Source organism: Paenibacillus sp. P3E, assembly GCF_001909045.1.
Taxonomy (GTDB): Bacteria; Bacillota; Bacilli; order Paenibacillales; family Paenibacillaceae; genus Paenibacillus_AQ; species Paenibacillus_AQ helianthi.
Genome location: NZ_LVWH01000186.1, coordinates 1 through 45303, shown reverse-complemented (window position 1 = coordinate 45303; position 45303 = coordinate 1). Strand labels below are relative to the sequence as shown.

Genomic DNA, 45303 nt, shown 5'->3' with positions numbered 1-45303 from the left:
GAATATACATAATCCATTTGATCATAGCAGATGTTACACTAGGAAATGGAATAAAATTCTACCTTTGAAAGGATTGATTTACATGGGGATGTCCAACATATTATTTTAGAAACAAGTAGACTCTTAATGAGACGTTACAAAGAAGAGGACGCAGAATCCATATTTCAAGTAGTTAGCCAACATGAAATTGCTGAGACTACGATTAAGCTTCCACACCCTTATCCAAGACAGACTGTTGATTGGTGGATAAACTTTGTAAATGAGAATTTCGATAATGGTTTGGCATACGAGTTCGGTTTATTCAAAAAGAATACAAACGATTATATTGGAAATTGTGGATTAGTCAGTGTCTCAAAAGAACATAACAACGGTGAATTAGGTTTTTTTATTCAACCTGATTATTGGAATACGGGCTTTGCCACAGAAGCTTGCCAAGCTTTGATTGAGTTCGGTTTCAATGGATTAGGTCTTGAAAGAATACATGGAAGATGCATGGCCAAAAACATTGGTTCTAAGAGAGTAATGGAAAAGTCGGGCTTGATGGTTGAAGGGTTAGCCAAACATGAAGTTTTAAAATGGGGTATATACGAAGACATTTGGCACTTAGGTTTAGTTCGCTCTGAGTGGTTAAATCGTAAAACATAAATAAAGAAACGGAGGGGCGAAAGCCCCTCTTTTACTATTTTCGCAGCGATTCTATTTACCGCCTATAGTTAGGATAACCGTGCCATACGGAGCCAATTCCATGGTGTGTTCTCCATACTCCGTATGGATCGTAGTCCTTTGCAGCTGGCCGCTATTGTTCATCACAACGAGCTTCTTACTCTCCGGATAATAAGCACACTCTGTATACAAGTTGTCCGTAATGTACTTCGTCTCATGCAGCTCTTTGCCCGCATAGCGAAGCAGATTCAGCAGCAATCGTGTATTTTCCCAGCTGAATACAAAAGAAGGAAGGTAGATTCCCTTACCGTTACCGAAGGCATGAGTGGACAGGGTTATCTTTCCGCTTGCTTCATCCATCACTGTGGCAGACCCGTCGGTAAGATAAATGTTAGGCTTAGGTGTTAGGCTGGCCCCTTCAGGCACCAATCCCTGCTCCGCCTTCACCTCATAGGTCCATCGGCCATGTGCTACTCTTGAGCCTGTATCTTCATCCAGACCGAGAACATGTGCCATTCTGAAAAAGCTGTCGTACCCGTTGACCGCCGAAGGCTGGTTAATACCAATAAAGGTACCGCCCTCATACACCCACTGGGTCAGGACGTCCACGCACTTGCTGTCTTTCCAGCAGTCCCCGCCGCTCCAGGCTGAACCGGCAGAGCCCGCATTGATCACTACATCACAATTTTGCAGCTTCCCCTGGCGGATATCCTCAAAATCTATGAACTGCACATCTACCGGCAATCCGGATAACGCTTCATTGATATGAATCAGATCATGCATGAACGTTTCATGAAAATGGCCGGACAGCGTCCACGATCTCAACTTGCCCCAAGCATGCAGAATGGCTACCTTCGTCTTGATCTGATACGGCTTGCCCTGTTGATGCAGCTCTTGAATCTCCCGGAATTCACCCGCAATCTTCTCGATATAATCACAGAAATCCGGGTATGGCTCTACCAGATGCAGGTATCCGCCTAGTCCGATCCGGTCGACCGGCTCGCGCAGGAGGGCCCGCCGGATATGAATCCAGTATTTCTTGGCATCCAGCGTAGGGTCCCCGCCCTCCATAAAGGTAGGTGCTCCGCCTAAACCAACCGGGAACAGATACGGATGCAGCCGGATCTCATGCGTATCCACTTTTACCCCGGCACACAGCCTTGCCTCATAGCCTGAGAACACGCATTTAATCATCCCGTCCAAGCCAAACTCCTGAAAACGGTCGTTGTATGGCTCCATGCCCACCCAGCTGTCATCATAAAAGACATACGCCAGCTTGCCGTGCTTATGCACAAGGTCAATCAATTGCTTGCCAAATCCGATGACAAAATCATTGATAAAAGCCATATAATCGAGCTTGCGCTGCTCAGCCGGGGTATGACTGACGCGGTATTTCCCGCCATTCACAAAATCCTCGGCCGACAGCGAATAGCCGTATCTCTCAGCAAACAGATCAAGTGCTCTTGCACTTACTGTGAAGTCATATGAACCCCAGTCCGAGAACAGATGGCGGTTGCGCTCACTGCTGCCCCAGATCCAGGCGAAATTATAAAAAAGCGAAGTGAACCGGACAACCGTTGTTTCCTTATGCTGCAGACACCAGTCTTCCATCCAGTCCAGCAGATACTTTTGCGTGTCTGCATACATGGGGTCAATCTGCATCAAATGCTCTTTATCCCAATGATTCGTGGTGTGATTGTACATGGAAATCTCTTCCCAGATCCGGTAGGCCATGAAGCTGACCGTGTATTTATGCCAAGGCGCAATTCCGGTAAGGACCACATTCCCCGCTTCCCGTTCATAATTCCACTGTTCTCTGGGAACCTCCTCCCCTGTCGTCCGGTCAACAACCTGCCAATACTTAAACGCCTCTTTGGAATCATTCACTCTGAATTGTTCAGCAAAAAAATCCTCCATCAGATAGATGGATACATACCCCTGCACCGCTACCTTCGGATTCGTAATGAGAAAGCACTGCTGCAGCTTATCCGGATTGCGCGAAGCCCACTCGTTATGATCCCTAATGATACAGAGGGTAGAATAGATGCCGTATCCTGCGTGGATAATCTCATCGGACAACTTCGTGCCGTCACTGTCACGGATGACATCGGCACCCCACCGTTCAGCGAGTTCCAGGGTCAGCGCCTCATAACCGGATTCTCCCGGCAGCGTAAAGGCTCCCGCTCTATGTTTGGACAACGTGTTCCCTCCTATTGAAGCATATCGGACAGAAAAGCGAGTGCTAAGCCTTGTCCCCAGCCCTGAATCCAGTCTTTGGGAATATTGCGGTACCCTTCCCGGTCCTTCATCACTGCAGTTCCGCCCGATACCCCCAGTACCCGTCCATCTTCGCTGATATGGTCCAGAATGCCTTTCAGGGCCTTTTGCACATATTTGGTATGCAGCGGATTGCCGTTACCCACCATCGCCGCCGCAATCCCGCAGGATGCAGATACTTCTTCATAGGATTCCACGTCATCCAGCACCGTCCGCCACAAGCCGTTCTCCGTCTGTACCAGCTTCAGCGCGGCCAGCTGATCACGCAGCGAACATTCCACGTCCATACACTGCGGATACAGATACCAGTCATTGAGCAAAGGTTTGACCTGAGACATGGTATAGGCACCCCAGGCATTCGCTCTCCCCCAATACAATCCGGACATGTGATCCTGCTTCACATTATTGTAGCCATGGAACCAGAACCCGGTGCTGGGGTCTTGCAGGTATTTGATGTGCCAGTAATATTGATTCAGGGCATCCTGGATCATCGCCTGGTCCTTCAGTTTGCTTCCCACCCGCAGCAGGAAAAAGGCCGCCATAAACAGCGTATCCGCCCAAGCCTGCTCCGGAAAATCATTCGATACGGATACCGTATGCTGCAGCACATTGTCCCCGAATCTTAGCGCTCTATGCTGAAGATAATCCGCCTTGCTCATCACAATATCCCAATATTTCTGGTTGCCTGTCTCTTCATACAAGGTGATCAGCATATGGCCCATGGCACAGGTGTTCACCGTCCAGTCCGGCAGGCCAAGCTCGATATATTCATCCACCCACTGGATCAGCATGTTCAGATAATCCTTATTGCCTGTGGTCTGATAAGCTCTGGACACCCCGTAATACGCCACCCCGCAAGGCCATTCCCACGTTAAATCCATAGCCAAGGTTTTTCGGGTCACTTTGTCGATAATGCGTAGAATTTCTTCCTTGTCATACGTTAATTTATCCATCTTAATCCCCTCTCTTGTCGAACACTTCATATCCGTCCATATGCGTGCAAGCGCTTTACAGACTCTATTGTAAGCAGTAAAATAGTCTACATCTAAGCATATTCGCAGTAAAAGTGTGCAGTTTCGACCATTTATTGTTAGGGAGAAGGAGCAATTACATATGCCCAGAAAAAAGAAACCCGTCATCGAGTACCGCCACTACAGCCTGCCGATCCATTTTCCTATCCTGCTGCTGAGCGGAGACCGCTGGAGGATTTCCGATATCAAATCTGAGCATTTGCATTTCCATAACCATTTGGAGATTGGTATTTGTTATTCAGACAGCGGCATCATGGAGATCAAAGGAGAGGCCGTCCCCTTTAAAGCCGGTGATGTGACCTTTCTCCCCCGGTATCTTCCCCATACGACGTACAGTTCACCGGGTGAAGCCAGTCTGTGGTCTTATCTTTTTTTCTCCCCGGAGGATCTGTTCCAGCATTCCTTCAAAAGTGCCTACAGCAGCTTCGAACCGAATCTGTGGCGGGTGCAGGGGAAGAACTGTATTTTGAACAAGGCGCAGTATCCCAAGGTCTATTCCCTGGCCACATCCGTCGTCGAGGAATTGAAGCAGCAGAACCCCTACTATCAGGAAAGTGCCTACGGCTTGTTGTTATCACTGTATATCGAACTCCTTAGAATCCATTCCACGAATGAAACGCTGGCGGAACAAGACACCGAGCATAGCCTGAAGGGTGATTTTATCATTTCCCCGGCTCTGGAATATATCACCACAAACTACATGACCCCTATGACCATCGATTTCCTGGCAGATCTGTGCCACCTGAGCACCACGCATTTCCGCAGAAAATTCCATGAGATCATGGGCACCGCCCCTCTCGATTTCCTGAGCAGTACCCGGATTGAAGAGGCCTGTAAGCAGCTTAAGAGTACGGAAAATTCTATTCTCTCCATCTCCGAACAAGTGGGATTTCACTCCATTTCCAGCTTCAACCGCTCTTTCTCCAGGCTAATGGGGGTGTCACCCAAGGAATGGCGTAAAGGTGCACAGTCCGAGGTACAGTCCGCGAAGGCGTCTATTCTGGAGTATACAGGGTGGGTGTAATCCGGCTCACGGTTTGTGAAGTACTCCAGGCTCCTGCTTCGGCAGAGTGATAAAGATGACAAATCCAATGATAAATAACGGGATCACCGATAGAATACTAAGGCTGGCATTGCCCGTTAAGGTAGTTGTCAAAGACATGAGCGCAGGACCGATGATCGCCGCGAATTTGCCAAAGATATTGTAAAAGCCAAAGAATTCATTGGATTTTTCCTTAGGGATAATCTTCGCATAATAGGACCGGCTGAGCGCCTGAATGCCGCCCTGGGCTGAACCAATCAACGCCCCAAGAATAAAAATATGCCAGACGGAAGTGATAAAGAAAGCCGCGATACAGGCAATGATATAGGTGAATATCCCCACAATAATCATCGTCCGGGCGGAGTAGGTTTTGGCCAGGTTGCCATAGAGGATAGCACAGGGAAAAGCAATAATCTGGATCACCAGCAGAATGCCAAGCAAGGAAAACGTGTCTAAGGCATCAGCGCCCAGAACGGACGTCGCATAAGGCACTACCATTTTAATAATCGTATCTACCCCGTCAATATAGAAAAAGTAAGCAAGCAAGAAAACAAAGACCATTTTGTGCTGTCTGATATTCCTGAAGGTGCTAGCCAGTCTTCTGAAGCTGCGGATCACCGGTCTGGGCTCAGGCTCAATATAGTGTCTTTGCTTCACATCCCTGATCATGGGTATGGTCAACAGCCCCCACCAAAGGGCCGTAATAATGAATCCAATCTGATAACCGGTGGCCTTATCCATCCCCAGAGCAAGAATCAAGAGCAGGCTGATCCCAAAAGGAATAACGCTGGAAATATAGCCAAAAGCAAACCCCCGGGTCGATACCTTATCCATCCGCTCATCCTTCGTAACATCCACCAGAAAAGAGTCATAGAAAATGTTAGCTCCGGCAAAACCGATGGCTGACAGGATATAGAATACAATTAATAGCTGCCACTGTCCGCTAGCAGGTGCGACGAAGGCCAACGAAGCGGTAGCCAACACCCCGATCATAGTAAAAAACACGAAGAAACGCTTCTTCGTGTCCTTGTAATCAGCGATCGTCCCTAATACCGGGCTGAGGATCGCCACCAGAATACTTGCGATGGAATTAAAATACCCCAGATCCATGCTGCTGCTCACATTCCTAAACATACCAAATACTATGGGCAAAAGCGCCGTGGTCACCGCCATCGAATACGCCGAATTGCCGCAGTCATACAGAATCCATGATTTCTCTTCTTTGCTAAGCTTCATCCAACATCCACCTCTTATCACTAGTTAATTACTGTTATATCATGTGATCATATGAGGCATGTTAAGCGGATGTAAAATCACCTATTCTAACTACAACGTCTCCGTACTGAGCGTAAATCCTTCGATCACGACATCCTCGTCCACCTCGATCATGATGCAGCGTTTCCCTTGATAGTTCACCTGCTTCACATATCTCAGGTCCTGCGGGCTGATGGAAATGGTAGCTACCTTAGTTTCGATCTTGATCGACTTGGTCGTGAATTTCGGGATCACACTGCTCGCCTTCATTTCATAGTTCTTATCGTCGATGATGGTTTCGAATGCCCGCTCCACCTTTTCCGCCGTCACGTTCTCAACACCGCTTCCCGCCAGGACACGTTCCACGTCTTTGTAATCCAGCTTAGGTGGCTCTTCTTCCCCTGCGCCATCTTCAATGACCTGCTGAATCTGCTCATATACCTGGGCAAGGGTGGTCGTATCGAGCAGTTCACCCGCCACTTCCTTCACGATGTCCTCAAAGTAGGACCGTTCCTCGAGCGCCGTTACAGAGGTCTCCGCATTCAAGACCTGCTCAATAAACCGAGGGTCCGGAAAATTAGATTTTCCCGTACAATATAGAATGCGGTTCACATCCGAATAGTTGTCCGTCACACTCGGATAAAAGAAACCCTGCTCCGGCGTACTGAGCTTAACAATCGGATCGACGATAATATTGTACTTGAATTCCCGCTCCACATAATCGAACATGAGGTTCTTGCGCTGTTGCTCCGTGGAATTCACGCTGCACAGAATGAACGGATGCGCGAACATCTCGTTCTTCTCACTCTCTTCGGCTTCATCATTTCTGGCCTTGGTCGGACGATAATACTGCCCGCGCACAAAAGTGACCACCATGTCCTTTTCATACTTGGCATCTACCAGCATTTTGTCCACCAGCAGCATCATCAGGTCCTGCCATTCTTCAGGATCACCTGTCACCAGGCCTTGGTGAAGCATGACCCGCGCCGGATCCTCTGCGTCCTCCTGAAACTTCAACTCGAACAGCTTATGGTCCAGATCGCCGGTCAGCAATTTTTTGAAATTGCCCATATAGAGCTCCTGCTTCTCTCTGTCCACAAGGCCAAACGGCAGGCGCTCCCAATGATAAATCTCGTTCGTCTCCTTCATAATATACACGTTAAGAATATCATGGAGGTTCAGCAAATCATGATCCAGCTTAAACTGCTTGCGTATGTGTGCGACTTCTTTTTTATTCATAATGGGTTAGGCAGCTCCTTAGATGTGTTCTGACTTTTACTAGTATAAAGGATCGGAGCGGAATTTTCCTATGTTAACTTGGACTTTGAAAAGCTGCCGGGCCGCGTACTTGCCTCATACTGTCTGCCAGCTCTTGATATGTATAGATATAGTGGGATTAACAGAGGTATGTTCCCCTCCGGAAACAAAAGCAAAAAAGCGGGTTCAGACTGGGTCTGAATCCGCTTTTTCGCTGTTTATTCCGAATTTAATTCGTAAGATCCGACTTCTGTAGCAGCCGTTGAATCAGGACTGCCACTTCTGCACGGGTGACATTGGATTTGGCCTCCAGTTTGTTACCGCTGCGGCCGCTGATCAAGCCTGCTTTGACGGCCAGTGCGAGACTGTCCTTAGCCCAGTCTCCTACACTTCCTGCATCTATGAAGCTGGCAAGCACGCTCGCAGCATCTGCAGCCCCGGTCCGGTCAGCAAGTCCGGTCGGCTTCATCGCTTTGGCAATAATATTCATCGCCTGCTCACGGGTGATTTTGGCATCTGGACGGAATGTTCCGTCTTCGAAGCCGGTAATCAGACCGAACTCAGAAGCTGTTTCTACCGCTCCTGCATACCAGGCATCCGCAGGTACATCCGCAAATGCTGTTTTTCCTTCCCCAAGCTTCAGCCCCAGACCGCGTACGATAATTGCCGCGAACTCCGCCCGGGTAATATCAGAATTCGGATTAAATGTTGTTTCGTTCACTCCGTTAACTATCATACGTGAGCCCATATCATTCACCGCATCCTTAGCCCAATGGTTCTCCACATCAGCAAAGGTCATTGGATGCCAGACCACCGAATAGGAGCTGTTCGTCAGGCTGTTAATCTCTGCATAATACTTTCCGTCCTTCAGGATGATTTTGGTCGGTACATGCCGCACTGTTCCATCAGGGTCTACAACAATCCCTGTTGTGATCCGTTTCGGGTCAATGCCGGCCGGAAGTGCTACTGTCCGCTCAACATACGCGTTAAACCGGCTGATCTCCACTGTCGAATTGCCGTAAGTTCCAGTAATAGTGAAATCCAATGAAGGAGCAATGAGGGTAAAACCATCTCTGCTTGCTGCCCCTGTTATCACCTGACTCATGGTCGTCGAAGTCTCACCAATGGTAATCTTCAGCTTGATATCTTCCAGCTTCACACCGGTACCGAATTGCTGAGCCATCGCCCCGATGTTGATTTCCTTGGCCGGCAAGATGTAGGAAGCATTATTCGTCTGAAGCACTAGTGTTGACGATACATTCTCCATGTTTTTAATCATCTGACCATTCAGTTCGCCGACGAAAATGTTGGAATCCTGTGATACCGGAATTGTAACCACTGCCCCTTTGCCTTCCGTATCCAGCTTCGCTTGGAGTTTGGATGGATCAACAGCGATAGTAGTTGTTTTTACGGTACCGGTAGTTGTGGTCGTCGCTGTGCCTGCATTCTCTTGCTTGCCGTTAACAAGGACTATTACTTCGGTAATCCCCCCAGTGCCACTGGGCGTGCCGCCGGTATTGCTATTCGTGTTGCCTGGATCTGTGCTAGGAGCCGCCGTTTCAGCAACTACAACTGCTATCACGCTTCCATACTTCACTACCTTGCCGCCCGCATCAACTTCAGCAATCCCCATTCTTTCACCATTCGCCGCAGGAACCAATCCATCACTTCCCACAAGCGTGTAGCCTGCAAGGATGTCTCCTACATTCGGCACTACGGCACTGCCGGTGCCAAAGTTCTTATAGTATAAATTATGCCCAGCTGCAGGTGCAGGTGTGACTGTGATTTGGGTTTTACCGTTATTGCCCGTGCCGCTTGGATCGCTGGCGCTCAAGTTGAGACCGCCAGCTGGAGCAGGCACACTATCCGTAAAGGTCAGTGTAGTAGACGGTGCCGGTAAAGAGCCACTGGCAGCCACCCTTACTTTAACGATATGATTGCCGCTTAAATCCGGCAGGTTAGTACCGTCATACCGTACATAAGATTTATCATCTACTGCAAACTCCATGCTCGTATCGAGACCGACAATCGTATTGTTCTGATCGTCAGCTGTGACTTCAGGTGCGGCTGGAATGACTGCATTGGAGTTATGCACGGTAACTTGAAGAGCAATGGAAGCAAAGGATGCTGGCGTCGCCTTTACCCGGATGTAGTAGGTATCAGGGGCAAGGCCGGTTATCGCGGTATCCTCCACAGTTGTCCAAGAGCCTGCGCTGCCTTTCTTGTACTCCATCTGGAGTGTCACATTCTGAATGGAACCGTTGTTAGCCCCGCCATACGTGATATCTGTGACGGTCACTCCAACCGGAGCTGCAGAACGCGACGGAACATTCAGCGTCTGCGCTGTGCTGTCTGTAGTCGTCGAGCCGTTACCCTTCTTCACGATGCTCAGCGGTGTTCCCAGCCAGCTGCTGTCGATTGCCAGCTTGCCGTTGGCGTCTGCCGTGACTGCATTACCGTTCACGGTGTAGGAGCCGTTTGCCGTCAGGCCGGTCAGCTGCTCGGCGGTGTAGTCGATCACTGCCGCCGGGGTTGTTTCCGGCGTGGCCATGAACGCGCCGACCGTCACTTGTACGGGAGCTGAAGCGAATGTTGTTGGCGTCGATTTTGTCCGGACGTAGTACATGTCCGGTGAAAGTTCGGTTACGCTTGTACCCGTTACGTCTGACCAAGTCCCTGCGGAGCCTTTCTTGTACTCCATTGCAGTGCTCACATTCGTGAGCGAGCCGTCGTTCGCATTCACTGCTGTTTCATTCGTCTTGCCGACACTGCTTGGAGCCGCAGAACGGGACGGAACATTCAGCGTCTGCGCCGTGCTGTCTGTAGTCGTCGAGCCGTTACCCTTCTTCACGATGCTCAGTGGCGTTCCCAGCCAGCTGCTGTCAATCGCCAGCTTGCCGCTGGCGTCTGCCGTGACTACATTACCGTTCACGGTGTAGGAACCGTTTGCCGTTAGGCCGGTTAACTGTTCGGCGGTGTAGTCGATCACTGCCGCCGGGGTTGTTTCCGGTGTGGCCGTGAACGCGCCGACCGTCACTTGTACGGGAGCTGACGCAAATGCCGACGACGTTGCTTTCGTCCGGACGTAGTACATGTCCGGTGCAAGTCCGGTTACGCTTGTACCCGTTACATCTGACCAAGCCCCTACAGAGCCTTTCTTGTATTCCATTTCAGTGCTCACATTCGTGAGCGAGCCGTCGTTTGTGTTCACCGCTGTTTCATTCGTCTTGCCGACACTGCTTGGTGCCGCCGGACGGGACGGAACATTCAGCGTCTGCGCTGTGCTGTCTGTAGTTGTCGTGCCGTTGCCCTTCTTCACGATGCTCAGCGGTGTTCCCAGCCAGCTGCTGTCAATCGCCAGCTTGCCGCTGGCGTCTGCCGTGACTGCATTACCGTTCACGGTGTAGGAGCCGTTTGCCGTCAGCCCAGTCAGCTGCTCGGCGGTGTAGTCGATCACTGCCGCCGGGGTCGTTTCCGGTGTGGCCGTGAACATGTCAACCGTTACTTGTACGGGAGCTGACGCAAATGCTGACGACGTCGCTTTCGTCCGGACGTAGTACATGTCCGGTGCAAGTCCGGGTACGCTCGTACCCGTTACGTCTGACCAAGCCCCTGCGGAGCCTTTCTTGTACTCCATTGCAGTGCTCACATTCGTGAGTGAGCCGTCGTTCGCATTCACTGCTGTTTCATTCGTCTTGCCGACACTGCTCGGTGCCGCCGGACGGGACGGAACATTCAGCGTCTGCGCCGTGCTGTCTGTAGTCGTGGAGCCATTACCCTTCTTCACGATGCTCAGCGGTGTTCCCAGCCAACTGCTGTCCATCGCCAGCTTGCCGCTGGCGTCTGCCGTGACTGCATTACCGTTCACGGTATAGGAGCCGCTTGCCGTCAGGCCGGTTAACTGTTCGGCGGTGTAGTCGATCACTGCCGCCGGGGTTGTTTCCGGTGTGGCCGTGAACGCGCCGACCGTCACTTGTACGGGAGCTGACGCAAATGCCGACGACGTTGCTTTCGTCCGGACGTAGTACATGTCCGGTGCAAGTCCGGTTACGCTTGTACCCGTTACATCTGACCAAGCCCCTACGGAGCCTTTCTTGTACTCCATTGCAGTGGTCACATTCGTGAGCGAGCCGTCGTTCGCATTCACGGCTGTTTCATTCGTCTTGCCGACACTGCTTGGTGCCGCCGGACGCGACGGAACATTCAGCGTCTGCGCTGTGCTGTCTGTAGTTGTCGTGCCGTTGCCCTTCTTCACGATGCTCAGCGGTGTTCCCAGCCAACTGCTGTCCATCGCCAGCTTGCCGCTGGCGTCTGCCGTGACTACATTACCGTTCACGGTGTAGGAACCGTTTGCCGTTAGGCCGGTTAACTGCTCGGCGGTGTAGTCGATCACTGCCGCCGGGGTCGTTTCCGCTATCCCCCCACTTCCGAGCACAATTTTTGTATTCCCGTTACCAACAATATAGAATTTATTATTTTGATAGAGAACCTGGCTTAATCCGCTTCCGCTTACTCCCAGGGCTTGCTCATCATACTTGGTCCATGTCTGTAGATCATTGGAAGAGTATGCAACATGATGTTGATTTCCCTGAACGTCATAGACCGAACCAACAGCAACATACATTCCATTGCCATAATCTATGGAGTACAGTTCAGTCCAATTTGAGCTTCCGTCAATAACATGGTCTGTCCAGACCGAGGCACCGCTTAATGCTCCTGTGGTCTCCAGAACATGAGGAAATCCATCATTGCCATTCGTAACCACAACCATGTATTTTCCATTTGCATAAGTTACATCATAGATGGAATAATATTCGCTGGATTGCTGATAGTCATTAACTAACGAATCAAGAGAACTCCAACTCGTACCATTCACGGAGCTCCATACGCCTCCAGTACCAAAGGCTACATATACCCCGTTCACATACTTCACGTTATAAAATGTTGCCCCGCTATAGGTTGCGCCTACAGTCCATGAGGTTCCATCAGCGGATGTGAGGATTTTATCACCTTTAGTTACGGCAACAAAGCCGCTGGCGCCATAGGCCAACCCGGTCACAGGCCCTGCAGCTCCGGCTGGAAGATCGGAGATCGTCCAGGTTTGTGCATCTGCCGAGACCCCTACTCTCTTCCCTGCCGCAACGAAAAGATTGTTCCCATATGCAATTTTTGAAAGACCCTGTGCAGGCAGCAGAGTATCGGCTGTACTCAGCTGATCCCATCCGCCTGAAGAGGACAAGATGAATCCATCCGGAAGCTCCGCACTATCATTAGGACTTATGCTTCCGGCAACCCCCCATGCGCTTCCGTTATACGCAATCCCCTGTAAATTACCACTGAGTCTTTTCCAAGTTACTCTATCGGGAGTAACGACAAGACTTGGGGATGACGTAGTGATCAGTACCATTCCTGTACCGTTCGAGGCAGCCGAACGTATCGTATGGTTCGTTACGGAATTCGCTGCTGTCCACGCCGCTCCGCCGTTTACCGAACTATACATCTCTCCTGCCCGGCCAAAACGATACAGCTGTGACCCTACCTGCACAACACCAAGCGTTCTATTGTAGGATGAATCTGCGGTAAACGTCATTCCATCACTGCTGGCGAAACCTTCATTCCAGCTATGTGATACATAGAGCTTACTGTTGTACACAGATAATGAATCCAATCCGTATGAATTACTCAAGCCACTCAAGAATTTAGTTGTCCAGCTTGCCCCATTAGTCGAGTATGCATATCCGGCAAATACATTTCCGGTGACAACATATTTTCCATTAAAGTAGGAGATGTCTGTCAAATAAAATGGGGTGCTGGTGGTTGATCCACTAGGCCAGAAACAAGCCGTTGTACTCCATTGGCTCCAGTTCTGCCCATCTGCAGAAGAATAGACCACTCCCAAGTCCTCCGCCCGGACAAAGGCACTATTGCTGGTACTCCATCTTCCGCCAACAGCATAAAATGCCCCGTTGAGGTAGCGCACACTTTGTAAGACATCAGCAGTTACAGCTGTGGACTTGTCCGTCCATGTTGCGCCTCCGTCCGTGGAAACCATCAACTTGGCTTTTGTAGTGGAGTTTGTATAATCTACACCTGTCACCACATAAGTACTTGAAGTGAAGGCAATGCTCCGCCATGAAATTTTGGCATTAGAGAACGGGACAGTGATTAGGGTCCAATTCATCCCATCTGCCGATTGAATAACTTTCCCGCCTTCACCTACTGCCGTATACTTCCCATTAGCATAGATAACGCTGTTTAAATTTCCGTCCAGATTCCCTGCTACCGCCGATTCAACGGTCAGGTTGCCCCCCGAAGCCTGCGCCCGGACCATATTCAAATTCGGAAATACCAGTAAGAGTGCGAGAATTAAAACTAAGGATCTCTTCCATAACAACTGTTTCTTCATGCTGTTCCTCCTCTTCTCGATTTGATGTGCTGCATAGCAGTTTACTCTGTAGCTATTCCTCAGGTTTATCTTTAAAAAGATTCTTCCTGTGTGAGCGATTTAATTGACAAAGATAAAGTTCGACAAATAATAACAAATCCCTTTAAAATGCGGTACTATATTCAAAAAAATCTTTTGCTAATATTGAAATTTTCGACTAATTAACCTCTTTACTTTTTAATCTCATTAACCCTATAGTCTCATCCGTTACGTATGGTAAAAACAAAAAGAAGGGGCAATACTTCTCCCCTTCCATTCTCTCTTGCTTATATAAATAAGAACCCTACTTTTCCTTGAAGCAAATCGACAGCAACTCATTGCGTTCCGGCTCATTTTACATAGTCTTCTCTTAGAATACTGTACATTTCTATATCAATAATCCCTTTACCTGACCATAAGGTTGCTTGTCTTAACGTTCCTTCTTTGATGAAGCCATTCTTCAATAGGACCTTCTTGGAATTCTCATTTCGAGGCATGACTTCAGCCTGAATTCTGTTGACGTTGACGTCCCTGAACAAAAAATCAAGCAACAGGTTTACCGCTCCGGCAGCAATCCCTTTTCCCCAATGCGATTCCGCCAAAAAGTAGCCAATCGTCACCACGTTTACCTTTTGATTAAAATCTTGAGCTTCAATAATACCCATCAACCGGCCGGGCTCAGATTGGTAGAAGATTCCCCACTTGGCCCTTGATTTTTTATGATAGTCTCTCTCGAAATGCCCTATCATGTTCTTCACAGTATCTTTATTGTGTTTTGGGTTGATGCCGCAGTACTCGAACACGCGGTCATTGTTATAGATTTCAAAAACTTCGTCCAGATGATCATCCTCAATCTTTTTCAATACGATATCATCTGACTGCAGGATCGGAAACTGCCCAAACACGGCTTCTAAGTTCATTCCGCCACCACTCCCTGTTTTCTTGTATGTAAAATCATACAATAATCGTTTGTTATTTTCTTGATAATCTATGCGCATATGTGTCTGCGTCTGTACAAAACGCGCTTCACCCACAATCCGCTTGAAAATCACTCGGCTCGGCGGTCAGACCCTGAGCGAGCCACGGAATCCCCTAGCGCCATAGTAAGAATCCGCACCGTTATGATATACGAAGACATTGCCGTAACGGAAATCAGCAAAGATAGCACCACCAAGTTGTCTAATCTCAGAAGGTGTTTTCACCCAGCTTGATGTTTTCATATCGAAATTCCCAAGCTTCTGCAGCTCACGGTATTGTTCTTCTGTTAACAGCTCAATGCCCATGGCGGCCACCATATTCATAGCGCTGTTTTTCGGCTTATGTTCTTTCCTTGACTCCAGCGCTTTATGGTCATAACATACACTTCTGCGGCCTTTAGGGCTTTCTGGTGAGCAGTCATAAAAAATGTATTCATCCGTCTCTTCATCATACCTAACCACATCCGGTTCACCGCCGGTTATTTCCATTTCATGGAGTGACCACCATTTTTCAGGATTCGCTTCCAGCTTTGCTTGCACTTTAGCCCATTCCAACCCTGGATGGCGATTCATGTGTTTCTCAAAACGGGCTTCCAATGCTCCGAGCAGTTCTTCACGTTGTTCTGTTGACAATTCTCTTTTTTCATTGGTCATCATGAAACCCCCTCAATTTGTATAACGATTATACTGAATAGGAACCATCGTAATTATACTTCAGTTCACCCCGCCATATACTGGCTCTGGAACAGCAGATCATACGGTTCGTTTCTGTTACGCAGGTTGTCATGCGTATCGAAGGCTGCCACCCTGCCGTCCTTTAGCACCATTACCTTGTCGCAGTCCACAATAGTCGATAAACGGTGAGCAATCGAAATCATGGTTTTCCCAGAGGAGAGACTCTTCAGTTCTGTAATGATGTCACTCTCATTTTCATTATCAAGGGCGCTTGTACTTTCGTCAAAAATAATGATGTCCCTGTCCTGTAAAAAAGCCCGGGCAATCGATAAACGCTGCCTCTGGCCCCCCGATAGCTTTACACCCTTTTCTCCGATGATGGTATCGAGTTGATCCTGCAATGTTTCAATGAAGTCATAAATACGCGCTCTGCGGCAGCACCTGATCAATTCCGCATCGGTTGCGCCGGCCTTTGCCAGCAATAAGTTCTCTCGGATTGTCATATTGAAAAGAACAGGTTCCTGCACGACTATACTCACTTTGTCCGAAACACTCTCGCCGCTCACTGTATGGATATCAACACCGCCAATCTGTATAGCACCCGCTTGCGGTTTGATCTGCCCGGTCAGCAGCTTCGCGAGGGTAGACTTGCCGCTGCCGCTTTGTCCCACGATGGCCAGATGCTCGCCCTTACTCACCGAGAACGAAATCCCGTCAAGCGCAAATGAATCGTTTCCCTCATACGTAAATCTCAGATTATCAACGGTTAATCCGGTTCCGGCGATTTTCTTATAAGGCCTCTTGTCTGTTTCTACATTTAAGATCCCGATCACTTTCTCGATATTCACCGAATCACTCTTATAATTCATCATGCCATTGCTGATGTTCTCGATGAACCCGAAGAACTGCCCGTAAAAGTTGATAAATACAAGCAGCACGCCAACCTCCGAGTAGCCCTTAATAACAAATACTCCGCCAATGAAATAGATAAACAGCTGGGTAATGAAGTTTTTGGTGAAGAACGAGTAGGTAATCCCCAGATGCATATAGAGCTGGTTCAGAAACCAAATAGGCCTGATCTTCTTGTAGTGCCCGTTTAATTCAGCGAGTTGCGCGTCTTCCAGGTTGTTGGTCTTGATATCTTTCCAGTTTTGAAAATTGGCATGTAAAAAGCTTTCATATTGGATTTGCAGCTTCCAGAGCTCCTCACCGGTGCTCTTCGCTTTCCCTCCCAGAACATTAACCGTAACCAAAGAAACCGGAACAAAAATAAAGCTGAGGAGCGCAATCCGCCAGTCGTAGCACAGCAAAATAACGGCAAGCGCAATAGCGTAAACGACAGCGTAGATAAAGTCTAATATATGGGTCGTAAAAAACCTCCCGGCAACCGCGGAATCGTTCTCAATCCGGCTTTTCACGTCGCCAATGCTATAATTGCTGTACACCTCACTATCAAGACTTATATACTTCTTCAGCAATTTGTTCTTGATTCGCAGGTCGAATTTCAGGATTAACTGGTTGGAGAACCGCTTGCTGGCTGCAATTCCAATTGTCGTAAGCAGGAAAACAGCCAGATACCCTGCGATGACAGGCCAAAGCTCATTTAACTTCTGATCCACGAGGACACGATTAACCAAAAACGAATACAAGAACAAAGGGATCAGCCCGAATATTAAGCTCCACAGCTTGAACAGGCCGAGCGCAAGGAGCGGCTTGTGAATACCGTCTATATCCCGGGTTAAGGCCTTGAAGGTTTCTATTCGTGTCATACCGCTTCACCTCCTGCAAACTGTTCGCTGAATAAGTCTATATACGTTTTGTTGCTTGTAATCAGTACATCGTGGGTGTCGTAGCCTTCGACAATTCCGTCCGCTAACACCGCGATTTTATCACAGCTCTTAATCGTGGAAAAACGGTGGGCGATGATAATCAGCGTCCGTTCCTTCGACAGTTCACCAAGCATGCTCCGGATCAGCACTTCGTTCCGGCTGTCGAGGGACGAGGTCGCTTCGTCGAAGACCAGAATCTTAGGATTCTTGACCAATATTCTCGCGATAGCCAGCCGCTGCTTCTGCCCGCCGGATAATTCCTGCCCGCCCGTCCCAAGCAGCGTGTCCAATCCGTCAGGAAGGGCCTGGACAACCTCATACAGGGCTGCTTTCTTAATGGCCTCCATCAAAGCGTCATCCTTATCCTTGCAGTTTGTGAAGGAAAGATTGTAGCGCAGGGTCTGATCATAGAGGATCGTCTCCTGATGGACAATCCCCACCTGGCTCCGCAGGCTATGCAGGTTATACTCCTTAACATTCGTTCCGTCGATCAGAAGCTCGCCGCTGTCCACGTTGTACAGGTTGTAGAGCAGGTTCCCCATCGTTGTTTTACCCGCGCCGCTCCTTCCGACAATACCAATCGTGCTTCCTGCCTCAATACGGAGATTGAATCCGTTCAGAACCGGTCTGTCTCCGGTGTATCCAAAGGTGACATTGTTAAATTCAATCCTGCCCTCTTGGATGGTCTTCGGAGGCTGGTTCTCCCGGTAATCCTCTTCCTCTTCATTCAGAATATCCACGACACGCTGCAAGGAGACCGACTGCCCCCAGACATCGGCAATTTTGCTGTTGATCGAGCTGAAATAGTTCACAGCCATAGTGAAATAGCTTACGGCGGCTACAAAAACGCCAAGCTGCATTTGGCCTTTTGCAATGAAATAAGCACAGATCGTAAATATCAGCAACTGTGCGATCAGCGTGATGAACGAATTCACCCGCTCTGTCGTCACTTCGATTTTTCCGTTGTCCACGTTCATTTTATGGATCGAGGTTGTTTTTCTTAAATAGGTGCTGGTTACTTTCCGGCCTGCATTAAGGATTCGGATCTCCTGCAGGTTCTTCACGATCTCAAATAAATAAGAGGATAGCTTGCCCTGTTCGGCTGCAATATCCTTGTTGACCTTTTGCGCCCGGGTCTTGAAATATTTTGAGGCGAAGAACACCGCGGGAACCAGAACGACCGTAAAAGCCCCCAGAAATACATTGTAGTAAAACATGAAACCGACAGCGAACAGGATATGCAGAAAGTTGGAATACCCCCACAGTCCACTCCAGAAGACGAGATTCATAACATCCGTGGCGTCGTGGTTCATCCGGCTGATCATATCCCCGCTGTACATCCCGGAGAGGTCCTTCCCCTTCTTATGTAAGATCTTGTTGAACAGAGCCCGGCGGATATCAAATACAAACCCCGTCATCATCTGCGAGGAAATGAGATTATTTAACGTCGCAACCACAAACTGATTGAACAAGAGGATCCCCGCATAGATCAGGCACAGATTCATAAAGGCGCTCATGTCTTTATCATAAAAAGCTACATTAATCAGCTTCCCGCCCAGGAACGGGTACATCAGATTGACCATCGTCATTAATGTGGTGATCACAAACCCAAATAAGAATACCCATTTATGCATCCGTATAAATTTGGTGACCCATTGCCTTGTAGTCATCAACTCCCGCAACCCCCTTCCATATATTCACAAAAGGAATTGTAGCACAAACGTTCGCTTGGGAGAGTGATGATTTTATGACTTCTTGTTACATATTTATGGCGCAAAAAAAAAGACACGAATGGGTTCGTGTCTCTTGTCTGCGATAATTACAACTGCTTACCCCAATACTGCCGGGCAATCTGTTGTCCTTGCCTAATCTTCGCCCACTGCTCATCTTCCGTTAATTCATTACCGCCATCGCAGGAGGCAAACCCGCATTGATGAGACAGTAATAACCGGTCCTTATCAATAATTTTCGAAGCTTCATCCAGCATTTGAACTACACGCGCTTCATCGTCAAGCGTACTGGTCTTGGAAGACAATAGTCCAAGTACAATCTCCGTCTCCGGCTTATCCTTGAACACTGCAAGCGCCTCAAGGGAGCCTGCACGGTCATCATCCCACTCCAGGAAAAAGCGGTCGTACTTCAGCTGCTTCAGGAACAGATTCGCAATCTTGGCATAGGAGCCGCCGCCCATATTACGGGAATCATAGTTGCCCCGGCAGTTATGCGTCCACATTAGGAGGCCTAAGCTATGGCCGTAATCAATGACGGTATTGTTAATATCAATAAATGCTGCAGCCAGCGCCTGTACTTCAGCTTGATTGATATTCTCGCCGGTATATGGAGAGTTCGGGTTATCATCGGCAAATAGCTCCCACAAGCAATCGTCGAATTGCAGAATACGTCCCCCGGCAGCAGCGAATTCCCCTACAAAATCCTTATAAGCCTTAACCAGACCGTCTTTCAGCTCATGTCTGTCCTTATACACAGCTTCTGTGCCGCCAATGTTATCCGACCAGGATAATTCACCATAAATATGGGACGGCGAAGGCACGCATAGCTTGGTCTCCCGGTCGCCGGCAAGAGCCTGAAGCTTCTTATAGGCTTGAATGAAATGATGGTTCTTTCCACCCAATTCACCTGTAATGCGCAGACCAATATCTTTTCTCGTCTCATATTTGGAAGTTCCATCTGTATCTCTGAAGAAATATCCATGATCCGCAATGTAGCGCTCAATCCCCTGGAAGCCCCAGACAAAGTCCAGATGCCACATCGATTTGGAATATTCGCCATCCGTAAGTATGGTCAGGCCATTCTCACTTTCTTGTTCAACTACAGCCTGAATCGCCTCAGCCTCACACTGCTCATACCCCTGGAAGTCCTGGTAAAAAGGATACCGGATATCATCCCGGTGTTCGATCTGCCCTTTATATTCTAATAAATCCGCCGGACGCAGCAGACTGCCTACGATCTGAAATCTATTGCACATGAATACTCCTCCTCCATCGAATACATCTCTTGCTCTAATGCATTGATTCTAGCATGGAGGGTTATCCACTAAGTAACACTTAAAAGTGATATCTGGTTATAGGGAAAAGGTATAGGGGGGCAGATTTCTTTCCGGAACTCTGACGAAGATTAATTCTCTCTAACTGTACAAAAAAATAGACCGCCAGGAAGCGATCTACTTATTACTGCTGATAAGTGAGCTAAACCGCTCTAGGAGGTCTCCACCGCCTGTTACAGAGATTGAACCGATTTTGTCGCATATTTTCTCGAGGAATTCCAGCTCCTTCAGACGGAACAGGGTCTGATTCTCGTCCATCAGCTTCGCTGTATTCAGCAGGCTGCGCGTCGAAGCCGTTTCTTCCCGGCGGGTAAGCAGGTTCGCCTGCGCTTTCTTCTCTGCGAGCAGGACCGTGTTTAGGATGTCTTTCATTTCCCCCGGTAAAATTACATCCTTCACCCCCGCCCCGAGGAAACGTACCCCGAGCTCTTCTTCCTTCTCCTGGATACGGGATAGAATGAATGTTGCAACATCCTCTTTCCGTTTCAGAAGATCGTCCAATTTCAGCGTCCCGACATATTCCCGGAGCAGGAGCTGAAGCTGGATGTGTATCTGCTCGTCAAAAGCTTTCATCTCCAGAACGCGGTGCGGATTGACGATTTTGTATTGGCATACGAAGTTCAGACGCAGCGAGACCTTATCTTCAGTCATCATTTCCTGGCCAACCAGATCCATCTGCTGCTGTCTTAGATCGACCGTCTTCGTCAGCACTGAGACCGGTCCCTTCCAGAAATAATACTTACCAGGCGTAAGCTCCCGCTTGAGCGTATGATCATAGAACAGGAATCCCTGCTCGTAACTCGCGATTTCACAGCACTGCACGTACGAAGTAAGCTTCGTGATAATCGAGCGGTCGATCCCGGCAGACAGCTCCGGCTGTCTGATATCCGTATGTACGAAGGTGTGCTTTTTCAGGAGGTTCCAATAAGCATACACACCCGGCTTCAGCAACTGCATGAATTGACCATCCTCATAGTGCAAGACAATCTCATGATCCTGTACGCGTACGATATCAAGCTCCCGCAAGAGCTCTTCATCCTGTAAAAACAGCTGTAGGTCTTTGCCCTCGACGCTAAACGGTTTGGCAATATTCATTACTGCCACTGTATGCTGCGACCATGATAAGAAGCGGTAGGTTCCCGGTAGTAGCCGCTTCACATAACTCCCCTTATGAAAGAGCAGACCGCGCTGGTCCGCTTGAATCGTGATTTGCTTCAACATATTTGCACCCCTTTCATGATTGGCCAATGGATGACAGAATCCCGCTGCAGATCAGGCGGAATCACGTTTGAGACAGACGCCTGCCGGGAGGTCCGGGAGGACATTAGGGGTCCGCGGCTAACCCAACCTTCAGCCAACCTTCGTTCCCTTCTGTCCTTGCCGTAGCCTCCCCTGCTGCCCTGCTGCCGGTATCCACGGATTGCAAAGCCCTACCACAGTGCGCTATACCAGCCGCCAGAGATTCTGTCCATTGGTTTCCTTAGCTCAGAATACGCTCAAATTTGTAGCTCGATGGAATCGAGTACTCTACCAGAATCGCTCCCAAGGCGATTGGGGAATCGAACCCCAAAAGGTGACTCTTACCGAAACGAACCGTACAGGATACCGTAACATACATGCCGGCACTGCGGGATCACCTGAGATCCCCGCCTCGTTACGCCCGCCCGGATAAGAACCGAATGTATGATGAACGCGCTCGGCGTTATCTTACAGGCTCTATCATCGCTGATATCCAGCGCAACGAACATGGCGAAAGTATTACGACAGAAGAATACATTTCCAGGGGAGAGTCTTGGGATGCATAGAAAAAAGCCCAAAGGCAGGTGTGGAGGGCCTGTATTTGAGCTTTTTGAAGGATTCGGTTCGTATATTCAAAATTTTCCATTCGTGATATAATCGCAGAAGCAATGGAAGGCTTGCAAGGGCGGTCGGCTAATCTCCCGGAAGGGAGGTGACGCCAATGGAGGTTTATCAAGCATTGTCCCTGATGTTCATGTTCGGCATGTTCATTATCGCGCTGCTAAATTACCTCAAAAAGAAATAGACCGCCCTGCTCAAGGGAAGCGGTCTATTCTTTGACTGGTTTACCTATTTAAAGCCGCCGCCCTTAAAAGCGGCTATTGCTCCGAGAGTCGTGTGTCCAGCACGGCTCTCTTTGTATTCTACGTTTTTTCTGCCTTTACTATACCACAAATCATTTCATAAAGTAAGAAAATGTATGGAGTTCTCTATTTCCTGTTTTACGTTAATCTCTGGATGTGTTCAGAATTTACTTGATCCGTGAATTAAAAATCACATAATCCGGCGCTGCGGGAACATGAATCGTGAATGACAAAGCACCCGCCTTAGGAATCGGCTGCGAAGGGCCGGGAAGCTGCCGGACTACGGCCTGGCCCTGGCTGTTCACAGCAATGAACTCCAGACTGGAAGCATCCTTAGGAATGACAAACCCGGAAGCATTAATAACGCTGAGACTAAGCCGGAAGCCCTTTCCATCGGCAGACTGCGTCAACAGTGTCGGGTAAAAAGGATGCTTGCGCTCCCCGCCTAAATCTCCAAACGGGGTAACGCTCTGCCAAGACTTGGCCTGCGGCAACACCGTATCTCCCCTGCCTTGCACTATCAGTACATTGCGGCCAAGCAGGTTGGACATGTTCTCCCACTTCACCTTCTTCAACCCGGTGAGGATCGGGTTCATGGGCGCAAACAGCACGCCCTCCCGCAATTGTGGGGACGCCCCCAACGCTATTGTACTGCCGTCTCTAGTTACCGCTGTGGCCTGCCCGGCCCGCAGTTTCCCCACACTCTCCCCAAGAAGCGATATCGTAGAGCTCTTTGTTGCGGCATCATAGGTCAGCTGCGCACCCAGCGCACCTGCGAACGCACGGACAGGTACCATTAATCTGCCTGCCTGCGTATAGGGCGCCAGCTTGCCTGGGAACAGCACATATTGGTTGTTGAGCAGCAGCGGCCTGATCTGGTTTCCCACTACCGGCGCGGCCTTCGCCGGAGCAGCCGTATGAATTGCCGGTAACAGACCAGCGCATAGCAGCATAATCAAGGTTTTCATAGCGAGCCGAAAGAATGGATGTAGGGGATCATTCATCATTATTCTCTCCCTTTATCGTTTATGATTTACATAGAATTAAATGCCTAATGTCTATACTCTTTCTCGTCTCTTTCATATATTCCGCACCTCTACCACGCGCCCCAAATCCACATACTCCTCATGATCCAGTCTGACCTTCACCCGGCCCTTGCGGCGCTTCTCCCGCCATTCCCGCAGTTCCGCCTCGGTATCCAGGCGAAGCTCGGCAATCTCTAAGGCTCGGTCCAGAATGTATTTGCTGGTATGGAGCACAGTGAGAATCCCTTGCCCTCCTAGCGCGATAGGGTCGGCTAACCTCTTCCATTCTTCAATGGTGAAGCGTACATACAAGTCCTCCTCTGTACCCGGCCTGCAAGGAACCTCTGTAATCTCCTTACGCCGCAGCACCTTCCAATCGGCTACCTTGCCTACCCAGTGAATCCCGGTTTTGGCCGGATTAATGAACTTCTTGCGGGATTGGCACATCGCGATGCACTCAATCTGAGTCAGCAGTTTCTGGCTGGCAAGATTCTTAAGCGGCATATGATAAAAAGCGTTCCGCACCGCCACCCCAACCTGCTCCGGCCCCCGCACCGATCCGACCAGCACATTCTTGCCCGCCAGCTTATCGGCATAATACTCCTTCGTACCGCGCGGACGTGTGGAGCGTTCGTAGGCCTTCTCCGGGCTGTCGCGGATGATCTCCTCCAGGAATTGCTCCACCAGACTGGTGGCATTCGGCAGGAACGGGAAGGCGCCGATGTTGAGCAGCTCAATGCTTTTGTAGAACTGATGGCTCTTGAACCGCTCTTCATCCGGATAAGGGAATAACACATACGCCCCGAACATGCTTCGCTCATACTCCCCGGAGCTCTTCTCCTGATACACAATCGCATCCCGGTAGCGGTGCATCGTATTAATGTCGTCCTCCTCCGGCCCAGGCTGCTTATACCTCTTCTCATAGGGAGTGCCTGGATAGGCAGGATTCAAGCGGTACTTGGCATCAAAAACATACTTATACTCCTTAACCTGACCCGCATCCTTCTTCTTCAAGGTAAGCACATTATCCGGGCGCTGGCTCAGCGTCGGCGTCTGATCCGTGCCCGGAATCGAGTTATAATACAGAATGAATTGCTCCCCGTTCATCGGGTTCTCATAGACCATATTAGCGCTCTGCGAACGGTCCAGCGTGACGAAGATCCCGCTCCGGTTCACCCGGATGATATTCTGCTTCACCAGCTTATACTTCTGCCCTAGCAGCTGATTCAGCTTAAGGAAGCACCAGTACTCATAGAGCTGCGCAACATCCTTCATGGATAGACGGAGGAGATCACTTTGGATCGACAGGCCCTTAAGCAACATGAGATAGAAGCGATAGACCTCACGGTACCCAGGGGCCATTTGCAGCACCAGTGTAACGGATATCTGCTTCAGCACACCAGCCTCACGCAAAAAATCCATTTGGAGCACCCGATCGATCTGTGTGAGCATGGAATCCAGCCTTGTAATCAGCAAGGGGTCTGAGGTTCGGTTGTTCTCTCTCCAGCGGTGCTTAAGCTCCTTCAGCTTCCCGTGAATCCGTTCTAGCATCCAGCGGACGAAGCGGTTCTCATTCGTATCATAGGCGAGGCGCTTTCGCGTCTCCATTAGGTGTGTGGCCGTATAGCTGCGGTTACCGATGGTCAAGAATCCGTGTTTCGCATCTTCCCTTAACCGTTCAGGATGCTTGGCGAGCTCGCGGATGTTCTCTCTTCCGGCTTTTTTGACCCGGTTAGCATCCATTAGCCTTCGGTCCTGGAGCAGCGCATAGTTAGGATTCTTGTTGATCCGCTCAACAGCATCCAGCAGTTGTCTGAAGATATGCTGAAGGATCGCGAAGAACTCCGTCAGACTCTGATGCGGCGTCTCCCGCAGCCCGGTGAGCTGATAGGTCCGGCGCAGGAAGTCGAAGGCCAGATTATAGATCTGCGCATTCACTTCATTCAGAATGTTCTGGTAATCCAGCTTGTAATCCATCTTCGAGGGGAAAATCTCCATCTCCACCCGCAGCAGCATCTTCCCTTCTCCCCGAATCTCCCATTCTGTCAGCCCGACCTCATTCTTGAAGTTCAGCACCCCCGCCAGAATAGAGTCACCCAGCGGCTTAACCGCCTGCCGGAGCAGCACATTCTCATGGTAGAACGTAAGGTTAGCCGCCTGCTTATTCTGAACCACTAGCTCGTAAGACTGAGTCTCATAAAAGCAAGGAAAAGCCGTCTCCCCCGGCTGCCAGTCTACCAGCCCATTGGCTTCCGGCGAGAACACCTTAATCTGCACCTCACCCAGCCGATGGGAGCAAGTTATGCCTAGTTCAGCCTTCACCCACGCCTGGTCTGGGGAACGATGCAGTTGCAACGTCTCCACCGTAGGATGATAGGGCTTCCCCTGGAGATACAGCGCGAACAGCTCCGTCTCCACACGAAGCAATTCTACTGCCTGATCACGAGAGCCAGTATGAGGTGAATCCATCTTCCTCCAGCCTCCTAAGCATATACGCCAATTTGCGGGCACTCTGCGGATGCTTCACCCCAAGCGGAGACTTCCCGCCAGCCCATTCCAGATAGAGAGGAGAGGCATCTTCCATGAGCGAATCCATATTGAACGTTAAGCCAGCACCATTGCCAATAGCCTCCTTAATCAAGTTCAGCAGAACCCGCCGCACCGAGGAATGACTGCCTTGAATCCGCGGGAGAATCTTTTGCAGCAGCTGCCAGTCGAACGCCTCTTCTTCATCCATCAGACCATAACGCTCGTTATAGATCATATAAAAGCAAACCGCATCCCGCACCCGGAAGCCAACATGAGCGTGAATATCCTCCAGCAGCGCGTTGATCTTGACCAGTCTCCCGGTCGTCCGCACCACGAGCTCCTGATAAGTATCATAGGCATCTGCCAACGCCAGATAATCGGAACGGACAAACAGATGATTCAGCTCCGCAAGCTCAGCGGCAACGTCTGCATCCTGAGCCGCCTCTTGCGGATAGTGCTGCAGATTGATGTAGTTGAACTCCAGAGTGCTTGCGCGGTCGAGGACTTTTTTGCTGAAAGGATGCGTCGTCTCGTCCATATTCACCGTCCCGATCAGGAACACATTCTCCGGGATACCCAAGCCACCGTACTTCAGCTCATCCTCAGGCATACCCAGCAAGGCCGGAGAGATCAGAGCCTGTGTCTGAATCTCCCCCTCCCGCCACTCCTGCGTCTCCAGCACACTTAGCAGATCACTGAAATAATGCTCCACCCGGGCCAAGTTCATCTCATCCAGGCAGATAAAATAAGGCTTATGCCGATTCTCCGGCTGCCGCGCCTCCACGAACACCTGCGTCATCGGCCCCGGCTGGAACCGCCCCGACAGATCCCTATACCCCAGCAGATCCGCAGGATCACTCCAATCCGGCCGCACCGGAATCAACCTGAACTGCCCATTATCCCGCGTCGCCCCCAGCGCCTCCGCAAACAGCTTCACCAGCTTCGTCTTCCCCGTCCCTGAGATCCCCGCCAGAATCACAAACGGCTTCGCCTTCAGCGAGAGGTAGAAGTTCTCGATCAGATGCTCCGGGAAGAAGAAGCCTTGGCGGCGGATGTGGGATTGGATTTGGTGGAGCATACTTAGCACTTGTTCGTCTTTCAACGGCTCATCTTCTTGTGGCAATAGCTCCACTTCCTCGTCATTAACTTCATCAACACTTGCAGCGATCACCCCTTCCACAAATAGACGGTAATCGTCAATTAAATTCCCAAGATCTTGAATTAGCTGTTCATCATTTGGAACATTTCCTCTATCATATTTAATATAGGCGATGGTCGATACCTGATAATCTTGACCAAGGCCACTATCCACAAGATGAATGTTCTCATCTTTATTCATATTAGTCAGATCAAGGAGGTCTAGAAGAGCTTCTTTGCGATCTCTCAGATAAGCATAGCCTTCTCTGCGACCCGTCTCTTGAATAGGCCTTGTTACACCCTGATTAAACGTAAGATATACAGCACTCATGTCCTCAGCAAACAGATACACAATATATTCCCCATGCTGGGTTGTTTCCGTTATCCGTTTATCCAGAATTGCCAGCCATGGTACCGTTGCCCAATTCCCTTGCCCAATCGATCCTTGAACCTTATATTGATCATCTATGAAAGGCAACGCTTTAAGCTCTACGGGCAGGGTCTGGCGAAACAATGTGCCAAGTGAATGCCCTGCGAAGACTTCCTTTTTGGCAGCCGTGTATTCGTTCATAATCTTCTCTAGATAACCTTGCAAAGAGAAACGCTGCAAAGCAGCATTATAGGATTGGAGTTCTTCGCTGGCAAGCCGCTCTAGCTGCGAAAGCCCCTCTTCACCAAGTTGTCTATGAATCTGACTATGAAATCCGATAGTGTTATCCTTCAAATCCACAAACAAAATATGCGAAAGTGCGTTAACAGGACTGTTAATGATATCTTTCAACCGACTTTTAGATGCATCTCTCCATAACTTCTGCGCTTGTGGCAAATCTACCCGGTTTCCTCTTTCTTGTTCAGCTATGAAATAGTTATGAAACCGCTTTTTAACGTGATCATAAGACACACGTTTCTGCTTAGATGATCTAAGCTCTTCAATTAAGGATAGAATTAGGACCATCTTATATGATTTTTGTTTTCGCTTGAAAATCTGTGTGATTGTTTCTGGTAGTGGCATGGAGTCCTCCAGGATCGTTAATAATTTTAGTAGTCGATGAAATGAAATAATCAATATAGATCTCATCTTAGGAATACCCTTAAAAAGAATTACAACGGCCTTGATATGGCCATGGTTTTGATATTGGAGCTTATAGCTCCTGCACAGCCTGTAGCGGCTTAGTATCATCTGAATTTACAATATATATGGTAATTCGACAATTTGGGAATGTATCCCTTCCAATCATGCACATAAGAAAAAGGACCGTCGCCTGGACAGCCCCAATCTAATATAGAAAAAATTCAAACTTATAACGGCCAATATATTTTTCTTAACGGTATTAACGTCCGAGTCTCTGAATCAAATTGATCATAGTATTGCGTCACTAATTCCGCGAGTAGATCCAAGTCAATTAACGATAAAGGGATGTTCGATCTTTCTGCTTCATATTTGGCTTCTTTGGTGAATCCACCCTTAGAGACATAAATCCCCCGATCACCTACTCTTAATCCTCCAGTAAAACTTCGTATTTCATTAGACCCCATGCTGCCCAAACGGTGCTTCACTTCCACAATAATCCTGGGCTCTTCAAGCCCCAGCCCATCTGGGGATGCAAAAATATCTCTTCCCCGGTCCGGCCCTTTGGGTGATATTCGTGTTTTGTAGCCCATTCCTCTTAGGATGCCCGCAACAAGTTCCTGCATCTGATCCCAGTCTAACTTAGCAATCTTATCTTTGATAAATTCATTGGACTTCTCAATGACATCTTCCTTGATCAGCTCTAATTCTTCAGCTTCTTCCTCCGTCTCAGCTTGCACAGACTCTATGGGTTGACTGGGTTGATTACCTTCTGTCTGTCCGGTTACCATTTGCTTGAGCAATTCCTTCTGAACCTCATTCGGGATAGAGATAATAGTCATTATGGAACCAAGAGTATTCCGGGCGCTCGCCGTCAAAACATCTCTAGATACCGTTCCCTCCCAATCTAATCTGCGAATATGGGGCTTATCCGTAATATAATTTGGCTTAAATTCATAATTAGACTTGATTCTTCCTATGTAATAGAGACGCTCTTCAGGATTATACGTGATTACTTGGTCGTCTATTTTAAATTCACTTACAAAACGAAAAATCTGGCCAGCAGTAATATTAATCTTACCCTCTTTATATCCAGGATACCTTACCTTCAACAGCCTCTTCATCTCTTGTAATGTACTTACCGCACCGATATCTCCCAATTGAGCCCAACCTATCGCCACAGCTTGCTTTTCTTTAAATTCATTAATAAGATAAGCCCTTTCCCCCGCTCGAACAAGCCACATACTTTTCATAGTGAATCCCCCTTTATTCTCTGTACATGAAGCTTGCGAACCTCGGCATCGGTGATATTAGCCTGAACCAACTGATCGTATATCGTTTGGACCTGCGCTGCGGAAATAGGAGATTCTGGAATTCCCGTCTTCAAGCTGATCAGCTTCCTAGAGATAAACTCACTTAGTTCCACATCATAGACAACCAGTTCGTCCGAATGAATCTTCCGAAGCTCAGGATCAATACTGAACCGACATCTCATCGTAAATGAAACCATAGAGACAAATTTCACTGCCGCTACACCTTTTATCAGACTCTCGATGGCCTTGATATGTCCGTAGTTTTGCTTCAAGGGATTGTACATCTTGTAACGGTTGCTGACAGACCATTGCTGATCCGTTCGTCCACCTTTAATCTCACCATTGTAGTTCTTCGTCTCAATGACAAATAAGCAATACGGGGAAACAACAACATGATCAATCTGGGTGTACCCTGTTCGGGATTTAGGATTAGGGAGCAATAAGTCGCTTAAAGATTTACACTCCTTAGGTAACTGGTCAAGTTGGATATTGATTTTATGCTCACCTAACTCCCCAATTCTTGTGGAGGCAACCTTCTGCTTCGGCTTGGGAGTTGGTGCCTTACGCACACCCTGTGGCGGCTTAGTGTCGGGTTTCTTGAAAAGAGACAATAGCGAATTAAACATAGCAAAACCTCGTATCATCTGGATTTACAATATGTATGGTAATTCGACAAAATGGGAATGTATCCCTTCCAAACATATACATAAGAAAAAAGACTGTCGCCTGGACAGCCCCAACATAAAGTTAACGCATACCTTGGATTCCCTCTTAATCTGAGAGAACAGAAGGAGCAGCAAATGCATTAGCAAGCTGCATTCCATCCTGTAGTCCTTGTAGATATAGACGTTCATAAAGAACGGATTGCTTTAAAGAAAGTTTATCCTCCCAATACTCAAACTCTGGCTTACGTGCAATGTCCATGGAGGCAAACAACGCTTGAAAAGCTTTGCGCTCTTCTTCAAATACTTGTCTAGGCTCGGATTGATTTTCAATCTGTGCGGTTACCTCATCCAGCCTACCTTGAATCGTCTGTGAAAACCATGCTGGAAAGCCCACCACATCCCCTCCAAGACAGAAGTTCACACGAAGTGACGCTGCATGGCCGCTTTTTTCTTGATATATCCGATTAATGAGTTCGTCCACCTTACGACTCTGGGCCTGAACCGCTTCATTGCTGCTTAGCGGAATGCCTTGGTCCAATGATTTCTGTCCGAGTTCATTCAGCTTGTGCTTTTCCTCCTCATATTTCTGCATCAGATGCTGCATTACGTCCCCTCCTTCCTGGAAAAGCTATGTCTGTAGACGATGTACAGAAATTTTAATGCGTTTATCGGTTTATTTTATTTTAATTCGATATTCGCATTAAAACAATACCTGCCTCGCATACAATTTGGTTAATATTGTGAGGTGAAGCCGAAATGAAGCATCGCAAAGAGCCCCCCGGTGACAAAAACATCATCGGGACCCGTGTTGTAGCTATTCGAAAAGCAAAGCGAATGAAGCAGAAGGATTTCCTTGCCAGGTTGCAAACCTTCGGTTTAGACATCAGCCCAACCAGTTTATCGCGCTTGGAGGGTCAATATAGGCTTGTGCAGGATTATGAAGTAGTTGCAATTGCGAAGGCGCTGGAGGTTTCTGTTGGGGAGTTGTTGGGGGAGAGTGGGTGAGGATAAAATTTTTTAAAAAAAGTTATTACATTTAGTAAAGGTAATAATTCAATCTATTATTTTTATGCAGATCATTTAAGAAAATCCACTCGGGGAAATACGATATTAGAGAGAAGAGTCAGCCCATAACTATAGTGCCTAAAAATTAGATAATTGAACCAATAGCCGTTCTCAGCTTTTAATTTTTGGGTTTACTCGTATGTGCATCCACTTGTTAAGAAGGCTTAGAGAGTAGAACTTCTGTAGCTAAAAAAACATCTTGTTTTTTACCTTATGTACTGCTATTAATAATGATTTGTATACTTAACCTCCTACTTCTAATCACAAAGAAGATCTGTTTTGCTGATATCAATAACAAAAATTCATTTAGCATTATAAACCATCTCTAAACGTCTTAGTATGTAACTTTTGCTTCCTTGAAAAGGCAAAAAAATAGCCTCTCAATTAAGAGAGGTCCTTCGGAGTTACCTTCTCATTCATGAGTTCCAATTCAAGCTACTACTGGTAAACAGTCCTTTACATGTTTGAGTTTCGTAATGTGGGCAGCATTCGCTGAAACTATAGCTTTATCCATAAAAAATCAAGCTTAAACGAACTCGTAATACCAATACTCTTTTTACATTATCATTACTAACCTAGTATATTGTTCAACAACCATCAATTAAGCATAAACATAAAGCTCATTATGAACGCAAAACCCACGTTTGAATTGAACCATAGTTAGCATGAAATATTTAGGACTTAAGCAATCTAGTCTTCTTATTTGGTCATTGCGTTAGAAGTTTGCTATAAGACTCCTGTAAAGAAAGGCTTCGTTTTTGTGTAAATCCTGCCGCTAATCTGAGTTGGTAATTGGACATTTAGACCTTGTTAGTACAATGCGAGTTAGCTTCTCTCTCTTTGCAAAACAGCCTCACTTAAAATACCAATACGTTTATCAATGTTTCTCCGTAAATTTTGAATGACTTTTTTCTCAATGACGGAAATGTAATCTTCCATTAATTTTTTATTTATATTTCCACTCTCATCTATTGGAAGTTTGATTTCTACTGCAGGTGCATCAGAAGCATAGAAATTTCGTGAATAGCTAAATTTACCTGCAATTGCTTTTTTGATAGTTGGCTGAATGTATAGCAATACCTTTTTACTATATTCAGTAGTTGAATTATATAGGACGGCAACATGGTCGTCAGCACCATATTTATAATTTCTATAAAACGTATTTCCAAACATATCAATGGTTAAACTGTTCTCAGGGAAAACTTCTACTTCAGGATTGCAAATATAATCTGACAAGCCCATTTTATCTACGCCAGCAGTAATGAATGGTAAATTACCAGGAATACGATCAAACGATTTTATTCGTTTCCCACGCTTAATTGTGTCGAATAATTCTTCAACTTTAAAGATGCCAAAATTCGAGTGGGCGTGCTTATTAAGAATATGTTTATCATATTCCTGTAATAGAACGTCTTCATAATTCCTAAAACCAAGTTTTTGAAAATATTTATCAATATTGTTTACATATTTATCTAAAATATGTTTCGCGTATCTATCCATATAACCCCAATTCGGTTCAGTAGAATTTACATTTTTCACCGGTAACTGAATGATACTTTCTCTTATTCGTTCATTAGTAGCTTTTATTCCGTAAGTGTAACGGCTTTTTAGCTCTTTCTTTAGCACAGTTATCAGGTATAGAGAATTGTGCAAGTTAAGATTTTCATTTTTCATATAACTCATAGAGCCGCCTGCTTCTTTTAAGAAGAAGGGCGTATCAACATATGAGAACTCTTGTGTGTTTGAAGAAGCAATAATACAAGGTTCTGATTCAATATTGTTTAGAAATCTAGGGTCTACCCTTAGATACCCAAAGATTGCATTATTCGCAGACGATTGTCCAACAAATGGATATAGCTGGCCATCTTCTATTGTTAGACTAGGAATGTCGAGCGGTCTTATTTGTATCTTCTTTTGCCACGTCAGTATATCACCTACTCTAAATCTTTTATATTCAATCAATATATTCACCTCTACCATTCAGCAATTGGTTAACTTCAAAAGAAAGATAATCGCCTATTGTTTTCATAAAATCCGCTTCAAGTGGCGTTGTATCATTATTTTGGTGGACTTCGAAATTCCAATCAGTGCCTGAATCAGTAATTAAATCTTCAACATATACTTCATCAAGATTCCAAAGTTCATAATGAAAGTCTGGGTTTCTCTTTGCAGTTTTTCCTAGCCTGAAGATTTTCACAATATCTTGATAACGTTCTGTTGGATGGTCGATTTCATAATTTCCTCTTAGCGTTCGTTTATAGCCATCATTTCTGAAGTCAATAAACTTAACGGTATCCATTTCAAAGTTATGAGGTTTCCCTGCTTCAAAAATATAAATCGAAGTTTGAACACCAGCGGAAGGTTGGAATGTATCAACAGGCATTTTTATACTAGCAATCATTGTATTGTTCTTGAGTATTCGTTTATTAGTTTTTGTTGCTTTTCCGCTCCCAGCGGAATCTTGAATGATAATTGCAGCACGTCCACCTTTCTCCATGAACTTAAGCCCATGTTCGAGGAAGGGCATTCCATTTTCTTCAAATGTAAAAGGTGGATTTAAAAGCAATTTATTTGCTTTAAAGTATTGATATAGTTCGGGTGGACGGTCAAACGAGTTCCCTTTTTGAATATTACTTGAACCATCGCCACGAAGTATCATATTTGTTGCGGCGAGTGTAAACATTTTTGCATTCAGTTCTACCCCAAGAAGTTGCTGCTCTTTGATTTTTTTTATTTTCACTTTTGCTTTCGTTGTATTTTTACCGTGTGTTCGTTCAGCATCTTCTATCATTGTTTCCATTGAAGCAATGAGGAAGCCTGCACTACCTGTTGCTAGGTCCATTACCTGAGAATCCATGTTGACATCAAGAACTTGTGACATCATCTTTGTAATATATGGTGGCGTAAGAACAATACCGATTTCTTTTCCATCACCCAATGCATATTTTAAAAAGACACTGTACATTTCACCCATTATATCCAGGTGTCCTGCTGTCCCATCGATTGCTGAATAAACATGTTCGTAAATGTAAGTAAATACTTGTTTTGTAACAGAAGCTTTATCTATAATAAGTTTCGCGACCTTCTTATCCAACTGAATCAATTCATCTCGGTCTTTATCAAGAGAAATTGCTTCCCTGAATGAACCTAACATTAATATTTGTTTATCCACTGGAATTTGTTTAGTTGTCAGGTATTTTTTGATTTGGTTAACTATAAGTACTCCATCGCGATCATCTTCATACTGGTCACCGTTTAAGTCATGAGGAATTAAACCTCTCCCTTTAACTTCGCCATTCTTATTAACGACATCTTGCATTGATAGCAACATTCCTGAAACATAGACAACACGTTGGTCTACTGGAATATTATGATTGTTCATAAGAACGTTCAAATTCGTTGCATGTTTTTTTAATAACTCTTGAGAATCAATTAAGATACGATGTTTCTCTTTTTCGCTAAGGGTAGCATCCTCATAGAAACTATCAAAGGTTTTTTTGTTTTCTAAGAAGTTCAAGTTTGTATAACCAGACAGCAGTTTTGGTTCTGCTGATGAACCGAATACATAATACACAGAAATCGCCACATCTTCCTCTGAATCACCAGCTATACCAATTGCGATAACTTCTTTGTACTTGTCAGAAGCAATCATATTTTGTGCATAGTGAACAGCACCATTAACCGCAAAATGCCTAATAGATTTTTCGTCCATTTTTAAACCATTTTTAGTTTGGGCGATAAGCTTGTTAGTGTGGAGTTTGTTTTCGATAATAATTGGGGTATGAAATTTTTCGATATGAAAATCAGGTTTTCCGAAGGTTGTTTTATTCTTTGTCTTGGCAGAGCCTTTTAAAGCTTCTTTCATAAAGTCTGACATATTAGATTCCACATTAAAATCTTTTTGATTCACAAGACCTAAACTTCCAAGCTCTTTCTTTATATAATCGTTTACATGGTCTTCTAATTTCCATTTGACATTATTGCTCATGATTTATAATTCCTTTCAAGACTTTTCTGTGAAAGTGAGAAGTTGTTTGTTACACACTTTTTAGTATATCATGTTATATTTTTATTTTTATCGAAAATCTTCAGAAACTATTATTTAGTTTATATTGAAAAAAAACTGTTACTCCGAATCAAATTTATAATTCGTTTTGTTGAAAGGTGCCCAGCATCTTGGCGAACTTCGGATCGTGGTACGATAAGAAGAGAATTTACCGCGTATCAAGGGCGGAAATCTATTCGATATCTTCCGCGCTCAGCTCAAAATCAAAAATGTCGAAGTTTTCAATGATCCGCTCTTTACGCACCGATTTGGGAATGGCGATAACCCACGCTGAACAAGCCAGCGCAGCACGACCTGAGCGACGGACTTGTTGTGTCTTTCTCCAATCAAGGTCAGCACTTCGTTGCCGAACATGTTGTTCAATCCTTCAGCGGTTTTTTTAATGAAGGTCGAAATAAACCCTCTTAACTTTAGTACATCTCCCTTTGAGAAGATAGGAGCTTCCTCAATATATTGATTGTAGACAGGATGCAACAAAGGGTCGTTATCGGTCTGAACGAGCGTTAGCGTGTAGATGAGAATATCAGCGATTTCGTCCTGCATCTCGGAATAATTTTGCTCTATGGCCTGCTGGCTGTTCTTCCATTGGAAGAGTTCCAACAGTTCGCTCAACTCCAAATAGATAGAGAGAGCCAGATCTTTAGGACCAAGGAATTGCTTCCAGTCCCTTTCATCGCGGAATTGATAGCCCAATCCTCAATGTAAATCCACGAAATTCCTAATACCACGCAGAAAAGGGCTCCTGTTAATCAGAAGCCCATTCAATACCCTATCACTGCTCTCTTGGTACTTCTCTATAGGGCTACCCTCCCCCCACAATCGACCAATTATTATCGACTTCCGGCGATAACGTCCCCTGTTCCTTGATGTAGCTGACCAGCATATCCCGGACGCTGCAGGACGACTCCCAATGTTTGGCCCTGCTAACTAATTTGGACGCCTTCAATAAGCTGCTGTAGCGGTAATTGTTGACGGCAAGCTGCAGCTGCTGCGTATCGGCAAGGGGTTGGCCTTGGTAGAGCACATTGATGATCCGGTGACCGGCTGGTTGTGACAGATCGATCTGATAATCGATCCCGGCGAACATGTCATAGAGGTAACTGGGCACCTCAGGATTGGCAGTGATCTCACGATCACCCGGCTGCCACTGGTTGAAATGCGTGGCCGAGACTTCCATATAGGCTCTAAGCTCTTTGCCGGTTACCGTCACAACGTACAGCACATTGTCGAATGGATAGATGCGGTACACATCAGCGTACGTTAACGGCCCCTGCTTCAAATCCGCCGTATCTGCGAACAGGCTTGTGGCGGCAACATCCGCCCCGCTGGCCTGCAGCATCGTCTTCTGAATCAGCGTAATGACCGCTGTATCCCGCAATCTTCCTGCCGGTACTCCGCCCATCCCGGCCTGCGGCTGGAAGTCGGCGGCCGCATAACCCAAGAGGCTGCCGGTTGCTTCTGAAGAGGAGTCTCCGCCTCCCTGGCCGCTGAAGGTCATCGTCTCTTCATGCGCTTCTGCAACCAGCTTCTGGAATTCCGGGTCCGGTTCCCAGCCGGCCATATCCACAATCGAGACTTCCTTGTTCACCACCTGGGGCTTTGCACCCTCCAGCTGAACCGTCAGATCGAAGCGGACTACCTCCCGTCCCCGGTCGCGAGGCCCTCCAATAACGGTATCCCCGATCCGTTCCTTAACGGTAATATGCATATGCCCGACGAGCAGCACATCTGCCTCAGGAACCAGCTTCGTAATGCGTTCAGCGGAATCCGAGCCGCCTTCTTCATCGAACTCGGCCACCATTCCCGCATGAGCGCTGATCACAATAATGTCGGCCTTGCCTTCAGCCCTCAGGGAGGCGGTAATCTGCTGCGCCGTTTCAGCCATGGGGCCAAAGTGCAGCGCATCCACCTTCCCGGCGTCCCAGCGCGGAATATTAGGATTAGTCAGTCCGATCACTGCGATCCTGACGCCTTGGATCTCCATTAGCGTATACGGCTCTGCGAACCGTTCTCCGCTGTGATACGCGGCATTCGCAGCGAGCACAGGGAACTCCAGTTCCTGCCTGAACTTCTCGATCAAGCCAAGCCCGAAATTAAATTCATGGTTGCCGAGGGTCATGGCCGCATAACCCATTGCATTCAGCGCCGCCGAGACCGGATGTATGCCATCCGGCCGCTTATTGTAGATATCATCAGTCAGCATATTCCCCTGGAACACGTCACCGTTATCGATGAGGATGACTTCCGCTCCGCTGTCTCTGACTTCCCTGACATAGGCGGCGACTCTGGCCATCCCGTCATTCGTTGTCTCGTGGCCGTCTTCATACCGGTAACCCCACAGATTTCCGTGAAGATCCGAGGTGGCGATCATTACGATATTCAATAGTGTGCTGGTACCAGCCTGTATAGTCATCCCTTCATCCTTCTTCCTTCTTTCGCCCTAATTACTTCAGAATTGCCCCTGCGGTAAAACTCTTCTCCATCTGCTCACTGAACAGCACGTAAGCCAGCAGAATGGGCAGTGTGGATATGACCATAGCTGCTGCCAGCGGTCCCCAGCTGATGCTGTATTGACCGCTGAAATTCATCAGGCCCAGCGGTAACGTCCTCAGCTCTTGCTTTTGAATGAAGGTGGCCGCCATCAACAGCTCATTCCACACCGCCAGGAAGACGAAGATCGCTACCGAAGCAAGCGGCGGCTTGAGTAGCGGCAGCACTACCTTGAAGAAGGACTTCACCACCCCGCAGCCGTCCATAAATGCGGCTTCTTCCAGCTCCTTCGGCATGGTCCGCAGAAAAGCCGACAGCATGTATACGCCAATAGGCAAATTCACCGCGATATACGGCAGAATAATGGATAATCTTGAGCTAAGAATCCCCAGATTCTTGAGTATCATGAAGAGCGGAATTAGCGTAGCATGAATCGGAACCATCACGCCCATCAGAAGCATGAACAATATGAGACTGTTATATTTGAATTTCATCCGTGTTAACGCATACGCCATCATCGAAGCAAACAGCAGCACAAACAAGAGTGTAACCAGCGTGACAATCACACTGTTCCCAAAGTATTGATTCACCTTGGCACTGACCCACGCCTCTGTAAAATTGCTTAAGCGCCACTCTGTAGGAAGCGCCCAGACGGTCCCGCCAATAATCTCCGAATTATCCTTAAATGCACTGATCACAAGCCAATAGAGCGGAAACAGCTGGAGGACGGCGATAATGATCATCAGGATATAGATGCTTGAATTCTTTGTTCTTCTGAGCATGACCGATCCTCCTTAATATTCAATTTTCTCTTGGGTCAATATTTTATTAAGCACCCAGGAAATCACGAGGCATTCCAGCACCATAAATACCGCAAGCGCACTGCCATAACCGAAATTCTGCCTCAGGAAGGCTTCCTGGAACATTTTCAGCGCAATCACTGTTGTTGAATTCAGGGGTCCCCCGTTAGTCATTACGTACACACTTTCGAACGTCTTCAGGGCATAGATCACATTCAGGACGATACAGATCCGCAGCACATCGGACAATAGCGGAAAGGTAATATGACGCACAGCTTTCCAGCCTGTCGCTCCGTCCAGCTTCGCCGCTTCATAATACTGCTCCGGTATCCCTTGCATCCCGGCGAACAGGATCAGCATATTGTAACCGACATAATGCCAGGTAGTTACGATCAGGACGGACAACAGTGCCGTCTTCGTATCTCCAAGCCAGGCCCCCGTCCAGGCACCCAGTCCAAGGGTATCCATCAATGTGTTCAGCATGCCGATGTTCGGATCATAGATTTTGACCCACAGCAGGCTGACCATTGTCGTTGACATCACTACCGGGAAAAAATAAATATTGCGGAACCATTTACGTCCCTTCATCTTCCGGGAGACCAGCAGCGCCAATGCAAACGAGACCGGCAGCTGGATAAACACGCCTACCAGCAAGAAAGCAAGGCTATTCCATACCGCCTGCCAGAAGCTTTTATCCACCGTAAACATCTTGGTGTAGTTGTCCAGTCCAATGAAGGTCATCGGGTTAATGCCATCCCAATCCTGGAGACTGTAGTAGGCGGTCATCACAATAGGCACAAAATAAAAAATCAGAAAAACGATTAATCCGGGCAATAAAAACAAAGCAATTATTTTTTTATTAGAGAGTGCTTTATCCATCACTTACCCACCTGTCCAATTACAGAAAGTCGATGCGGTCCTGGTGACTGCATCGACTTTCCTGGAATATTGTATTAAACGCTGCCGCCTTGAGCGGAACTGTGTAAGGAATCCTTCTTACTTGGCTGCATGCAGCAACGTCTCCAGCTGAGCGGTGAACTCACCGGCTGTGAGCTGCCCGCCATATAATGCTTGTGTCAGATCACGGTATTCCTGGCCTACATCTGCTGACAACAGACCGAACCACATCGCCTGTGTTTTGGCAGTCTGTTTAATATCCGCAGCATACGCTGAGAGCTCCTTATTCTGTGATTCGGACTTCACCTCGCTCTTGGCGTACCCAGGGAGACCCTTTCTGACAAATTCATCATTAAGCTTCAAAGATAAACGGATGGCAAATTCCTTCGCTTCCTCCACATTTGCGGAGCTGTTGTTCACGAACAAGGAGTATGGCGCCTCAGCATTCTGGAAGCCGATAGTTGCACTGAGGACATCCTCTGCCCCCGTTTTTGGAAACGCAATATAGCCCAGATTGTCGCCCATTGCCTTAGACAGGGAGGAGAAGTTAAAGCTTCCGTCGATCCACATCGCAGCCTTATCATTCTTGAACAGCTCTTGTGCATCCAGGTAAGCAGAGCCGAGGAAGCCTTTCTGGAAGGCATTCGAATTCACCAGGGTGGTCACCTTATTCGCCGCCTCAACGAATGGCGCATCAGTGAACTTCGCCTGTCCGTTAATCGCCTCATCGAAGGCGTTCACATCCTCACGGGCTACGAGCATATCGTAGAGCAGATCCGCTTGCCATCTTTCTTTTCCGCCCAGTGCAATGGGAATCACACCTTTATCGTTTGCAGCTTTAATCAGCGCCTGAAGATCATCCCATGTTGCTGGAGCAGCAGCGCCAAGTTCGCTTATCAGCTTTTTATTATAGTAAAGAACAAGGGTTGTACTAATGTTAGAAGGAACCGAATAGATGTTGCCATCCTCTTCCGTCACCAGCTGGTTGTCCAGGAATTGTGCGCCCAGGCCCGTGGAATCGAGGGTATCGTTAAGCGGAGCCACTGTCTTCGACTGCAGAACAGGGGTGCGGTAGGACTTGCCGGCATGCTGCTGGAATACATCCGGAAGCTCATTTGCGGCAAGCGCAACACTCAGTTTGGTTTTGTAGGTCTCATCTTGAATGTATTCATACTTCAGTTCAACACCCATTTCCGCTGCGGTAGCCTCAGCTGCTGACTGGTACATCGGATCTGCATCGAAAATCCACAGCGTGACAGATTTCTTACTATCCGCTGCCGCCGCTTCCTGACCCTGGGTTCCCCCATTATTGGCTTCCGCACCTCCGCACGAAGTAAGCACTACACTGACCAGAGCGGCGGATGCTGCAACAACCCCAAACTTTTTACCAAACATCTGATTTGGACCACCTTTCACAATTTACGGATACGAACCATAGGTACAATCTTAACAAGTACGAAGCCAGGTTCGAATGGATATATATTGGCTTTGACAGTAAAATTTTTAGGTATGTCATGTTACTTTACATGTACTTTACATTTCTCCTTGTGATTAACATCAGGTTTACACAATAACCGTTCTGCATCAACAAAAAAGCCCGGTTGAATAACCGGACTTCTGCTGGCAATGGCTTAATATTTCCCGGAATAGGTCCCTCCGTATACTTTATTCGGGGTAATTCCGTACTTCTTCTTGAAGCATTTGCTGAAATAGAACGGATCTCTGTAGCCGACCTGATGGGCAATCGTTGCTACCTTGGGAACTGAAGCATCCTCGGTGGCCGCCCCCTGGCGCAACAGCTCCATGGCTTTGCCCAGACGGATATTCGTCATATACTCCACGAAAGACTCGTTGGTCTCCTTCTTGAAGACATGACTTAAGTAGCTCGGATTCACGAAGAGGGCACTCGCTGTGCTCTGAAGCGATAAGGTATCCTCGGCATAATGTGCAGTCACATACGCAGCCGCTTTATGGATCAGCCGTTTCCCGCTGCCCTGGCGTCCTCCATCCTCAGAAGTCTGGTCCGCGGCCGGCTGCCCCTCGTAACCCGCCTCTATTTTCAACCTTTTAATGTAACGTTCCTCTTCCCATTTCTCCTGCAACTGCGCACGGATGGTATTAAGCGCCTGTTCAACCGCCTCCTCATCAACGGGCTTCAGCAAATAATGATCCGCTCCGAGCGAGATAGCCTGCTGGGCATAGGCGAAGTTATCATAGCTTGTGATGAAAATCAGCTTAGCCGCTGAGTCTAAGGCACGGACGGCCTTCACAAAATCGAGCCCGTTCATATTCGGCATTTCAATATCTGTAATAATCAGATCAATCGGCTGTTCCTCCATGATCCTCAAGGCTTCCGAACCGTCCTCCGCCTCTGCAACCACTTCGAAACCGGCAGAAGTCCAGTCTATCAAATGGATCAGCAGCTGCCTGAAATAATATTCGTCATCTACGATCAGGACGCGTGCTGCCGGCGCTGTAGTTCTCATTCAGCTATCCCCTCCCCTGCTCGTCCGCTTGCATAATCAGCGGCAACCGTACCTTCACTTCTACTCCATGTCCCGGTTCAGACGACAGGACGATACCATAAGCTTCGCCGAATCTCAGCTGAATCCGGTCCTGGATATTCTTAAGTCCGAAGCTGTACTCCCCTTCTTCACTGGAACTTAACCAGATCTGCCGCTGTTCCTCTTCACTCATGCCTTTGCCGTTGTCACGGACTATAAAGCACAGAATACGCTCCTCTCCCGAACTTTCCATAGAGCCGGTAATCTCACATAAACCTCCGTCCGGCATCCCTCTGATTCCATGGTGAATCGCATTCTCGACCAGAGGCTGCAGCAGCATCGTGGGTACTTGGCAGGACTCGATTCCCGGTTCAAATGAAATCCGGTAATTCAGCTTTTTGAAGCGGATCTGCTGAATGTAGAGATAGCTCTCCAGATGCTTCTTCTCCTGTGCAGCCGCAATCAATTCCTGTCCGTTGCTAAGTGAAATCCGGTAGAACTCCCCAAGCGCCTTCAAGATACTGCTAATCTCCTTAGCATTCGTCATCACAGCCATCGCACGAATCGTGTCCAGTGTATTATATAGAAAATGCGGTTTGATCTGCGAATACAGCAGCCTCAGCTCCAACAACCGCTTGGTCTTCTCTTCCGTTTCAATGGTTAGCATCAAGTCCTGAATATGCTCGACCATTTCATTAAATGTCGCACCCAGCCTGCCTATTTCATCCTGGCTGCCGGCAGATGCGCGTCTCTCGAAATTCCCGGCTCCCACCTCAACAATCACCTCACTGAGCTCGCTAAGGGGCCGGGTCAGCCGGCGCGCGAATACAACCGACAGGACCATGGCGGACAGCATGCTGATCAGCCCGAAAACGGCTATAGACAAGGCGATCTTCCAATACCCGCTCGTCAATTCCGAAGTGGGGACAAGGTGGATTACCTTCCAGCCATAGGGATCAAGCCTTTGTAAGGATACCAGATAACGCTTGTCTCCCACCCGCTCGGTCCGGCTTCCTCCCGATGCCGACTTCACCCACCGGGCAAGCGACTGATCCTCAACGGTGCGGCTGACGAGTGCAGCTTCATATGCGGAGATCACCACTCCCTCTTGGTTGATGACCAGGGTAGGATTCTGATTATCCTGTTCATCATGGTACAGCCGGGCGAGCGTCCGTTCGTCAATATTGACATAAATATAACCGATCGGCGTCCCCTTCTCCATGCTCATAATGACTCTGCACACACTAATCATATGCTTAGCAGTCATCCCCGACAGAAATGAAGGCTTCAGCGTATCTACCCAGACCGCACCGCCTTTTGCCGCATCAATCTTATCTTTGGGATAGATGGCGAGACTCTGCGAAGTCACACCGGTCAGGTTGGAGGTATAGTAGAGATCGCCCCCGATCGATTCGATAATGACCGAGTCGATGTTAGGCTCTGTCTCCAGCATTGCAGCCAGCGTGTTATGTATGGACTTCAGCGCCGAGACATCCCCGTCTGCTCTGGTATCCCGGCTAAGCACATTCTGTGTATCCTGGTTAATCAGAGCAAATTTCGAGAAGTTCTGAACCGATTGGAATACGGTCTTCATAGACTGGCTTACCAGCTTCACTTCCTGCTGCGAACTGGCCGAAGTTCTATCGAGCGTCTGATTAAAGACAATTCTATGAATACTTAGAACGAATATCACCAGAGCCAGTAGAACAATAAGGATGTTACTGATTAGAATCTTCCTCCGAAGCGGCATATTCTGTCTGAACGCCAAAGATTGAACCGCCTGGAATTTCTTCAAGAGGGATTGGTGAGACAGTAGCTTCTTCATATTCCCCTCCGATGGTTGTTGAATCGTTCAGTATAATCTGCCTGCTTGTTATCCCTCACTATTATACACACCCATTCAACTCTATCGGAAGACTGCAATTTGTCTCCATAATCTCCTTTGAATTTTAACTACCTGCTCCAGGACATAGTAATCCCCCTTCATATCAAAAAAAAGGAAAGGCTTGTTGGCTCCGGGCTGGTGCCCTTCCCCATTCAGCCGATCCTCGATCTTTTTGCGTCTTTTTCTATTTTCACACGGATTTCTCCAATCCCGGCCGCTTAATCTCCAAGTGCCTCTGTATACTCATCTATTACCTAATGAAACCCATCCTCAGGTTCACCAATATTAAACCCTAATGCTTTTGTTGCTTCTGATTTGAACCGTTCTATCCAAGAATCCCATTCACTCTTATTCATCTGTGCATAAAATGATAATCCGCTCGGCTCAACGGATGCCTGAATAAAAACATCATCATCTTCCTGCCCAAACCAGTGTGGAATTCCATCTGTGTACCCTTTCCAACCAGGCATAAGCTCATATATATTAGCAACTTTATTCCATACTTCATCAGGTAGATGAGCCCATATATTCAGATTACAATGATGAGAGTGTATTCCATCCATTTGCCTCTCCCTCCATCGTGAAATGCCTGCATACTCTTATTTTTGATAAAATCAATCATTGTATAGTCACAACCTCCAATTAAACTTCGTTCCCATCGTACCATATGCTGGAATTTCCGTCCTATTGCAAATTATTCAATTATAGTTGCCGAAAAGATGTGCCAGCCATTCCTAGCCTAGACAAACAGAAAAACCCTCTCAGTGAAGAGAGGGGATCATTCCCAGGCATCATCTCTCACAACGCCCCCCGCCTTAGCTCATAAAACCACCGCACAACCGGATGCTTCAACTCCATCTTCTCTACCATACTCAAAATCCGCTTCTCCCCAACTCTCCGGTCCACCAAAGCCAGAATATTCAACAGGATTTCACTGCTCTCCAAGCTTTCCTCTATAGGCGTCGTCATTTGGCAAGAACATTGGGTCTCCAGCAGGTCAACAGACCGTATTTGGACAGACAGATGTTAGAAAGTCGTTAAGAGAGACTGCTAGCTTGTTGGGGATACGAAAGAACAGGAAACTTTGGTAGGTCTTTTCGAGTCTCTCCTATTACACAAGTTGGCAATGAAATTCAAATAAATGTCTACTTTGATCGTGATGCTGCTACACATCCATCAATCTTTGGTGGAGAACCGGGATATGTTGCCAAGGTGCACAAAATCTCTTTGTGATTATACAAAAAAAGTCGGCTGCACCTACAC

Annotated in this window: 31 protein-coding genes and 1 pseudogene; 4 read left to right on the top strand and 28 right to left on the bottom strand. The window is 47.5% G+C overall.

Annotated features, from left to right (window positions below; translation table 11 throughout):
• Positions 1–126: 126 nt before the first annotated feature.
• Positions 127–645, top strand: a complete 519-nt coding sequence (locus tag A3842_RS21490; RefSeq protein ID WP_244169732.1) for a GNAT family N-acetyltransferase — start codon at positions 127–129, stop codon at positions 643–645.
• Between the two features lie 51 nt (positions 646–696).
• Here the strand turns inward: A3842_RS21490 and gnpA are convergent, their stop codons facing one another.
• A complete protein-coding gene (gene gnpA, locus A3842_RS21485) occupies positions 697–2862 on the bottom strand; it encodes a 1,3-beta-galactosyl-N-acetylhexosamine phosphorylase (RefSeq protein ID WP_074102687.1) in 2166 nt (721 codons plus the stop codon).
• An 11-nt stretch (positions 2863–2873) separates the two neighbouring features.
• Entirely contained in the window at positions 2874–3893 is a 1020-nt protein-coding gene (locus A3842_RS21480; RefSeq protein ID WP_074102686.1) for a glycoside hydrolase family 88/105 protein, read from the bottom strand.
• 160 nt (positions 3894–4053) lie between these two features.
• On the opposite strand from A3842_RS21480, the gene A3842_RS21475 reads away from it, so the two are divergent.
• The gene (locus A3842_RS21475) at positions 4054–4995 is read left to right on the top strand and encodes an AraC family transcriptional regulator (RefSeq protein WP_074102685.1); all 942 of its coding nucleotides are present in this window, start codon (positions 4054–4056) and stop codon (positions 4993–4995) included.
• Between the two features lie 6 nt (positions 4996–5001).
• Here the strand turns inward: A3842_RS21475 and A3842_RS21470 are convergent, their stop codons facing one another.
• The 9 genes from A3842_RS21470 to A3842_RS21430 all read right to left on the bottom strand — a co-directional run bounded on the left by A3842_RS21470 (position 5002) and on the right by A3842_RS21430 (position 21714).
• The gene (locus tag A3842_RS21470; protein WP_074102684.1) at positions 5002–6249 is read right to left on the bottom strand and encodes an MFS transporter; all 1248 of its coding nucleotides are present in this window, start codon (positions 6247–6249) and stop codon (positions 5002–5004) included.
• Positions 6250–6339: 90 nt separating this feature from the next.
• Positions 6340–7506, bottom strand: a complete 1167-nt coding sequence (locus tag A3842_RS21465; RefSeq protein ID WP_074084316.1) for a DUF4317 domain-containing protein — start codon at positions 7504–7506, stop codon at positions 6340–6342.
• Between the two features lie 247 nt (positions 7507–7753).
• Positions 7754–13930, bottom strand: a complete 6177-nt coding sequence (locus A3842_RS21460; protein ID WP_074102683.1) for an S-layer homology domain-containing protein — start codon at positions 13928–13930, stop codon at positions 7754–7756.
• A gap of 368 nt (positions 13931–14298) precedes the next feature.
• Positions 14299–14868 (bottom strand): GNAT family N-acetyltransferase, encoded by a 570-nt coding sequence (locus A3842_RS21455; RefSeq protein ID WP_074102682.1) that lies wholly within the window; start codon positions 14866–14868, stop codon positions 14299–14301.
• Positions 14869–15012: 144 nt separating this feature from the next.
• Positions 15013–15579: a DUF4256 domain-containing protein gene (locus A3842_RS21450; RefSeq protein ID WP_074102681.1), complete on the bottom strand. Its 567-nt coding sequence runs from the start codon at positions 15577–15579 to the stop codon at positions 15013–15015.
• A gap of 65 nt (positions 15580–15644) precedes the next feature.
• Positions 15645–17369: an ABC transporter ATP-binding protein gene (locus A3842_RS21445; protein WP_074102680.1), complete on the bottom strand. Its 1725-nt coding sequence runs from the start codon at positions 17367–17369 to the stop codon at positions 15645–15647.
• Positions 17366–19099, bottom strand: a complete 1734-nt coding sequence (locus A3842_RS21440; RefSeq protein ID WP_074102679.1) for an ABC transporter ATP-binding protein — start codon at positions 19097–19099, stop codon at positions 17366–17368. The genes A3842_RS21445 and A3842_RS21440 overlap by 4 nt, the downstream gene beginning before the upstream one ends.
• Before the next feature lie 149 nt (positions 19100–19248).
• Entirely contained in the window at positions 19249–20415 is a 1167-nt protein-coding gene (locus A3842_RS21435; protein ID WP_074102678.1) for a cobalamin-independent methionine synthase II family protein, read from the bottom strand.
• Between the two features lie 195 nt (positions 20416–20610).
• Positions 20611–21714: a slipin family protein gene (locus A3842_RS21430; protein ID WP_074102677.1), complete on the bottom strand. Its 1104-nt coding sequence runs from the start codon at positions 21712–21714 to the stop codon at positions 20611–20613.
• Positions 21715–22453: 739 nt separating this feature from the next.
• Here A3842_RS21430 and A3842_RS33595 point away from each other — a divergent pair.
• Positions 22454–22537 (top strand): putative holin-like toxin, encoded by an 84-nt coding sequence (locus tag A3842_RS33595; RefSeq protein WP_219214875.1) that lies wholly within the window; start codon positions 22454–22456, stop codon positions 22535–22537.
• A 225-nt stretch (positions 22538–22762) separates the two neighbouring features.
• Here A3842_RS33595 and A3842_RS21425 read toward each other — a convergent pair whose 3' ends face one another.
• The 6 genes from A3842_RS21425 to A3842_RS21400 all read right to left on the bottom strand — a co-directional run bounded on the left by A3842_RS21425 (position 22763) and on the right by A3842_RS21400 (position 30937).
• Entirely contained in the window at positions 22763–23563 is an 801-nt protein-coding gene (locus tag A3842_RS21425) for a copper amine oxidase N-terminal domain-containing protein (RefSeq protein ID WP_218618693.1), read from the bottom strand.
• A 111-nt stretch (positions 23564–23674) separates the two neighbouring features.
• Positions 23675–26089: a restriction endonuclease-like protein gene (locus A3842_RS21420; protein ID WP_074102675.1), complete on the bottom strand. Its 2415-nt coding sequence runs from the start codon at positions 26087–26089 to the stop codon at positions 23675–23677.
• On the bottom strand, positions 26061–28067 hold the full coding sequence (locus A3842_RS21415; protein ID WP_256701800.1) for an MrcB family domain-containing protein: 2007 nt from the start codon (positions 28065–28067) through the stop codon (positions 26061–26063). Before A3842_RS21415 ends, A3842_RS21420 begins: the two co-directional genes overlap by 29 nt.
• Before the next feature lie 518 nt (positions 28068–28585).
• Entirely contained in the window at positions 28586–29608 is a 1023-nt protein-coding gene (locus tag A3842_RS21410) for a restriction endonuclease (protein WP_074102673.1), read from the bottom strand.
• On the bottom strand, positions 29605–30294 hold the full coding sequence (locus tag A3842_RS21405; RefSeq protein ID WP_074102672.1) for a nuclease-related domain-containing protein: 690 nt from the start codon (positions 30292–30294) through the stop codon (positions 29605–29607). The genes A3842_RS21410 and A3842_RS21405 overlap by 4 nt, the downstream gene beginning before the upstream one ends.
• Before the next feature lie 145 nt (positions 30295–30439).
• Positions 30440–30937, bottom strand: a complete 498-nt coding sequence (locus tag A3842_RS21400) for a hypothetical protein (RefSeq protein WP_074102671.1) — start codon at positions 30935–30937, stop codon at positions 30440–30442.
• A 152-nt stretch (positions 30938–31089) separates the two neighbouring features.
• On the opposite strand from A3842_RS21400, the gene A3842_RS21395 reads away from it, so the two are divergent.
• Positions 31090–31338, top strand: a complete 249-nt coding sequence (locus tag A3842_RS21395; protein WP_074102670.1) for a helix-turn-helix domain-containing protein — start codon at positions 31090–31092, stop codon at positions 31336–31338.
• An 885-nt stretch (positions 31339–32223) separates the two neighbouring features.
• On the opposite strand, the gene A3842_RS21390 is transcribed toward A3842_RS21395, so the two are convergent.
• From A3842_RS21390 to A3842_RS32635, 11 genes and pseudogenes are all read right to left on the bottom strand, one after another.
• A complete protein-coding gene (locus A3842_RS21390; RefSeq protein ID WP_178382386.1) occupies positions 32224–33369 on the bottom strand; it encodes a restriction endonuclease subunit S in 1146 nt (381 codons plus the stop codon).
• A complete protein-coding gene (locus A3842_RS21385) occupies positions 33353–35386 on the bottom strand; it encodes an HsdM family class I SAM-dependent methyltransferase (RefSeq protein ID WP_074102668.1) in 2034 nt (677 codons plus the stop codon). Before A3842_RS21385 ends, A3842_RS21390 begins: the two co-directional genes overlap by 17 nt.
• Before the next feature lie 270 nt (positions 35387–35656).
• Positions 35657–36157 (bottom strand): MazG-like family protein, encoded by a 501-nt coding sequence (locus A3842_RS33800; protein WP_074102667.1) that lies wholly within the window; start codon positions 36155–36157, stop codon positions 35657–35659.
• A gap of 109 nt (positions 36158–36266) precedes the next feature.
• Positions 36267–37877: a bifunctional metallophosphatase/5'-nucleotidase gene (locus A3842_RS21375; RefSeq protein WP_074102666.1), complete on the bottom strand. Its 1611-nt coding sequence runs from the start codon at positions 37875–37877 to the stop codon at positions 36267–36269.
• A gap of 31 nt (positions 37878–37908) precedes the next feature.
• Positions 37909–38736 carry a carbohydrate ABC transporter permease gene (locus A3842_RS21370; RefSeq protein ID WP_074102665.1) on the bottom strand — a complete coding sequence of 276 codons (828 nt, stop codon included), beginning with the start codon at positions 38734–38736 and terminating at the stop codon, positions 37909–37911.
• 12 nt (positions 38737–38748) lie between these two features.
• Complete coding sequence (locus A3842_RS21365; protein WP_074102664.1) at positions 38749–39633, bottom strand: carbohydrate ABC transporter permease; 885 nt, start codon at positions 39631–39633, stop codon at positions 38749–38751.
• A gap of 117 nt (positions 39634–39750) precedes the next feature.
• Positions 39751–41046 (bottom strand): ABC transporter substrate-binding protein, encoded by a 1296-nt coding sequence (locus A3842_RS21360; protein ID WP_074102663.1) that lies wholly within the window; start codon positions 41044–41046, stop codon positions 39751–39753.
• Positions 41047–41282: 236 nt separating this feature from the next.
• Positions 41283–42137, bottom strand: coding sequence for a response regulator transcription factor (locus A3842_RS21355; protein WP_083609679.1), 855 nt, complete (start codon positions 42135–42137; stop codon positions 41283–41285).
• A gap of 4 nt (positions 42138–42141) precedes the next feature.
• Positions 42142–43980, bottom strand: coding sequence for a cache domain-containing sensor histidine kinase (locus tag A3842_RS21350; RefSeq protein ID WP_074102662.1), 1839 nt, complete (start codon positions 43978–43980; stop codon positions 42142–42144).
• Between the two features lie 314 nt (positions 43981–44294).
• Positions 44295–44603, bottom strand: coding sequence for a hypothetical protein (locus A3842_RS21345; RefSeq protein ID WP_074102661.1), 309 nt, complete (start codon positions 44601–44603; stop codon positions 44295–44297).
• Positions 44604–44838: 235 nt separating this feature from the next.
• Positions 44839–45009: pseudogene (locus A3842_RS32635) on the bottom strand (SF0329 family protein); the annotation flags it as partial.
• Positions 45010–45303 lie beyond the last annotated feature (294 nt).

Excerpts from the sequence above, each read along its gene's own strand:
- A3842_RS21490 (WP_244169732.1), top strand. The coding sequence starts at position 127 with ATGAGACGTTACAAAGAAGAGGACGCAGAATCCATATTTCAAGTAGTT.
- A3842_RS21480 (WP_074102686.1), bottom strand. The coding sequence starts at position 3,893 with ATGGATAAATTAACGTATGACAAGGAAGAAATTCTACGCATTATCGAC.
- A3842_RS21475 (WP_074102685.1), top strand. The coding sequence starts at position 4,054 with ATGCCCAGAAAAAAGAAACCCGTCATCGAGTACCGCCACTACAGCCTG.
- A3842_RS21470 (WP_074102684.1), bottom strand. The coding sequence starts at position 6,249 with ATGAAGCTTAGCAAAGAAGAGAAATCATGGATTCTGTATGACTGCGGC.
- A3842_RS21465 (WP_074084316.1), bottom strand. The coding sequence starts at position 7,506 with ATGAATAAAAAAGAAGTCGCACACATACGCAAGCAGTTTAAGCTGGAT.
- A3842_RS21460 (WP_074102683.1), bottom strand. The coding sequence starts at position 13,930 with ATGAAGAAACAGTTGTTATGGAAGAGATCCTTAGTTTTAATTCTCGCA.
- A3842_RS21455 (WP_074102682.1), bottom strand. The coding sequence starts at position 14,868 with ATGAACTTAGAAGCCGTGTTTGGGCAGTTTCCGATCCTGCAGTCAGAT.
- A3842_RS21450 (WP_074102681.1), bottom strand. The coding sequence starts at position 15,579 with ATGACCAATGAAAAAAGAGAATTGTCAACAGAACAACGTGAAGAACTG.
- A3842_RS21445 (WP_074102680.1), bottom strand. The coding sequence starts at position 17,369 with ATGACACGAATAGAAACCTTCAAGGCCTTAACCCGGGATATAGACGGT.
- A3842_RS21440 (WP_074102679.1), bottom strand. The coding sequence starts at position 19,099 with ATGACTACAAGGCAATGGGTCACCAAATTTATACGGATGCATAAATGG.
- A3842_RS21435 (WP_074102678.1), bottom strand. The coding sequence starts at position 20,415 with ATGTGCAATAGATTTCAGATCGTAGGCAGTCTGCTGCGTCCGGCGGAT.
- A3842_RS21430 (WP_074102677.1), bottom strand. The coding sequence starts at position 21,714 with ATGTTGAAGCAAATCACGATTCAAGCGGACCAGCGCGGTCTGCTCTTT.
- A3842_RS33595 (WP_219214875.1), top strand. The coding sequence starts at position 22,454 with ATGGAGGTTTATCAAGCATTGTCCCTGATGTTCATGTTCGGCATGTTC.
- A3842_RS21425 (WP_218618693.1), bottom strand. The coding sequence starts at position 23,563 with ATGAAAACCTTGATTATGCTGCTATGCGCTGGTCTGTTACCGGCAATT.
- A3842_RS21420 (WP_074102675.1), bottom strand. The coding sequence starts at position 26,089 with ATGGATTCACCTCATACTGGCTCTCGTGATCAGGCAGTAGAATTGCTT.
- A3842_RS21410 (WP_074102673.1), bottom strand. The coding sequence starts at position 29,608 with ATGAAAAGTATGTGGCTTGTTCGAGCGGGGGAAAGGGCTTATCTTATT.
- A3842_RS21405 (WP_074102672.1), bottom strand. The coding sequence starts at position 30,294 with ATGTTTAATTCGCTATTGTCTCTTTTCAAGAAACCCGACACTAAGCCG.
- A3842_RS21400 (WP_074102671.1), bottom strand. The coding sequence starts at position 30,937 with ATGCAGCATCTGATGCAGAAATATGAGGAGGAAAAGCACAAGCTGAAT.
- A3842_RS21395 (WP_074102670.1), top strand. The coding sequence starts at position 31,090 with ATGAAGCATCGCAAAGAGCCCCCCGGTGACAAAAACATCATCGGGACC.
- A3842_RS21385 (WP_074102668.1), bottom strand. The coding sequence starts at position 35,386 with ATGAGCAATAATGTCAAATGGAAATTAGAAGACCATGTAAACGATTAT.
- A3842_RS21375 (WP_074102666.1), bottom strand. The coding sequence starts at position 37,877 with ATGACTATACAGGCTGGTACCAGCACACTATTGAATATCGTAATGATC.
- A3842_RS21370 (WP_074102665.1), bottom strand. The coding sequence starts at position 38,736 with ATGCTCAGAAGAACAAAGAATTCAAGCATCTATATCCTGATGATCATT.
- A3842_RS21365 (WP_074102664.1), bottom strand. The coding sequence starts at position 39,633 with ATGGATAAAGCACTCTCTAATAAAAAAATAATTGCTTTGTTTTTATTG.
- A3842_RS21360 (WP_074102663.1), bottom strand. The coding sequence starts at position 41,046 with ATGTTTGGTAAAAAGTTTGGGGTTGTTGCAGCATCCGCCGCTCTGGTC.
- A3842_RS21355 (WP_083609679.1), bottom strand. The coding sequence starts at position 42,137 with ATGAGAACTACAGCGCCGGCAGCACGCGTCCTGATCGTAGATGACGAA.
- A3842_RS21350 (WP_074102662.1), bottom strand. The coding sequence starts at position 43,980 with ATGAAGAAGCTACTGTCTCACCAATCCCTCTTGAAGAAATTCCAGGCG.
- A3842_RS21345 (WP_074102661.1), bottom strand. The coding sequence starts at position 44,603 with ATGGATGGAATACACTCTCATCATTGTAATCTGAATATATGGGCTCAT.